Source organism: Arthrobacter sp. 05T444 (genome assembly GCF_056395905.1).
In genome coordinates this window covers 169,615-227,285 of sequence record NZ_JBFTKK010000001.1, presented here as the reverse complement: position 1 = coordinate 227,285, position 57,671 = coordinate 169,615, and the positions used below count along the sequence as shown (strand labels likewise).

Sequence of the window (57,671 nt, the reverse complement as noted above, 5' to 3'; positions counted from 1 at the left end):
CTCGGAGGCCTCCGCCGAGCCGAGGTCCCAGACGCCGTTTGGACGGCGGAGGTCAGGACGCTCATCGAAGTCCAGGACGGCCTCGTAGAACGCGACGGCCTTGGCCGCACCCGCCGCGGACAGACCGCCGACGAGCTTGGGGTACTTGCGCAGGTCCTCGAACACGCGGCCGGTCAGGACACGCTCGGGGGAAAAGACGAGGTGGAAATCCGTGCCCTCGACGAGGCCGGAGCCCGCCTCGAGCGCAGGCTTCCACCGTGTGCGGGTGATCCCGACCGGGAGGGTTGTTTCGTAGGAGACGAGGGTGCCCGGGGTCAGGTGCTTGGCCAGTTCAGCCGTTGCGCTGTCCATCCAGCCAAAGTCAGGCTTTGCTTCCGCGTCGACGAACAGCGGCACCACGAGCACCACAGCATCGGCGCCGGGGACAGCTTCGGCGTAGTCGGTGGTGGCGCGGAGCTTGCCTGCCGGCACGAGTTCAGAGAGTTTCTCCTGCAGGTGGGCCTCACCGGGGAACGGTTCGGTTCCGGCGTTAATGAGGTCAACGACCTGCTGATTTACATCGACGCCGACAACGTCATGGCCTTTGGAAGCAAACTGGACCGCCAGCGGCAGCCCGATTTTCCCCAACGCAATTACAGCAATCTTCACGATTCTGATGCCTTTCTCATGACTGGCAGGGAGGAGCCACACGGCGACCCCCCGGTTTTGCCTTAACACTATCCGCTGACCTGACGGAACGCCGACTCGGCTAAGGACCGCCACAGGGGTTCAGGCGGTCGCCCGGCCAGGCGTGGCTGGTTATCCACATACGCACATTCATCAGGGCGGTTCCTGCGGCAGCCGCATTAGCGTGGTCCCAAGTTGCCCTCAAGAACGGAGAGCCGGCCGGTGACCCTGCACTGCACTCTGGTCCGCGGACCCGGATCCGGGCTGGCCGACGCACCCGTGGAACTGACGGTTTCGGCCGGGGACGGATGCCCGGGATCCGAACTGGACCATGAACTTTCCCTCGGGTTTGCGACCCGGATGCTGACGGTAGACGGCCTGCCGCTCACGGCCCTGACCGTTGGACAGGTTCCCCTTGTCAATGGCGCGGTCCTGGTCGATGGGGCCGTTGAGGCCCGAAGACCACGGAGGCGGACACCCGAGGAGGTCCCAGCAGTCCTGCTGTTGGCCGTTCACAGCGGCCCGGGCGCCGGAACGGTGCTTCCACTGCGACGGGGAAGCTACCGGATTGGGCGGACCGACACGGAGCTGACGATCCCGGATGCGGACCTGTCCCGGGAACACGCACGGATCGATGTCTCGGACACGGCCCTGACGATTGAGGATCTCGACAGCGCGAACGGGACTGAAGTGGACGGCACACGCGTCAGGAATGCCGTTATCTCGACCGGTTCGCTCATCCGCTGCGGAAATTCCACCATGTCCATTGTGGTGGCCAGCAGTTCTGGCTCCCGGAGCTCCGGATTCAGCGCCGCTGGGCTGTCGGTGGCAGAGCCTTTGACGGTGCCGCGGCCGGCGCGGCAGGAAAACCGGACCACATTGTTTCTCAGCGCCGGGCTCCCCCTTCTTGCCGGGGTCGGACTCGCTCTGTTGACCGGTATGTGGATGTTTCTGGCGTTCACAGCAGTCTCGGCAGTGACACTTTTGGTCCCCTTGATCACGGGCCGGAGGCACCGGCGCGAAATGCGGTCGGCCGTTGCAGCAGCGTCGGCAACGGACAAGGAACGACGACGGCGGTCAGCTCCGTCGGCTGCCCAGCTGGCTTTGGACGCCTCAGGTTCGGGAAAACACGATGAGATCCCGGACGCCGCCGGCGTCTGGCTCCGGCTCGGGCTGGCCGAACAGTTAGCAAACGTCCGCCTGGAGCCCGACGATCCGCAGTTCCGGCCGCCGCCGCTTGGACGTGTTCCACTCCTGCTGGACCCGGGGATCCCGGTCGTCTCGATTCGGGGATCGGACACGGACGTCCTCGGCTTGATGCGCTCGTTTCTCATGCAGCTCGGCGGATATCCGCAGGCCCGGGGAACTCAGATTGCGGTCTGCGGGCCGGTCGCAGCCCTGCCCCTGGCGGCCAGGTATCTTCCGGCCGTCACGTTGCATGCGGCCGCCGGCGAGATCGAGGTGGTCCTTGCCGGTTCCCGCCTCGACGGAGGAGCTGCAGGAATCCTGTTGGTCACTGGGACAAAGTGCCAGGACAGGGTAGCTGAGACCGCACGGCGTCGCGGCTGGCGCGTCATCAGGTTCACGGGTTCCGGAGGCGGACCTTCAGCCACCGACATTGAACTGGGTGAACGCCAGGCCTGGTTTCGGTCCCGTGGCGCAATCCAACCCTTCGTCGCCGATCTGGTGCCCCCTGACGTCTTCGACCGATACTGCAGGCAGTTCGTAAAAGGCAGGGGCGGCGCCCCGGCTGCCCGTCCCTCAGTTCCGGCGGCATGTCCGCTTAGTGACCTCCTTGACCCGTCAACCGACGCCACAGCGCGGCGCTGGGCCAGAGGAAGACTCGCGCCGGGCCTTGCCATCCCCATCGGACTTGGCGCCGGCGGTCCCCGGCTGCTGGATCTTGAGGCTGACGGTCCGCATGTGCTCGTGGCAGGCACCACCGGCTCCGGCAAGTCAGAGCTGCTGCGGAGCCTCACTGTGGCACTGGCCCTCAGCTATCCGCCGGACCGCGTCAACCTCCTCTTTTTCGACTTCAAGGGCGGGTCAGGACTGGGCCCCATGACCGCACTCCCCCACTGCGTGGGCATGCTTACGGACCTTACGAGGAGCGAACTTGACCGCACCATGGCGTCGCTGCGCGCGGAAGTCCGCTACCGGGAGCAACTCCTCGCGAGAGTCCAGGCACCGGACCTCCGCGCTTATCGACTGTCCGGAACACCTGGCCTACCTCCTCTCCCTCAGCTGGTCCTTATCATCGATGAGTTCAGGATGCTGGTGGAAGACGCGCCGGAGAGCCTGAACGAACTGATGCGGATCGCCACCATCGGCCGGTCCTTGGGCGTCCATCTGATTATGGCTACCCAGCGTCCGCAGGGTGCGCTCAACGCTGACATCCGCGCCAACGTCACCACCAGCATTGCCCTCCGTGTCCAGTCCGCCCACGAGTCGGCTGACGTCATAGGAATCAGCGCTGCTGCCACGATTTCCGTAGAAGCACCAGGCCGGGCCTACCTTGCTCGGGGAACACAGGCCCCGGAAGAGTTCCAGGGGGCAGCGCTCTCCCTTTCCCCATCCCCGGGCCTTCGGCAGGGCAGGGTCATTGTGCGCCGCACCAGCGATGAACTCGGGAGGACGGCATCCCGTACCGCTGACCGTCGCGGCCCCGCGCCGCTCACGCCGGCAGCCGCCGTCAGGCCCCTGATCGAGTTGACAGCGTCGCTGTGGACAGCGGCGGGCGGCACCGTCCGCCGCCCGGTCGCTCCACCACTGCCGGATGCACCCACCTTCCCGCGCCGCCCCCGAACAGGAAGTGACACTGCATTCGGCCCTTCCCCGGCAGACGTCCGTTCGGCCTCATCCGCGCCGCCGGCTTCCTCCGGTAGGCAAGATGATGGCTGCTGCGTGGAGCTCGGCTGGCTTGACCTGCCCCACGAACAGAGGGTCGCCACGCTCTGGTGGCGCCCTGCAATCGACGGCCACCTCGCTTTGATCGGCGGCACTTCAGGCGATGCGACCGACGCGATGACGCTGGCTCTGGGGCAGCTGGCGACGCAGCCGGCAGAATCCCACCTCTACGTCCTGGACGCCGACGGCTCCCTGTCCGGCCTGGTTTCCTCGAGCCGGGCCGGGGCCGTCGTCGGCCTCCACGAACTGCGCCGTGGAGTCCGAGTGCTGGAACGGCTGGGCAGTGAGATGTCCCGCCGGCTTAGCGGGGCGGCAGCGGCGCAGGCCACTCCCCTGGTCCTCGCGATTTCAGGGTGGGGTTCCTGGGTTTCCGCCATGCGCGCCGGTCCGCTGACGTGGGCCGAAGAGCTGGTCCAGGACATTGTGCGCGACGGACACCGCGCCGCCATCACCGTCCTCATTTCGGGAGACCGTGAACTGGTTACCTCGCGTTTCATCTCCGCCGTTCCCAACCGCGTGTACTTTCCTAGGGGTACCAGCGAAGAGAGCCGGTTCGCGTGGCCCAAAATGTCCGAAGTTCCGGCGGTCGCCGGCCGCGCCGTGGCCTTCGGGTCCTTGTCCGGCAGCCACCCTGCGGTGTGCCAGTTCCATGCCGGCGATGGCCAGGGCAGCATCGCCGGAGCGGCCCAGGCTCCGTTACGCAGCATTCCTTTCAGAGTGGAACCCTTGCCTACTCAGGTTCCGCTGGCGAATCTCCTCATGCTGATCGGTCGAACACAAGCCGTGCCTGCTCCGGACACTCTCCATCCGGCGGACGCGGCGGATGAACGTGGCCACCGAAACCCACGGCTGTACATCGGTGTGGGCGGCGATGAGCTGACCCCCGTCGCGGTCCGCCTGCCCGCCGGCGGCGTCCTCGCCGTTGTGGGCGGCGTGGGGACTGGCAAGACCTCGTTGCTGGGTGCTCTTCCCGCCCTGAACCCATCGGCGGCGGGCTGGCTGCACCCGGACCTGCACCCGGACCCGGACCCGGATGCCAGCGCAGCAGACTTCTGGGCACAAATCCACCGGGAAGCGGTCCAAGGACGTCTGGCCAGGGATGCGGTCCTGCTCGTCGACGACGCGGATCTGCTGTCCGTCTCCACGAACCAGCAGCTTCTCGAACTGAACACCCTCGGCTGGGCCGTCGTTCTGTCCGCGGGCTTTGGGCAGGCCCTGATGCAGCGAGTCCCCCTCGCCATGGCCGCACGCAATCATGGGAGCGGGATCCTCATCGCGCCGCGGAGCCCGATGGACGGAGACCTCTTTGGCATTAGGTTCGAGCTGGAACCCAATCCGCCCCCGGGCCGGGCAGTCCTTCTTGCGGACGGCAGGGCAATGCCCGTTCAGCTCGCTTGCAGCCAGCCGGGCGCCCTCAAAACGCAGACGCAGGATCTACCGGCACGAGCCCGGCCGACGCCGAACGCCGATAATCCCGAGCCCGGCTGACGCGCAAAGGCATCAGAGCGCGGGAGGCGAACCGGCGGCCCGGGACGCGAAGCGTATGACCCGTTTGTCGAAGAGCAGCACGATGGCCGCAGCGGCGGGGATCAGCATGGCCGCACCCGCCAGCGGGTAGCCACCCGTCAGGGTGGGGAATCCAATGGTGAGCACGAACAGCTGTGCCACCAGGGCACCTGCCCGCGGCCAGCGGAAGCCCCGGAACAGGAACACCGCAACGGCGTACAGCCAGGAAGCGAACGCCAGCAGCAACGCAAGTGTGAAGACGGCACCCCAGAAGGACAGGACAGGGGCTCCGGTCAGGAGTTGGACTCCGTACCACGCGGCAGCCGCCAGCAGGGCGGTGGCCTCGGCTGCGACAATCCCTGAAATGACGGCCATGGAGCGCGGGCGCGCAGTGCCGCTAGTGGAGTGCTCAGGCCTGTCGGGGCGCCGGGGAAACCCGTCATCGCTGGGCTCAGAGTCGGGGCTGGACGGGCTGGCTGGGGGTCTTGACACACTGGCACCATACCGGACATAGTCGGACAGACGGTGGGGGCTGTTGCCCGGTGTGATGCATCGCTCACGTTTCAGGGGGATTTCGTGGACCACTACCCCTTGTTTACACAGCGTTAACATGAAACGCTTGATCCAGATGACCAAGGGGGCCCGCTGGGCCCCTTTCCTTTGTAGGCTCTAGTGAATATTTTCACAAGTGGCAAATGACTTACCAGGAATGGAGTGACTGATCAGCATGGATTGGCGTAACCGCGCAGCGTGCCTCGACAAGGACCCGGAGCTTTTCTTCCCGGTGGGAAACACCGGCCCCGCGCTCCTTCAGATTGAGGAAGCAAAGAGCGTCTGCCGCAGGTGCCCCGTCGTCGACACCTGCCTGCAGTGGGCACTGGAGTCCGGCCAGGATGCCGGCGTCTGGGGCGGCATGAGCGAGGACGAGCGCCGGGCGCTGAAGCGCCGGGCTGCCCGCGCACGCCGCGCCTCCTGACGGACAGTTCAACAGATTCGGCGACGGCCGCGGACCGAGGGTCCGCGGCCGTCGCCTTTTCATAATTTTGCTTTGATGCCCGGGCGTTCGATGCCCGGCGGCATCAGCGGCCTGCGAGACTCAGCACGATCTGCACGGCGGTACCGCCGCCGTCCCGGGGCTTCCAATGGATAGTGCCGGCCAGCTCGCTCGTCACCAGGGTCCGGACGATCTGCAGTCCGAGGCCCTCGACGTGCGGGGTGTCCGGCAGACCTACCCCGTCGTCCGCAACGGTCACCGTAAGCAGCTCAGCCCCGTCATCGCCTTCGGATCTGTCAGCCAGCAGCCAGACAGTTCCGGTCCGCCCTTCCAGGCCGTGCTCGACGGCGTTCGTCACCAGTTCATTGATCACGAGCGCCAGCGGGGTGGCAAAGTCGCTTGGTAGCTCCCCGAACAGCCCTGATTTCTGTGTCCGCACCTGCTGGGACGGTGATGCCACCTCGGCCGAGAGCCGGAACTGGCGCCCAATGAGCTCGTCGAAGTCGACGCTCTGCGTGAGTCCCTGGGAGAGAGTCTCATGGACCAGGGCAATGGTCGCGACTCGCCGCATGGCCTGTTCCAGCCCTTGCTTCGCCTCGTCGCTCACCATCCGGCGGGACTGCATCCTCAGCAGGGCCGCGACGGTCTGAAGGTTGTTCTTGACCCGGTGGTGGATTTCCCGGATGGTGGCGTCCTTGGTAACAAGCTCCATTTCCCTGCGCCGCAGCTCGGACACATCGCGGCACAGCACGAGTGCCCCGAACCGCTGCTGCTCATCGCGGAGAGGGATCGCCCGCAGGGACAGGCTGACTCCCCTGGATTCGATCTCGCTGCGCCACGGCATGCGTCCGGTGACAACCAGCGGGAGCGTTTCGTCCACCAGGCGTCGGTCCTTCAGCAGGCCGGCGGTGACTTCCGCGAGGGAGCGTCCTTCCAGTGACTCGCCGTCGCCCAACCTTCGGAACGCGGAGACACCGTTCGGGCTCGCGTATTGCACGATCCCCTCGGCATCGAGCCGGATGAGCCCGTCGCCCACCCGCGGGGCCCCCCGGCGCGAACCCGTGGGCGAGGCAAAATCGGGCCACAGGCCCAAGGTGCCCATGCGCAGCAGGTCGTAGGCACACTGCCGGTAGGTCAGCTCAAGCCGGGACGGCATCCGCGAACTCGAAAGATCCATGTGTGACGTGACCACGGCCAGCGTCCGGCCGTTTCTGACCATCGGCACGGCCTCCACCCGCAGCGCCATGTCACTGCTCCAGTTCGTTTCACTGGAGCGCTCGATCGTGCGGCTGGCCCACGCCTTGTCCACTAGGGGCTGAAGATCGGACCGGATGCCCTCCCCGACGAAGTCGGCATGGAATACCGTGTGCGTCGTGGAGGGCCGCACGTGGGCAAGCGCCACGTAACCGTAATCCGGATGCGGAAACCAGAGGGCGAGGTCGGCAAAAGCGAGGTCGGCGACCATCTGCCAGTCACCCACCAGGAGGTGCAGCCATTCGGCATCCCCCGGCCCGAAATCAGCGTGTTCCCTGATGGGGTCCGTAAAGATTGCCACTGCACCTCCAGTTTTCGACACCGGGCAACGCCCTAGCGTCGGACGATTGACCTCAAGAGCCTCAATGCTACCGACAGCGAGGCCATATCGTCCGCTTCAAGGGCATTGACCTCGTCGAACATGCTCTTCGCGCGGCCCAGCTGTTCGGCATTCAGCTGCTCCCAGCCCTTGAGGCGATCTCCGGCCGGTGACCCTGAGGCAGTCGACTCAAGCACCGCCGTCGTCATGTCCGAAACGGTAGAGTAGAGGTCATCACGCAGCGCAGCCCGGGCCAGAGCCTGCCACCGGTCCCTCCTCGGCAGCGAACTGATCCGTTCGAGCAGGGAGTCGGCATGGAAGCGGTTAAACACCGTGTAGTACACGTGCGCGATTTCCTCCACCGGCTCCTGGCGGGCGTGTGCGATCTTGGCAATGTCCAGCAGGACGAAGCTCTCAAAAAGCTCGGCCCAGCGGTGGGCAAGATCTTCTGGCAGACCCCAGGACCGCGCCTTTTCAAGCCACGCGGCCACCCGCTCGCGGTCGTCCCCTCGCAGGTAGTCCAGGACACGCGCACGCATCGGATCGATGAGCGGCTTGAACTCGGCGACGATGTCGGCAATGGGGCGGGACGTGGTTCCCTGCCCGAGCACCCAGCGCACGGCCCGGTCCAGAAGCCGCCGGATGTCGAGGTGGACCGTGCTCCAGTGTTCGGTGGGGAATGACGCCGGAAGGTCATTGAGTTCGGACACGATGACGTCCAGCTCATACACCTCACGGAGCGCAACGAACGCCTTGGCCACGGCCATTTCGCTCGCTGACGTTTCCTCCATGGTCCGGAAGGCGAAAGTGATGCCGCCCATGTTGATCATGTCGTTGGCGACGACCGTTGCGATGATTTCCCGGCGCAGCGGATGCGTGTCCAGTTCGGCGTCGAACCGCTCCCGCAGCTGCTCGGGGAAGTATCCGCGCAGCGTCTGCCTGAACCACGGATCGTCAGCGAGATCACTGTCACGAAGAGCAGTTGCGAGCTCGATCTTGGCATAGGCGGCGAGCACCGACAGCTCCGGGGATGTCAGCCCCTGCCCCTGCTCGAGCCGTTCGCGAAGGACCGCAGTGGACGGCAGCGCCTCAAGGTCCCTGTTCAGATCCGCCGACTTTTCCAGCCAGTCCATCAGCCGTTCGTAGCTTGGACTCCATTCGGCCACACGCTGACGGTCGTTGAGCAGCAGGATGTTCTGGTCGATGTTGTCTTCCAGGACAAGCCGCCCCACTTCGTCGGTCATGGAGGCTAGGAACTCGGCACGTTCGTCCGGCTCAAGTTTTCCTGCCGCAACCATCCGGTCCACGAAGATCTTGATGTTGACCTCGTGGTCCGAGCAGTCGACGCCTGCCGAGTTGTCGATGGCGTCCGTGTTGAGGATGACGCCCTGCAGGGCCGCCTCGATGCGGCCACGCTGCGTCATGCCCAGGTTTCCGCCTTCGCCCACCACCTTCACGCGAAGGTCGCGCCCATCGACGCGGATGGCATCGTTAGCCTTGTCTCCGACCATGGCGTGGCTCTCGGTGCTCGCTTTCACATACGTGCCGATGCCCCCGTTGTACAGCAGGTCGGCCGGCGCCAGCAGGATGGCCCGCAGCAGTTCAGGCGGGCTCAGCTGGGTGGTGCTCTCGGGCAGGCCCAGTGCGGCGCGGACCTGCGCGGAGACAGGAATCGATTTGGCCTGGCGCGGGTAAACCCCGCCGCCTTCGCTGATGAGTCCCTTGTCGTAGTCGTCCCACGACGAGCGCGGCAGCTCGAACAGACGCTGGCGTTCAGCATAGGAGCTGGTCTCGTCCGGGTTGGGATCCAGGAAGATGTGCCGGTGGTCGAAGGCGGCCAGCAGCCGGATGTGCTTGGACAGCAGCATCCCGTTTCCGAAAACATCACCTGACATGTCGCCCACTCCGACGACGGTGAACGGCTCGGACTGCGTATCCAGGTCAAACTCACTGAAGTGGCGCTTGACTGACTCCCACGCTCCCCTGGCCGTAATGCCCATGGCCTTGTGGTCGTAGCCCACCGACCCGCCGGAGGCGAAGGCGTCACCCAGCCAGAATCCGTATTCAGCCGCAAGCCCGTTCGCGATGTCCGAGAAGGTTGCCGTGCCCTTGTCCGCCGCCACCACAAGGTACGAGTCGTCGTCGTCGTGCCTGACAACATTCCCCGGCGGAACGAGCTGTTCACCCTCGGTGCCCGTAACGAGGTTGTCGGTGAGGTCGAGCAAGCCGCGGATGAACGTCTTGTAGCTTTCGATCCCTTCGGCCATCCAGGCTGCCCTGTCCGCCGCCGGATCAGGCAACCGTTTGGCGAAAAAGCCTCCCTTGGCGCCCGTCGGAACGATCACCGCGTTCTTGACGGTCTGGGCCTTGACCAACCCCAGGATCTCCGTGCGGAAGTCCTCCCGCCGGTCGGACCAGCGGAGACCGCCGCGAGCCACTTTGCCGAAGCGCAGGTGGACGCCCTCGACCCGCGGCGAGTAGACCCAGATCTCGAACCTGGGCCGCGGGTAGGGCAGGCCTTCAATGCCTGAGGGGTTCAGCTTGAAGCTCAGGTAGGGCTTGTCCTGGTAGAAGTTGGTGCGCAGCGTTGACTCGATCAGGTTGGTGAAGGTCCGGAGAACGCGGTCCGCGTCCAGGGTCGCGACACTTTCGATGGACGCGGCCAGCTCGGCACGGACCTTTTCCTGCCGTTCGGAGCGCTCCAGTTCCGTCAGAGCTGGGTCGAAGCGCGCCTCAAACAGCGCGCTGAGCCCCTTCGTGACTTCCGGATTGGCCAGCAGCGTGTCTGCCATGAACTCGAAAGAATTGGTGTTGCCCATTTGCCGCATGTACTTCGCATATGCCCGCAGCATAACAATCTGACGCCAGCTCATGCCTTCACGAAGCACGAGGCGGTCGAAGCTGTCCGATTCGACGGCGCCGGAAACCGCCGCACCGAAGGAGTCCGCCAGCAGCTGGCCCGTTGACAGCGGCTCCACCCCCGCCGGGTACTTCAGTCCGAGGTCATACAGAAAGAAATCCCGGCTGTCTGAGGTTTCGATCTCGAAGGGCCGCTCATCCAGCACCTCAAGCCCCAGGTTGTGGAAATAGGGAAGGATCTGGCTCAGGCTTTTGGGTTCGAGCATGTAGAGCTTGACGCGGGCATCCTCTTCGAGCGTTGCCCCGGCGCCTTCCGGAAGATAGACGTGGACGCCTGGGCGCTCCTGCTTCGCTCCGGCACGTCGCTCGGCTGCGGCCCCGTACTTTTCAAACCTTTCGATGTCCTCCAGGGCGTCTTCAACCTCGTAGTCCACCCGGTAGGTTGCCGGGAACGCTTCCGCCCAGATGTCGGCGAGTTCTTTGGTGCCGGCGTTGGCGCTCCTGTCGCGCAGGACTTCACTGATGCCTTCGCCCCAGGACCGCGCCGCCCGGACGAGCCGCTTCTCAAGGTCCTCGGCGTTGACGTGCCCGACGTCTGCGCCCTTTGGCAACCGGATCCTGAAGAAGAGGCGGGCAAGCGCCGACTCCGTCATCCGTGCTTCGTAGTCGATGGATTCGGCGTGGAAGGTCTCGCGAAGTTCCCTCTCGATCCGGAGGCGGACGTTCGTGGTGTACCGGTCGCGCGGCAGGTAGACGACGGCGGACATGAATCGTCCGTAGATGTCGGGCCGCAGGAACAGGCGGGTGCGGCGGCGTTCCTGCAGGCGTTGGATGCCGGTCGCCGTCGCCGCGAGGTCCGGGATTTCAATCTGGAAGAGTTCGTCGCGTGGGTACGTCTCGAGGATTCCCACCAAGTCCTTACCTGAGTGCGAATCAGGCGGGAAGCCGGCGCTGCGGAGGACAGCTTCGACTTTTTCCCGGACGATCGGAATGTTCCGCACTGAACCGGTGTAGGCACTCGTGGCGAAAAGCCCGATGAAACGCTGTTCGCCGTTGACGTTTCCTGCGGCATCAAAGCTCTTGACGCCGATGTAGTCGAGGTAGGCCGGCCGGTGCACCGTCGAGCGCGAGTTGGCCTTGGTGATCACCAAAGCTCTTTTTTCGCGCGCTTTCCGCCGGCCCGCATCCGTGAGGTGCTGGATGTGGGGAGTTTCGCGGCGGGCACGGAGCAACCCCAGCCCGCTGTCCTCCCGGAGTTCCAGGACATCCTCGCCGGCATCGTTGACGAGATCGTACTCGCGGTAGCCGAGGAAGGTGAAGTTCCCCTGGTCCAGCCACCGAAGCAGATCCTGGGCCTGCCGCAGCTCTGCAATCTGGGCCGGATGGGCAATCTTGTCGAGCCTCTCGGCTATCTGCCGGGCCTTGTTCCGCATCTTCGGCCAGTCTTCGACGGCGGCGCGGACATCGCCAAGCACCCGTTCCAGTCCTCCGGTCAGGCGCCCCCTGGCTTCCGCGCTGGTGCGGCCAATCTCCACTGCGATCCAGGATTCCATGTGCGAAGCATTGTCGCCCTGGGCAATCAGGCGGGACAGACTGGGCAATGCAGCGGTGTCACCGCTGGAAATACCAATATTGGACGGAACCCTGTCCACTTTGACCAGCTCATTGGTCTGACGGTTGCGCGTGACCACGAACATGGGGTGGAGCACGAGGTGAATGGCAGAGTTCTGCCGGACCAGCTCTGCGTTGACCGAATCCACGAGGAAGGGCATGTCGTCGGTGACGATGTACACCACGCTGCAGTCGGCTTCTTCAACAATCGAGATGTTGGCAGTGCCGGGCTGACGGGTCGCCGCGACCCGGCGGTGCGTCTCTGCACGTGAGCTCAAAATCTCACGAGGGTACGAACGGGCATCCTCCTCCGCGAGGTGCTCATAGTAGTCCCCAAAGAAGCCCTCTTCGGCTCCGATTGAACGGGACTGATCCTCCACGCTGGACCCAGACGACATCGACAAACGCCTCCATCACAAGTTCGCGGCCGCACCGTTGCAGCCCTAATCGTGAGCCTAGCCCCTTAGCCTGCGCTTTGCTGTGGAAGGGAACACAGAGGATCGGCTATTTCGCTGGACAGGTGCACAAACGAGAGCGGCAATGGCGGACCGCAGCCGAGATTCCGGAGCCGCCTCCAGGAGTAACGACCCGGAAATCAGGGCGGCGTCACTGGCCCCTGGGTCCGCGGGAAGGAACGCCTTGATGCCGATTGCCGGCCCGTAGCGCTCCCACGCCTCCCGCAGCTGCCGTTCGGGTGAGCGGCCCACGGCGGCGGCCCGGACTTTGTTCATCACCACCTCCGGGTTCGCGCCGGGCACCGCAGTGTCCAGCTCGGCGAGTCCCCGCACAAGCCGAGGGACGCCCACAGAATCCGCAGACCCGACGGCGAAGACAGTGTCGGCCATTTCCAGGCTCCTGAGCGTAGCGGCATTCCGACGGGGCGCCATAGTGTCGAAGCTCAGCTCCTCGTCGGCCTCGAGACAAAAGCCCGTGTCCACAACGACAACATCGGCCACTTCCCTGGCCCGTTCCAGTACAAGTGCCATTGCAGCCGCCCGGAGCTCGGTCCAGCGGTCTGCCCGTGTTATGCCGGTCAGAACGCGGAAGGTCCCCGACTTAATGGCAACCGGCATGGCAACGCGAAGCAGCGCTTCACGGTCCAGGAGGCCCTGGTCGGCCAGCCTGCATGCCTGCGCCAGGCCGGCCGCTTCGTCCAGCAGTCCGAGGACTGCGCCAATGCTTGCAGCGTAGCTGTCGGCGTCGACGAGCAGGACGGACTTTCCCTCTGCAGCAAGTTCACCGGCAATGTTCACGGCCACCAGGGTGCGCCCGGGAGAACCGGCCGGCCCCCACACGGCGATGATCTTTCCGGTTCCGGCCGGCGCCGGGGCGTCGTCGACGTCGGTGGCATCCGCCCTCAAGGCGGCACCCGTCTCGGCGAAGCCCCGCTCGCCCGGAACCGGGGCGGTGATCCCGTGTCCGGAGAACTGTGCCACCGCTTCGGAGATGCGTTCGGCCAATGCTGCGGATTCGACGGTGGAAATGGCTGCGGACACACCGATGCCGCGCAGCCGCGCCGCCTCCTCCACATTGTCGGTCAGGGCGATGATCGCGACTCCCACCGCGCCGAGCCTGTCGACGAGGGAGGCTGTCAGTTCCTCGCTCCCCCCGGCCACGACGGCTGCCCGGGCGAGCCCGCTTTGGCAGGCAGCGAGCAGTTCTGTCAGCTCCGTGCACCTCCGCACCACGGTGACTGGCCCGTGGAGCCTCTCCAGGCCGCCAACCAGGTCCTCCTGGGCCTGTCCCACCGTGACAACGGGGATGCTCATTTGGCACCGCCGGCAGGATTCCACACCACGGAGATCTTGGCCTCGTTCGCCTGCGCGCCGAGAAGGGACGGCATCTGGTTGTCTCCGACAAGGACCATCAGAACAGTGGATTTGGAGGAACCCAGGGCTGTCGATCCCGGTGCTACGTGGGCGATTTCCGCACCCGGCAGCAGCAGCTTCGGCTGCGCAAAGCCGTTCCGGGCATCGGGCAGAGAAACCCATACGTCAACGCGGGTCCCTGCAACAGCCTGCTCCGGCAGCGCCTCCTGAACGGTGATGGCGACCGGCTTCCTGCCGAGGGCGTCCACGCTGCCCAGACTTTCCCTCGGCAACAGCTGGTCCTTACCGATCCGCTGGACCGCCACCAGGCCGTCGGGCATGCCGGTCTCCGCCGTGATGTAGTGCGGCTCCACCTCCCCCAGCCGCACTTTGACCCGGCTGACGTTTTCCGGCGTGAGCCTCTCTCCCACCGCAATCGCCTCACGGGCGGCAAACACTTCGGTGGTCTTGTCTGCACTGCCGACGAGCGATATGACACCAACCACCGAGGCAAGGACCAGCAGCACCCCAACCAAAAGCCGGGGATCCTTCCATGAAGGCTTCTTCAGACGGGCCCCGGTGGCCGTGGCGCTGGCACTCATGCGTACTGCTCCCCCTTGACGCGTAGGGCGCCTTCGGTGCGCCGGTCATGATCATTGTTACGGCATGCATGCCCAAACGGAAAGTCATAGGCGCAAACATCATCAAACTGTGGATAACGGCATCATTCGGCATCACGGGTGGCAGAATTGACCTATGCCCCGTTTCCTCACGCTTGCAGATGTAGCCGAGCAGCTCCAGATCAACTCGCCCGCAGCCTACGCGCTTGTCCGCAGCGGGGAACTGAAGGCCATCCAGGTGGGCGGCCGCGGTCAGTGGCGCGTCGAAGAGAAGATGCTCGAGCAGTACATAGAAGAGCGCTACGCGGAGGCCAGCCGGATGATCGAAGAGGCGAAGTCCAAGTCAGTCTGATCCCGCGCCACACCGGAATCGCTAGAGTTCTCCAGGCCGCATCGACCGCAAGGCACCCAACGAGCCGAACGGAATCGTAGCCACGTCCATGACGTTGGACGCCCGGCGCGCTTCGCCCGGCGCCGTGATCGCGAGATCAAAAAAGTCCTGCCCCACGCGGTCAATGACTCCGGGGATCCGCACCTCCCCCGCCGCGCCGCTGGCCATCAGTACCGTCAGCCCCGCCCTGTCACGGGCAAGGCTCCGCAGCGCATTTGCCAGGCCCACCTTCCGCCGCACTGCCGACGGTTCGCCCACGGCCATCCGGCCCATCCCCACGTAGCGGGACACAGCGGCGTAGGGAATCAATACCTGGTGCGCCGCTTCGTCGAGCACCAGGCTTTCCGCACCCGCGTGGCTTAGCGTCCCGGTGAACGCCGATCCGGAGCCAAGATGAACGCCGACGTACCGGCCCAGTGATCCGCGGAGCCGGTCGGCCAACCCGATGGAAGCCGTGTCCGCCCTGGATCGCTCCGATATTTCGGACTCGCGTCCCAAGACCTCGGCCTCGGCTATCTGCGCCTCCAAGTCCTCAAATAGAGCATTCCATCGCATGGCGCCAGCGTAGGCGGACCGGAGAGGCGGGTCAATGCAACCGCCTTCTGAAGACAAGTATCAGCCAACTATTGCAAACGGAGACCAATCGCATCAATATTGATCAAACAACATCAAACAGCATTAAACGAAGGGCAAAGCCATGCAGCCATCTAATCCCAGGACAGTCCGGTGCGATGCAGCCATGGCGCTCCTTGTCCTGGGACTCGGCTGTTTCCTGGTGTTGTCCGGCGCCGGCCTCCTCGACCGCTGGCAGCGATCCGCATCGCGGCGGCAGTCGATGGTCTTCGAGGATCTTCTCGGCCTGGTGGCGATAGCTGCCGGGTTCATCATCGCGGTCTGGTGGGTAGCGTCGCTCGTGGCGGCGTTTGCGGCAGCATTGCTTGAACGGACGGGCCGAAATCGTGCCGCCGCGCTGAGTGGCCGTTTCAGTCCCGCCTTCATGCGGCGGCTGGCACTCGCTGCCGTGGGAGTACAGCTCATTGGTGCGCCCCTTGCTCACGCTGCCCCGCCTGACGCCAGCCTGTCTTCCACTAGCGCCGCGGCGGTCTCGGCCGCGTGGGCGCCGACTGACGGCCAGTCCCTCACCGGCCCGATCCCGGCCTTGATCCGCCAGTCCGCCGCGCCTTCTAGGCCTGACGCCGTCGGCACCGGGCAGTCGGTTCCGGACGCCGGGCAGTCGGTGCCGGACGCCGGGCAGTCGGTGCCCTCCACATCGGACGTTCAGCCGCAGTGGCAGCCGCGCCCGCCCGTTACAGCTCCCCGGCTGGTGACCTCCGCGCGGGTCCGAGCGGCCCTCGAACTTCCCGACACGGCGCACCATGAGGTAGCGGTCAGGGCCGGTGATTCGCTCTGGACCATCGCCGCAAGGGCGTTGGGGCCGGAGGCGTCCGACGTCGAAATCGCCCTGGAGTGGCCCCGCTGGTTTGACGCAAACAGGGCAGCCATAGGCAACAACCCTGATGTGCTCCTGCCTGGCCAAGTCCTCAGGGCTCCCTGATTCCGGCAGCCCCTGCGCGCCTTCGCACCCGCGCCCCTTCGCACTATCGCACCTTCGCACCCGCGCCCCTTCGCACTATCGCCTCTGCGCACCTTCGTCACCGCAATACGCCGTGCCCGCAGTTCCACTTCAACCAAAGGACCGAATCATGACTGCCGTAACCTCAGTCCGGAGCGCGGGCACCATAGCGCACCCGGCAATCCCGTCCATAGGCATCAATGCGTCCGACGAGTTGCGGGAGATTTGTGCCATTACCAGATCCACAGTCCAGGCAGCCATAGAAGTGCTTGCCGGAACCAGGCCCATAAACCAGTTGGCGCGGCGGCTAGACCAACGGTGCCTAGTGGCGCTGCAGCACCGGGCTTGCCTTACCAGGCGGGAAGCTTCCCGGACTCCCCGCAAGCTGGGACGCCTCCATCGGAACCCGACGGTCCGGTCTGTGCGCGCCTGCGAGGTAACTCCGGACATCTATGAAGCAAGTGCGGTGGTCATCGACGAACTTCGGACCCGCGCAGTCGCTGTCCGGCTCGAACGCAGCAAACAAGTCTGGCGGGTGACGGCCCTGGAAATCGGATGAGGAAGCGCAAACAGCGAGGGACCGGAATATTTGCTCCGGTCCCTCGCTGTCATTCAGACTGTGCGGCTCTTAGCGCTTCTTCTTGCCGTCACGGCGGTCCTGCGAGGCTGCCTTGGCAGGGTTTCCCGAGCGTCCCGTCGCGCGACCCTCGATCCGGGTCTGGGTCCCGCCGCCTTCCGCGGGCGCCGTGTACTGCAGTTGTGCCGGCTTTTCAGGCGCTTCCAGCCCGGCGGCGTGGATCTGCGGCTCGTGGTGTTCCGTGTGCGCACCGGCGGCATCGGCAACCACTACGTCTTCCGCAGGCGTAACTTCGACCTCAAGGTTGAAGAGGAAACCGACGCTCTCCTCCCGGATGGCTTCCATCATGGCCTGGAACATCGTGAAGCCCTCGCGCTGGTATTCGACCAGCGGATCACGCTGGGCCATGGCACGCAGGCCGATGCCTTCCTTGAGGTAGTCCATCTCATATAGATGTTCCTGCCATTTCCGACCGATGACCGACAGAACAACGCGCCGCTCAAGCTCGCGCATGCTCTCGGAGCCAATGGTTTCCTCACGGGCCTGGTACACCAACTTGGCGTCGGACAGGATCTCTTCCCGGAGGAACTCGACCGTGATGCGCGATTTTCCGCCCGCCTCATCGATCACATCGTGCGCGGTCACGCTCACGGGATAGAGCGTCTTGAGGTTCGTCCAAAGCTGGTCGAAGTCCCAGTCGTCGCCGTTGCCCTCAGCGGTGGCTCCGTCGATGAGGGCGTTGATGGTGTCCTCAAGGAAGAACTGCACTTTTTCGTGCAGGTCGTCACCCTCAAGGATGCGGCGACGGTCGCCGTAAATGGCTTCGCGCTGCCGGTTGAGGACGTCGTCGTACTTCAGGACGTTCTTGCGCTGCTCAGCGTTCCGGCCCTCCACCTGGCCCTGGGCCGAGGCAATGGCGCGGGAAACAAGCTTGGATTCAAGGGCCACATCATCGGGGACAGAGCTGTTCATCAGGCGTTCCGCTGCTCCGGAATTGAACAGGCGCATGAGGTCGTCAGTCAACGAGAGGTAGAAACGGGACTCGCCGGGGTCGCCCTGACGGCCCGAGCGACCACGGAGCTGGTTATCGATCCGGCGTGACTCGTGCCGTTCGGTGCCCAAAACGTAGAGCCCGCCGAGATTCAGTACTTCCTCGTGCTCTTCCTTGACCGCCTGCTTGGCGGCCTCCTGGGCCTGCGGCCACGCGGCCTCGTACTCTTCCGAGTTCTCTTCCGGATCCAGCCCCTGCTTGGCGAGTTCAGCGATGGCCGTGAACTCGGCGTTGCCGCCCAGCATGATGTCCGTTCCACGGCCAGCCATGTTGGTGGCCACCGTCACGGCGGCCTTGCGGCCGGCCTGGGCTACTATGGCCGCTTCCCGGGCATGGTTCTTGGCGTTAAGGACCTCGTGCCGGATGCCCTCCTTGGCGAGCAGCCGTGAGAGGTACTCGCTCTTCTCGACGCTGGTGGTACCAACCAGGACAGGCTGGCCCTTTTCATGGCGTTCGGCGATATCCCTGACCACTGCATCGAACTTGACGGTTTCGTTCTTGTAGACTAGATCCGACCGGTCGAGGCGCTGCATGTCCCGGTTGGTGGGGATGGCAACCACTCCGAGCTTGTACGTGCTCATGAATTCGGCGGCTTCAGTTTCCGCCGTGCCGGTCATGCCGGACAGTTTGCCGTACATGCGGAAGTAGTTCTGCAGGGTCACGGTGGCGAGCGTCTGGTTCTCGGCCTTGATCTCGACGCCTTCTTTGGCTTCGATGGCCTGGTGCATGCCCTCGTTGTAGCGGCGGCCGGCCAGGATGCGGCCGGTGTGCTCGTCGACAATGAGAACCTCGCCGTCAAGGATGACGTAGTCCTTGTCCCGCTTGAACAGTTCCTTGGCCTTGATGGCGTTGTTCAGGAAGCCGATCAGCGGAGTGTTGGCGGACTCGTAGAGGTTCTGGATGCCCAGGTAGTCCTCGACCTTTTCAATCCCGCCTTCCAGGACGCCGACGGTGCGCTTCTTTTCGTCGACCTCGTAGTCCTTCTCCGGCTGCAGCCGCAGTACGACCTTGGCGAATTCGCTGTACCACCGGTTGGTGTCGCCCTGGGCGGGACCGGAGATGATGAGCGGGGTCCGGGCCTCGTCGATAAGAATGGAGTCGACCTCATCGACGATCGCGAAGTGGTGTCCGCGCTGGACGAGCTCCGACTTATCCCATGCCATGTTGTCGCGCAGGTAATCGAAGCCGAACTCGTTGTTGGTGCCATAGGTGATGTCCGCGGCGTACTGCTCGCGGCGGACGGACGGGTCCTGATTGGAAAGAATGCAGCCGCTGGTGAGGCCGAGGAAGCGGTAGACGCGGCCCATGAGCTCGGACTGGTATTCGGCCAGGTAGTCGTTGACCGTGATGACGTGCACGCCGTTGCCGGCCAGGGCGTTGAGGTAGGCAGGAGCTGTGGCCACGAGGGTCTTGCCTTCACCGGTCTTCATTTCGGCGATGTTGCCCAGGTGAAGTGCGGCACCACCCATGAGCTGCACGTCGAAGTGCCGCATGCCAAGGGTGCGGGAAGACGCCTCGCGCACGGCGGCGAAAGCCTCTGGGAGGAGATCATCCAGCTTTTCGCCATCCTGGTGGCGGGCCCGGAGCCGGTCCGTTTCTTCACGCAGTTCGGCGTCGGTGAAGGTTTTGAATGAGTCTTCAAGGGCGTTAATGGAATCGGCATAGTTCCGCAGTTGCTTCAGGGTTTTTTTGTCACCCGTGCGGAGAAGTTTTTCGATTAGTGATGCCACGTGAAGTTGCTCCCAGTCTCATGCTGCCGAATTCTGGCGTGTTTAGTCTACGGGAGAGACGCAGAGCACGTTGCCCCTGTTCCCTGAGAGCGGATACTGCTCTCCTGTTTCCTGGACGGCGGCCGAGACACTTCCGGCGAGGTCTCCGGCCGGAGACACCACCACGTCCTCCAGCCCCAGCCACTCGGCCATCAGCCGAAGCTCGGCGGCAAGTTCGACGGCGGTGTCCTCCGGTGCGTCCGGCTCGCCAAAGCACGCCCGGACCAGCAGTTTGCCGCCGGCCCGGTCTGCTTTGAGGTCCACCCTGGCCACGAGGCGGTCCCGGAGCAGGAAAGGGAGAACGTAGTAACCGAACCGGCGCTTTGGTTCAGGGGTGTAGATCTCGATCCGGTAGTGGAACCCGAAAAGCTCTTCCAGCCTCCGGCGTTCGAAAACCAGTGAGTCGAAAGGGCTGAGCAAAGCCCGGCCGGTTGCAGCGCGCGGTAACCGGGCGTCAACATGGCGGTACAGCTTCCGGTCCCAGCCCTGCACCGTCACCGCTTCAAGCCGTCCGCTCTCCTCGAGATGCTGAACCGATACAGCCGCGGCTTTGATCGGTGTCCTGAAGTAGTCGGCGAAACACCGTACGGTCCCTATCCCGTGCGCCTGTGCGGCCGCGTCGATAAGCCTGTCCATGGCTGCAGCGGGGTCCGGTGCCGCTTGCGCGGCCGTGGCCGGCAACACGTCGCGGGTCAGCGCATACTTGCGCTCGAACTGCTCCGTGCGCGCAGCCGAAGAGACGACACCCTCTTCAAACAGGTGCTCCAGGACGCGCTTGACGGCATTCCAGTTCCAGCCCCAGTTGACGTGTTTACGGTCCTCCACGTGGCCGATGGCCGCTGTGAGCTCGGAGGCAGTCATCGGCTTTCCGCCAGCGAGGGCATCCAGCACCAGTCGGGTGACGCCGGATTTCAGGCCTGGATCCATTGCGGAAGCGCCAACCCAAGTGCGGTTCTGCCACACCACAAGGTCCTGGAAATGTTCAGGCCTGATGAAGCTCGCTTCGTGGGCCCAATATTCCATCATCCGGCGCGGATGCTTGCCCGCCATCTGCTGAAGGATGGTGCGGTCGTAATTGCCAAGCCTCGAGAAGAAGGGAAGGAAATGGCTTCTGGCCAGGACATTGACGGAGTCGATCTGGACCAGCTGGATCCGGGCAAAGGTACGGCCCACCGTCCGTGAAGTCACGGGCGCGGCGGGCCGTCCTTTGTCCAGTCCCTGGGCTGCCAGGGCAATCCGCCGGGCCTGTGAAAGGCTCAGCGTTGCACCCATGCCAGCCCTTTCGTTTGTTAGGGCACCATCCTAGGCTGTTGCAGCCGCATCGTCGGAGCGGTAGGCGTGGATCTTCTCCTCGGCGGTGTTCTCGCCGGGCTCGCAGTAATGGTCGAGTGTGATGACACCGTAGGTCCAGCCCCGGCGCCGGTAGACCACAGACGGCGCATTCGTGGCCTTGTCCACGAAGAGGTAAAAGTCGTGCCCGATAAGTTCCATGCTGTCCACGGCATCATCCAGCGTGAGGGAAGCGGCAGGGAACACCTTGCGGCGGATCAAGACCGGCGAGTCGCCGGCGGGAATGTCGTTGTCGACGTCGTACGGAGACTTCTCAACCGGCTCCTGAGCAGGCTCGTCACGGTGGCTCGCTTCGACGTAAATAGGTTCGTTAGAGCTGGCAGGCTCCAATGTTGCCGTGGCCTCGCGTACTGCTTTGGGCGTATGCCGACCGTGATGGACCTTCTTGCGGTCCTTGGCCCTGCGGAGCCGCTCAAGCAGCTTGTTGTAGGCGAGATCGAACGCGGCGAACTTGTCTGCGGCGCTTGCTTCGGCACGGATTACGGGGCCTCGGCCCAGGACTGTCACTTCGACTGTGAGCTGGTCACCGGTCTGGCGCGCGTTCGTTTCCTTGGAAACCTTCGCGTCCACCCTCTGGACCTTGTCCCCGAGCGACTCGATCTTCGAGATCTTCTCGCCGGCGTATTCGCGGAATCGGTCCGAGACCGTCAGATTTCGTCCGCTGATCATGAACTCCATGGTGCCCTCCAAATGACTTCGGTGACACGACGGCGGCGCTTCGTGGGGACGATCTGAATGACAGTCGAGCCCCTTTCCGAGCCGCTATCGAAAGGTACAACTGATCTTGGTACCCATACCCGACGTTAGTTCATAGCAACGAGTTATTCATCCTTTCGCTGTTTATTTTTTTGTATGTCTCCGGTACCGGCAGTCCGCTTCGGACCGGGCCAGCGGGGGTGCAGCATCAGGCGCACGGGCGGCAGCCAGGACCACCGCCCCGCGGACCACTCCCCCTGCCTGATGCACTGCCCGGGCGGCTTCAGCGAGCGTCGAACCCGTGGTGAGGACGTCGTCGACAATGATGCACGGGCGGCCCCGCAATCCGCCCGCACGCCCCTTCCTGACAGCGCGCATGGAACCACGGACGCGCCGGGACCTGTCCCCTCTTCCCAAGCCTTTCTGACCGCCGGGAACGGCTGAGGCTACTCCGGGCGTCCGCACCTTCCGCAACACATCGTGGCAGCTCATGCCGTGGAGGGCGTTGCTGCGGATGAGGAAGTTCAGCATCAGGTGGACCGGGCTGAACCCTCGTTTGCGGTAGGCGCCATGGCTGCTGGGCACGGGCACGAGCCAGATGTCCCCGGCTCCGGCAGCCGCGGCGAGGATCGCCCGGCCAAGGGCCTTCGCCAGAACAGCCGTGAGCGGCCGCTGTCCATGCCGTTTGAACGCAAGGACCGACTGAGCCAACTCTTCTCGGTAGATGCCCGCTGCCACCACGGGCAGAATGATTGACCCGTCCACGTCCATCAGGGCATGTGCCGCAGACTCGGCCCGGAACGGGTGCCGCGTCAGCAGCCGGACCTGCCGCTCGCAGCCCGGGCAGATAGCCCGGTCCTCCTTGCCGCAGCAGACGCACTCAACCGGCACTGCCAAGGCCACGACCTCGGCCGCCGCGCCGGCCAGCGAATCGGCGGCCCTCAGCAGCCGCTGCGGATGTTGGCCGCGGTGCCTGGCAGGCCAGACCGGCTCAGGCAGCAGGTCCGGGTCCCTTGGCATGCTGACTGCCGGCGCCCTGCGTCGAATCTCCACACAGCAAGCGTCCCTTGAATGGCGGCGCCGGGAAAGAAACCAAGGGCCGTTTGTGGAAAACCCGTCGAATCACTCAGCCGGGAAACGAGGGGTCCTTGGGTCCTTTCAGCTGAGGGGACCAACCATTTCCGAGCCGCTGGAAGACGCCGTCCGCGGACTGCGCGAAGATCTCCTCGGGTCCGTTGCCGGCGCTGAGAGCAACCAAGCCTGGCCACGGGGCCAGCTTCTGGGGCTGGGGCGAGGTGAGGGAAAGCAGCTCCGGGGTGACATTCGCAGAGGCGGCGCCCTTCATCACCGCAACGGTCGTGTCGTTGACCCAGACGCCCTGGTTGGGGCTGTCACTGGCCTGCAGCGTGATCGGGGCCGTCAGTTCCTTGGGAGTCCCGTCCGCGCTGCGGATGATGCCTGTCACCTGGACCCGGGTGGAACCGTTTTGCTCGGAAATAACCAGCGCCCGGACGCCCTCGCGGGAGACGCGGAAATCCTTGACCGTACGGCCCGCAAGCCAGGAGGGAGCCAGTGTCACCGACGGCACGGAGGCAGCTTGCGCTATCCCGGTGGGACGGAAGGCAGTGAGCTCGGTGACCCCTTGCACTCCGGGTCCCGCGGTCCAGACCCAGTCATGCAGGCTGAACGACGGATGGGACAGCGTGCTCCGCGTGATCAGGGCCCTCGGGGGTTGCCCGGGAACCATGGAATACAGTGTGCTGCGGCTGCCGTCCAGGAAGGCCACCGACTGCGAAACCGGCGACTCTGCAGGCGACCGCGGCTTCAGGCCCGCAACGGACTGCATGTCAGGAAGCGGAGAAATCCTGTTGTTTTCGTAGCGCACCAACTCGTTGTTGCTGACGGCGATCTGGCGTGCCGGGGCATTCCTGTTTTGGACCGGCGGCAGCACCGTCCCATTATCTTCAACACGCACAAGGTCCTGATTGGCCCTTAGCTCCACATTGATGACATCCGGCTGGCTGCGGAACGTCAGGGCCAGCTGGGTCTGCATCCGGAGCCTGTCCTCGGTGGAGGCTTCGGTGAGTTCCTTGGCTGACAGGTCCACCTGGGCCGCTCCTGAGACCACCGGAACCGACTCCCGCGCCAGTTTCATGCCTGACGGGAAGGCACTGACCACGGCGCCCTTGAGGTAGGGCGCGGGGCCGGCGAGCAGGGCACTCGTCATCGACTTGACGGTCTTCTTCTTGATGAACCATCGCACATCAGGAACGGCGTAGGTGAAGGCGGGATCGTAGAAGTAGATCGGGTAGGCACCGTAAATGACCTTGAATGTCTCTTCGGGAATGGCGGTGCCGTCCGGAAGTTTGGAAATCCGCCATTCCCCGTCGACCTGGGTCAGTGTGACCGGGATGCTCTCCCTGGTTCCCGCCGGCATCTGGGTGGCGACGCCGTCGGAATCCACTGAATACGCAACGTCAAGTTCATAGTTGAAGACACCCTCGACGCCGGTCTTTACCACCTGCTCCGATCGGAACACCAGGGTCCGCTGGTCAGGCTTCCAAGCGACCGAAGAGGCCTGGGTGAGGTACTGCCGGGCCACCGCGTAGTCGTCCTCGTAGCCGCTGCCCGCAAGATAGAAATCCTCGATGACCGCTTCGGGACTTGAGCCCGTCCGGGGCGCCACCGGGAAAAATACCGGGGCATTCGGATTTCCCGCGCTCTCGTCGGTACTCTTCCCGACGGGTCCCGATCTCGGGATTTGGGCGCAGGACGTCGCAAACAGAAGCACGACGGCGAAAATGGTTGCCAGGATGCCCCTGCCACACAGTGCCCTGCCGCTCATGGCCTCTCCCTTGTGCCGGCTGCTTCGCGCGCCGACGTTTCGCCGGCCTGAACAGCTTCAATCACCTGCGCGGCTTCGTGGGGCTCGCCCGGATCAGCCGCTGCAGGCACGCTGTGTCCCAGCACGAGCACGGTGTGGTCGGTGGAAGAGGTCAGGCCAACCTCCGCCGGCTCAAGCTGAAGCGGCGACTTCGTGATCGTGTCGCCCTGCTTCAGGGGCAGGGTCAGCCGGAAGTTGGAGCCGGCGCCCTTACTGCCCCACGCCTGGAGCCAGCCATTGTGGAGTTTCGTGTCCTCCGTCGCGATGGACAGGCCCAGGCCACTGCCTCCCGTAGTCCGGGCCCGGGCGGGATCGGCGCGCCAGAAGCGGTCGAAGACCCGCGCCGCTTCAGCCGGACTCATGCCAATCCCGTGGTCCCTGACGGTGACAGCCACTGCGGTGCCGTTGGACGCCACCGAGATGTTGACCGGCTTTCCCTCCCCGTGTTCCAGGGCATTCAGCACAAGGTTCCGCAGAATGCGGTCGATGCGCCGGGCGTCCATTTCCACCACGATGCTTCCCTCCGGCGCATTGAGTGTCATGCCCGAACCGTACTCTTCGGCAACGGGAGCTACTCCCTCCATTACGTGGGCAATGAGCTGAACAATGTCTGTGGCTTCGGCGTCCAGCATGGCGACGCCGGCGTCGAACCGGGAGATCTCGAGCAGGTCCGCCAGCAGCGACTGGAACCGTTCCACCTGGTTGTACAGCAGCTCCGCGGACCTTTTGTTAATAGGGTCAAAATCGTGGCGGGCGTCGTACAACACCTCAGCTGCCATGCGCACGGTGGTCAGCGGGGTCCGGAGCTCATGGGAGACGTCGGAAACGAAGCGCTGCTGCATCTGTGACAGTGTTGCGAGCTGGGTGATCTGTTCCTGGAGGCTGGCCGCCATGTGGTTGAAGGACGCTCCCAAACGCGCCACTTCATCCTCACCCTTGACCACCATCCGCTCCTGCAGCTGTCCGGCGGCGAGTTTTTCGGACACTACCGCCGCATGGCTGACGGGGCTAACAACGTTCCGGGTGACGTACCACGCGATGGCGCCGATCATAAGGATCAGGGCTGCACCGCCAGCCCACAGGACGTTCTGGATCTCGTTCAGTGTCTGTTGCGCCGTGTTCAGATCGTAGATCAGATACAGCTCGTAGACGGTGCCGTTGAACGTCACCTTGTTGCCGACGGCGATACCCGGGCGGTCTTCCGTTCCCACCGGGAACTCTGTGGACGCCCAGAACTGCTCCTTGCCGGAATCCTGCACCGCGGCCCGGAGCTCTTTGGGAATGACACTGACCGTTAGCTGGTCAGATGCCCGGGACTCGACCCAGCGGTTGCGGGGCTTGGTTTGCTCGGGCATCGCCTCAAACACGTATCGGCGCTGGATCACCGAGCCCTTGCCCTCAACTGCATTCAGGGTGTCGTAGACAAGCGTGATCACGCTGGACTGGTCGGTGACCTGGGCGCCGTCGAACGTGTCCTGCACCTGCTTGACGTTGTAGCGGGTTTCGGACTCCGCCTGGGTCAGGCGTTCCTGGAAGAGGTTGTTGGCAATCTGGTTGGACAGGTACGCCCCGACGATCGCAAATGAACTCATCGAAAGCAGAAGTGTCGTCAGGACTGTCCTGAACTGCAGCGAACGCCGCCACCTTCGCTGCAAGGAGTACAGCAGGAACCGGATGCCGGGGAAAACCCTGTCCAGTCCGCTACGCACCAGGCGCGCAACCCGGAGTGAGACGATCAGTGCCCGCCGCCGCCAGATCCGGGCCTGCGACGGTAACCGGGCGAGGCTGGCTGCGAGGGCGTCAGTATGCTCCGGAGCCGGATGAGAATGGGGCTTCCGGGTACTGTCCGCGGCGGTCACTACGCCGTCAGTTTCAGCGGCGCCGGTGACATCGGAGCCGGTCCCCTCAAGGTCAGTCGCAGGGCGTCCCGGCGCCACGGAATCCGGCGCCTTGGCGCCGGTGCCGCTACCCTCCGGGGCGTCAGAGGGATTCTGGCCCTGGGGTTCAGGAACCTGCTTTATAGCCGACACCACGAACCGTCAATACTACTTCCGGTGCTTCCGGATCACGTTCAATCTTCGACCGCAGCCGCTGGACATGGACATTGACCAGCCGGGTATCCGCCGCATGGCGGTAACCCCAGACCTGCTCAAGGAGCAGTTCGCGGGTGAACACCTGCCAGGGCTTGCGGGCCAGGGCTACCAGAAGATCGAACTCCAGGGGCGTCAGGGAAATCCGTTCGCTGCCGCGGTTCACCGCGTGGCCTGCGACGTCAATCGTGATATCCGCGATGCGGAGCGTCTCCGGAGCCTTCTGGTCGCCGGGCCGGAGCCTCGCCCGGACACGGGCCACCAGTTCGGCGGGTTTGAAGGGCTTAGGCACGTAATCGTCGGCGCCGGACTCCAGGCCCCGGACGACGTCCGAGGTGTCCGACTTGGCAGTCAGCATGACGATGGGAACATCGGACTCCGCACGGATCTGCCGGCACACTTCGATACCGTCGGTCCCGGGGAGCATCAGATCCAGCAGCACAAGATCCGGCTTCGAGGAGCGAAAGACTTCCAAGGCCTGCCCGCCGTCCGCGCAAAAGACAGGCTCGAAGCCGTCATTGCGCAGGACAATGCCGATCATTTCAGCCAACGCCTCGTCATCATCAACTACCAGAATGCGTGCCTTCATAGTTATATATTCCCTTATTGCCCTTGCTTTGTCTTATTGACGGGATCCTCGGCATGGCGGCGGCGCAGGACCGCACATCGATTCCGTCCGGGGATGCGGGCAGCCGCTAGGATTCAGCCAGACAGATCCGCCCATCAGGAGGCCCCCGTGAACACGCCGATTTACGAACAGGCCATGGGCGCCGGCTTCGCCAAGTTGCAGCCGGAGCTGCAGGACTACTTTTCGCTGGCGCCCGGTTCAGGCCGCTATGGCGTGGGTGAAGGCATCTTCGATGTCGTGGGCTGCCGGCAACGCTGGCTGAGCCCACTGCTGCGGATCACATCCGGGGAGCAGGCATTTTTTCCCGAATACGGCGAGCGCGTGCCATTCCGGATAGAAAACCACGCGCACCTCGACCCGTTCGGCCGGTCCAGCCTGACAGCCCGGCGGCAGATATTCCTCCCCGGCCGCACCAGGATCTTCCAGGACACGACAAGCGTGCGCTCTCCGACCGCCCGCGGGGCGGCGGGACGGCCCCAGCTCGTGGATTATGTGGGCAGATATCGCCGGCTGGTCACCGACCTGAACCTCAGCGCCACGCCCGAGGGCAGGCTCCGGGGTATCTCCGATGCGTCCCGGCTGTTCCTGGGGCCGCTGCGCCTGCCGCTGCCGGCGTCGCTGGACGCAAAAGCATATGCCGAGCAATGGTGGGACGCTTCGGCGGGCCACTATGGCCGCCACCGGATCCAGGTGAAGGTCATCCAGCCCCAGATCGGCCTCGTCCTGGTCTACGCCGGAAGCTTCGACTACAGGCTCGAGTCCTATCCGGACGGCACTTCAGCGCCTGGATTCCTTCCACCGTACGCCGCGCCGGACCGGTGGGAGCAGCGGAGCTGACCGCCCGAGAAACCCTGCCGCGTTGCAGGTTCTGCCCGGTCCGGGTTTCTTGCCGGTCCGCGGTCAGTCCGGTTGCGGGTCAGTCCGGTGACGGGTTTAGCCCGGTTGCGGGTTCAGCCCAATGCGAGCTGGTTCAGGGCATCGGCCGCGTGCGTCAGCCGGGTGAGCACCGCTGAAGCACCCGACGGCGCGTACCCCTCAAGTCCCGCGGAAGGGGTGATCCGGAGCGTGCCCAGCGACGCCGCCGGCAGCCCAAGTTGCCGCCAAGGTCGCCACACCGCGTCTGCGACCTCCGCGGCCCTCGGCAATTCAGAGGCAGGGTTCTCCACTGCCAGGGCACCGGCCCAGAGCCGCTTGCCGGCTTCGACGGCCTCGGCCAGCTGTTCCCACTGGCGTGACGTCAGTGCCTTGAGCGGAACGGCTATCCCGTCGGCACCGGCGGCGAGAATCTGTTCAAACGGCGCCTCGATTTCCGGTACGGCAATGACAGTCTCGGCGGCGCCGGCGGCCCGGAGGGCATCCACCACTACCCGCCAAAGATCCGCCACCTCCTGGCCGGCGACGGAGCGCAGCGTCCGGTAACCACTGGACGTCGGAATGGTGCCGGCCAGTACCGACGCGATATCCGGTTCGTCCAGCTGAACTACGAGCCGTGCGCCCGGAACAGCGCTGGCCACGCGTCCAAGGTGCTCCCCCACGCCGGCAGCAAGGGAGGCTGCGATGTCGCGCCGTGCGCCATAGTCAATCAGGGCCCGCTCACCGTTGTGGAGGTGCAGTCCGGCGGCCAGGCTCAATGGGCCCACAAGCTGAACCTTGAATTCAGCCGCCGGGGTGTCCTCTGCCCCTGCAACATCCGCCTGCACGTTGATGTCCGTGGAGAGCGCCGACCTCGCCCGGGTGAGATCGCGACCGGGCCGGTCGACAATGCGCCAGCCGTAGGGCTGGACGTCCACCGCCATCTCCACGAGCAGGGACGCCGTGCGCCCTATGGCGTCGGCGCCGACGCCACGGTCCGGCAGTTCGGCGAGGAACGGAAGATGCGGGCTGCCCAGTTCGCCGCGGATGATGCGGGCGGCCTCAACCGGATCATGCCCCGGCCATGGGCCCAGCGCGGTGGCAGTCACCTGGAGCTGCTGCGCCTCTTCTGCTGCAGGCACGGCTTAGGCGTTGAGCGGTGTTGAGGGGCCGGAGACCGGGCCGGCCGGCCGGACGGCACCGGCCTGGCCGTTAGTACCCCGCGCGGCGGCATTGAGATGGTCCTCGGCGATCGCCTCATGGTGGCGGATCACCTCGCCGATAATGAAGTTCAGGAATTTTTCCGCGAAGGCAGGGTCAAGCTGGGCATCTTCCGCGAGCCGTCTCAGCCGTGCAATCTGCGCCGTTTCCCGGCCGGGGTCGCCCGCGGGAAGCCGGTGGGCCGCCTTGAGGAAGCCCACTTTCTGCGTCGCCTTGAACCGTTCCGCCAGGAGGTAGACGAGGGTTGCATCGATGTTGTCGATGCTGGACCGGATCGACAACAGCTCCGCCATCACTTCGGGATCCACGTGCCCGGCCAGCGAGCTCGCGGCGGGGTCGTAGGACTCAGTGTCAGGCAGATCATGGTTTAGCTCGGTCATGGTTCCAGTCTATGGGCAGAGCCGGGAACTCCGCCGGTGTTAAGCGCCCGCACCGGCCTCCGCCGGACGGAGAATGTAAGTGTTCCGCAACACACCGACGATGGAGGTTGGCATGAAGATCGCAGTTCTTGGCACGGGCATTGTGGGCAGAACCCTGGCAGGCAGACTGGTGGAGGTTGGGCACAGCGTCACGCTCGGTTCTCGGTCGGCCACGAACGAGGCAGCAGTGGAGTGGGCTGCCGGTGCCGGCCCGCTCGCGAAGGCCGCCACGTTCTTCGATGCAGCCGCGGATGGTGAGGTAGTTATCAACGCCACACCAGGCGCTGTGTCACTCGAAGTGCTCGCGGCCGCGAGCACCATGAACCTGGGCGGCAAGGTGCTGATCGACGTGGCCAATCCGCTGGACCATTCGGCGGGTTTCCCGCCGTCGCTCTCCATATCGAATACGGACAGCCTCGCGGAAACCATCCAAAGGGCGTTCCCGACGGCCAGGGTGGTCAAGGCCCTCAACACCATGCGCGCCGACGTCATGGTGGCCCCGGAGCGGCTGGCCGGCGGCGACCACGACGCCTTTCTGGCCGGCGACGACCCTGAAGCCAAGGAAGTGGTGGCGCGGCTGCTCGCGGAATTCGGTTGGCGGGCGGAACACATCAAGGATCTGGGACCCCTGGACGCCGCCCGCGGGATGGAAATGTGGCTGCCGCTGTGGCTCCGGATTTTTCTGACGCAGGGCAACAACAATGCGTTCAACATCAAGGTGGTCACCGGCTAAGGCACAAGGATGACCCCAGCAAGACAAAGCGTGCCCGCCCTCCGCTGTGGAGAGTGGGCACGCTTGCCAGTCCCTGACCGCCGGGCTAGATGCCCAGGAGGGTGCGGTGGTCTTCCCGCCGCTTCGCCTGCTCGGCAGGATCAGGCACGGGCAGCGAGGCGATGAGCCGCTTCGTGTAGTCGTGCCGCGGCGCACCCATGACGTCGTGGCCGATCCCCTGCTCAACCAGTTTGCCCTTGTACAGCACACCTACCCAGTGCGAGAGCATGTCCACCACTGCGAGGTCGTGGCTGATGAACAGTGCAGCGAACCCGAACTCCAGCTGGATTTCCTTGAACAGCTCCAGGACCTTCGCCTGCACCGAAACGTCCAGCGCAGACGTCGGCTCGTCAGCGATCAGCAGCTTCGGGTTGAGGATCAGGGCCCTGGCCAGCGATGCCCGCTGGCGCTGCCCGCCGGACAGCTCGTGCGGAAAGCGGTCAGCGTACGACGCCGGCAGCTGGACTGATTCGAGCAGCTCGCCAACGCGCTTGCGTGCCTGGGCCGGGGTTGGGTTTGTGTGGATGATGAGCGGTTCCGCCACGCAATCCCCGATGGTCAGTTGCGGATTGAACGATGCGGCCGGGTCCTGGAAGACGAACCCGATTTCCTTGCGCAGCGGCTTGAACGTCCGCTCCTTGAGGTTGAGCATCTCGTAGCCCAGCACGTTCAGGCTTCCGCCGGTGGTCCGGTTGAGGCCTGCGATGGCACGGCCGATGGTGGTCTTCCCCGAGCCGGATTCGCCCACAAGGCCAAAGACCTCCCCCTCGGAGACTGTGAAACTGACACCGTCCACAGCCTTGAAGGCAGGCGTACCCAGCCGGCCGGGGTACTCGATGGTCAGGTCCTTGGCCTCGACCAGGACCTTCCCGCCCTGGTGCGCCCGCTCAGTCATCCCTTCCGAAGCCGAGTTCCGGCCAAGGTGCGGGACGGCTGCCAGCAGCTTCTTCGTGTAGTCCTGCCGGGGTTCGGCGAACAGCGTCTTCGCCGGGGCTTCTTCGACGACGTCGCCCTGGTACATCACCACGACGCGGTCGGCGAGATCGGCGACGACCCCCATATTGTGCGTAATCAGCACGATGGCCGTTCCGTATTTGTCCCGAAGATCCCGCAGAAGCTCGAGGATTTCCGCCTGGACCGTGACGTCCAATGCAGTGGTGGGCTCATCCGCCACGATCAGTCCGGGATTCAGGGCCAGCGCTGCGGCAATGACCACGCGCTGCTTCTGCCCGCCGGAAAACTGGTGCGGGTAGTAGTTGACGCGGTTCTCCGGATCGGGGATCCCCACCTTGCGGAGGGCGTCGATGGCCCTGGTCTTGGCTTCCTTGGCGGATACCCGCTGCCCGCCGCCCGCGTGGGCACGGATGCCCTCTGCGATTTGCCAGCCCACGGTGAAGACGGGATTCAGGGCCGTGGACGGCTCCTGGAAGACCATCGCCACGTCACGTCCACGGATCTGCCTGAGTTTGGCCGCGCTGACGCTGATGACGTTGTTGCCGTTGATCAGCACCGCCCCGCCGCTCGTGGCCGTTTCCGGAAGCAGGCCGAGGATGGTCTTGGCGGTGACGGTTTTGCCGGAGCCGGATTCGCCCACGATGGCGAGGACCTCGCCGGCCTTCACCTCGAGGCTGACGTCCTTGACGGCGTATACGTCGCCGCCGTCGGTAGCGAAAGTGACCTTGAGATTCTCGATCTCAAGAACAGGGCTGCCGCTGGCCTCGTGCCGGTCGGACACTGAACCTATGTCGATGCTCAAAGTTATCTCACCTCTGCTTGCAGGGCCGCCTGGGCTACCGCTGTGGGGTCCGGTCCGCTGCCTTTGCCGCCGGCACTCTTGCGTCCGCGAAGACGTGGATCGTTCAGGTCGTTGATGCTCTCCCCCACCAGCGTGAGGCCAAGCACTGTCCACACAATTGCCAGACCGGGAAACACTCCCGTCCACCAGATGCCGGAAGTTGTGTCAGCAAGCGCCTTGTTGAGGTCGAAGCCCCATTCCGCGGCCGAGCTGGGCTCGATGCCGAACCCCAGGAAGCCAAGACCCGCCAGAGTCAGGATCGCCTCGGAGGCATTCAGGGTGAAGATCAGCGGCAGCGTCCTGGTGGCGTTGCGATAGATGTGTCGGCTCATGATGCGGACATTCGAAGCGCCCACCACTTTGGCCGATTCGACGAACGGTTCAGCCTTGAGGCGTATCGTCTCCGCCCTGATGACCCGGAAGTACTGCGGAATGAACACCACGGTGATTGAGATGGCCGCCGCCAGGACGCCCCCGAACAGGTTCGACTCGCCGCCGCTGATGACAATCGCCATGACAATGGCCACCAGGAGGGAGGGGAACGCGTAAATGGCGTCCGCGACGACCACAAGAATGCGGTCCAGCCAGCCGCCGAGGTAACCGCTCACCAGGCCCAGGATGACGCCGGCGAAGATGGACAGCACCACGGCCACGACGATCACGAAGATGGCAGTCTGCGAACCCCAAATGACGCGGGAGAACACGTCGTAACCGCCCACAGTCGTTCCCCACAGATGCTTGCCACCCGGCGGGTCCTGCGTGGGAAAGCTGCCGTCGTTGTCGGAGAGCTGGGCAAAGCCGTAGGGTGCCACGAGCGGCGCAAAGATCGCCGTGAGGAGGAACAGCCCGGTCAGGACGAGGCCGATGACGAGCATCGTGCGCTGCAGCCCCACGCTCTTGTTGAAGTGCGAAATGACAGGGAGCCTCTTGAACAGGGGCACACTGCGGTGGACGGTGGACGACACCGGAGTAGGTGTGCTCATGTCAGTACCTCACCCTGGGATCGATCAGCGCGGCCACGATGTCCACGATGAAGTTGGTGACGGCCACGATGACGGCCAGCAACACCACGATGCCCTGCACCGCCACGAAGTCGCGGGCGGTCAGGTAATTGGCCAATTGGAAGCCCAGGCCTTTCCACTCGAAGGTTTTTTCCGTGAGGACTGCCCCGCCAAGCATCACGGCGATCTGAAGGCCCATCACGGTGATGATCGGGATCAGCGCCGGCTTATAGGCGTGCTTGGTGACCAGCCTGAATTCGCTGACTCCGCGGGAACGCCCCGCCTCGATGTAGTCCTTGCCGAGAGTACCGATCACGTTCGTACGGACCAGCCGGAGGAAGATCCCGGCCGTCAGGAGCCCCAGGGCGAGCGCTGGCAGCACGGCGTGCGCCAGCACGTCTCCCAGTGCGGCCATGTTCCCGCTTCGGACCGCATCAAGCCAATAGATCCCGGTAGGCGCCTGGAGCGCTGTGAGCGATAGTTCGCTGGATGTCTTGGCACGCCCTGCAACAGGGAACCAGCCGAGCCAGACCGAGAAAGTGAGCTTGAAGAGAAGTCCCGAAAAGAAGACCGGTGTGGCGTAGCAGAGGATCGCGAACACGCGCAGCACGGCGTCGGGCATGTGGTCGCGGCGGTGCGCTGCAATCATGCCGAAAGGTATGCCGACCAGGAGCGCCACAATCAGGGCGTTGATCGTCAGTTCAAGCGTGGCCGAACCGTAGGTGGCGAGCATCTCCGTCACCTTGCGGTTGTCGGAGAGTGTGGTGCCGAAATTGCCGGTGATGAGCTGGGCGAGGTACTCGAAGTACTGCACCAGGAGGGGGCGGTCGTAGCCCGCGGCATGGATCCGCTCCTGCAGCTGTTCCGGTGGAAGCCGGCCGCCCATGGCTGCCGTAATGGGATCGCCGGTGATCCGCATCAGGAAAAACACCATGGTGACCAGGATGAAAATAGTTGGAAAGATCAGCAGGAACCTGATCATGATGTACTGGCCAAGTCCCCCGCCGGCCGATTTTTTCTTTGACGGCAGTAGGCCGTCGGCGTCGCTTGGCGGCGCCTCAATCAGAGTAGTCATTCTTACCTAAAGTTGACGTTTCCGGGGCACCGTGGCGCCCCGGATCTACTGTGCATCCAGCAGAAAAGGCGGGACGCCGGCTGGGCGTCCCGCCTCCTAAGCTGGACAGGATCTGATGGGGTCAGGTCCTACTTGGAGATCACGCCGAGACGCGTCTTGAACGACGGGTCAAGGGTTTGTTCCACGCCCTTGACATCCGCGCCGGCCACCATGAGCTGAGCGCCCTGCAGCAACGGCAACGTCGAAAGGTCCTTGGCGACGGCGGTCTGCGCGTCACCCAGAAGCTTTTCGCGCTCGGCTTTGTCAGCCGTGACCAGTTCCTTCTTGACGAGGTCGGTGACAGCCGGGTTCTCGTAGTGGTTCTTCAGGAAGTTGCCGGGGATAAAGAACGGCGTGAGGTAGTTGTCGGCGTCGGAATAGTCCGGGAACCAGCCAAGCTGGTAGACCGGGTAGGCATCCGCGGTGCGTGCCTTGGAGTAGGTGACCCACTCGGTTGACTGCAGGTCCACCTTGAACAGGCCGGACTTCTCCAGCTGTTCCTTGACCATGGCGTACTCGTCGCCGGAAGACTTACCGTAGTGGTCCGGGTTGTACTGCAGTTTGATGTTGACGGTGCCGGAAATACCGGCGTCGGCGAAGGCCTTCTTGGCCTTTTCAACATCCGGCTTGCCGTTGCCGTCACCGTACATTTCCTTGAGAGGCTGGGCTGCACCCGGCAGTCCATCCGGGACGACAGAGTACGCCGGCAGGTAAGTGCCCTTGTAGACCTGGGTGGCGATGGCGTCGCGGTCGACAATGTCGGCCATGGCCTGGCGTACTGCGAGCGCCTTCTTGGGATCCGCATCCGCGGACTTTGCACCGAACGGCATGGTGTCAAAGTTGAACACGATGTAGCGCAGCTCGCCGCCCGGGCCCTTGTGGACCTTGACCTTGGAATCCTTTTCCAGGTCGGCGGCGTCGGTGGCTGTGAGGCTGCGGCCGGCGACGTCGATGTTGCCCTGCTGCACATCCAGCTTCAGGTTGTTCGAGTCAGCGTAGTACTTGATGTTGGCGCCGTCATTGGCGGGTTTGCCGAGCAGGCCGTTGTAGTCCGGGTTGGCCTTGAGGCTGACAAGCTCATTCTTCTTGTAGCTCTCGATCGTGTACTGGCCCGCGAAGGGTTTGCCCTTGACGATGTCGTCGTCGCCCATGACTTTGTCTGCCGGAAAGACTTCCTCATCGATGATGGGGCCGGTGTTGGTACCGAGGACGCTCGGGAAGACCTGGTCGTTCGCCGCCTTAAGCGTGAAGACGACCGTGGAATCATCCTTGGCTGCCACCGATTTCAGATTCGAGAGCAGCGAAGCCGGCCCGTTGGGGTCCGCAATCTTGACAACGCGGTCGATGGAGAACTTGACGTCCGAAGAGGTTAGCGCGTGGCCGTTGGCAAACTTGAGGCCCGGCTTAAGCTTCACGGTGTATTCCGTGGGGCTCGTGAAGGAGGCGGACTCCGCGATGTCGGGGCTGGCCTCCGCTGATCCGGGCTTGGAGTTCATGAGGAACGGATAGATCTGGTTCATGACCATGAAGGAGCCGGCGTCATAGGAACCCGCAGGATCGAGAGTAACCACCTTGTCCGTGGTGCCGTACGTGATGGTGCCACCGCCAGCACTGCCGGTGGATGTTCCGCCGCCGCCGGAGGGGCCCGTGCAGGCAGTCAGTGCGAAAGCGGAAATGCCTGCGAACGCGATAGCGCCCTGCAAGGCTTTTTTGTTCATTGCCATCTGTGAACTTTCTGTTCGATGATTGCGCGCGCGGCCCGGCATGAATTGTGCGGGCGACACGCAGTCCTGATGCCTTGATTGAACCAGACGGTTGCCCGGTGAAACGTTGCATCCTGTGAGATGAGACACAAAATTTACCATAATTGGGTGGGTCAGGGTTCCGGACCTACTCATGGGTACGAAAAAACGGCCGGCGGAAATCCGCCGGCCGCTACATGGTCCGGAGTTGAGAGATCAATCCAGAGGGCGCGTTAGTTCAGCTCGGCGCGCTGCATCGAGCGCGCGGTGTCGATCGTGGCCTGGCCGAGAACCCGGCTGCCTTGGTACAGCACAACGGTCTGCCCGGGCGCGACGCCGCGCAGGGGCTCCGTCAGCGTAACCACGAGGCCGTCCCGAGAGAGGCCGCCGTCATCGGCAATCCGCTCTACCCGGCCCTTCGCAGGAACGGGGTCGCCGTGCGCGCGGACCTGGGCGTAGCAGTCGAATTCGGCACCGGTGTCCACTTCGCTGATGGGCAGCCCAGCCCAGGAGACCTTGATGCCGCGGATCTCATCGATGGCCAGGAGCGCCTCGGGTCCCACCACGACCTTGTTTTCCTTGGGCCGGATTTCCAGCACGAACCGGGGCTTGCCGTCGGCTGCCGGCGTGCCCAGCTTCAGACCGCGGCGCTGGCCGACCGTGAAGGCATTGGCCCCCGGGTGCTCGCCGACTTTGGACCCGGTTTCGTCAACGATGTCGCCGGTGGTCATCTCGATTTTCTCCGCGAGCCAGCCGGCCGTGTCGCCGTCGGGGATGAAGCAGATGTCGTGGCTGTCAGGCTTGTTGGCCACGGACAGTCCGCGCCTCTCCGCTTCGGCCCGCACCTCGGCCTTGGACGGGGTTTCCGCGAGCGGGAACATCGAGTGCTTGAGCTGTTCGTGCGTGAGCACACCAAGGACGTAGCTCTGGTCCTTGGCCCAGTCCGCGGCACGGTGTAGTTCACGGTTGCCGTCCGAGTCTTCGATGACCTTGGCGTAGTGGCCCGTGCACACGGCGTCGAAGCCCAGGGCGATTGCCTTTTCCAGGAGCGCGGCGAACTTGATGCGTTCGTTGCAGCGCATGCAGGGGTTGGGCGTCCGGCCGGCAGCGTATTCATCGATGAAGTCCTGGACCACATCCTCCTTGAACCGCTCGGAAAAGTCCCAGACGTAATAGGGGATCCCTAGGACATCGCACGCGCGCCAGGCGTCTCGGGAGTCCTCGATGGTGCAGCAGCCCCGGCTTCCCGTGCGCAGGGTGCCGGGCATCCGGGACAGCGCAAGATGAACCCCGACGACGTCGTGCCCCGCCTCAACGGCGCGGGCGGCGGCAACGGCGGAGTCAACTCCGCCGCTCATGGCTGCTAAAACTCGCATGTCGGCTTTCTGTAGGCTGTTCACGGCAATCCGGCCTTCAGGCCGGTGCAGCAAGTCAGGGTGGTGAACCCGCTGACACGCCGCTTGCCCGTCTATTCTACCGCCCGACGGAATCGGGGCTTGAATCGCCGTGGCGGCCCATCTTCTCCTGACGTCCGGGACCTTGACGGTTCCCGGCGTCCCTTCTAAAGTCAAAGGCAATGGTTTTAGAGCGCGGGCGCAGTGGCCCGCCGGACGAATCGAGCTGATCATGACCCCTGAGAGCATCATTATTGCGGGGGCGGGACTGGCCGGCGCCACAGCCGCCCGCACACTTCGCACTGAAGGATTCCAAGGCCAGATCACAATTGCCGGGGCGGAGTCCCATTACCCCTACATCAGACCGCCGCTTTCCAAGGAATACCTCTTGGGAAAAGCGGGGGAGGACGACGTGGAGGTGGTGCCGGAGAACTGGTATGCGGACAACAATGTCAGCCTGCGCCTCGGCGTTCCCGTCACCGAGGTTGATCCGGTCAGCCACACCGTCCGTTATGCGGACGGCGGATCGCAGCACTACGGTGCCTTGCTTCTCGCCACAGGGGCACTCCCCCGGCCCCTTCAGCTGCCGGGCACCGGACTCGACGGCGTCACCACCTTCCGGACGCTGGATGACAGCCGCCACCTGCGGGACCTGCTCGCGGACGGTGGCCGCAATGTTGTCCTGATCGGTTCGGGCTGGATTGGCATGGAGCTGGCAGCAGCGGCCAGCAGCTACGGGAACCACGTCACGCTTCTTGGGCTGGAGGCGGTTCCACTCGGCGGCGCCATTGGCCCTGAGCTGGGCCGGTTCTTCCGGGCCCTGCACGAGGGCAACGGCGTGCACTTCCGGCTGCCGGCGTCGGCACGTGAAATCACCGGGCACGCGGGCAAAGTCACCGGAGTGCTCACGGATTCGGGCGAGCAGCTGCCGGCGGACATCGTGGTCATCGCCGTCGGGGTCGTTCCGGACACCGCACTGGCCGGCGCGGCCGGCCTGGAGCTACGGAACGGCATTCTCACCGATGCGTCGCTGCGGACCAGCGCCCCCGACATCTTCGCTGCCGGCGATGTGGCCAATGCCCTGCATCCGTTCACGGGCGAGCACATCCGCAGTGAACACTGGGCCAACGCGCTCAACGGCGGCAAGGTCGCAGGAAAATCTATGCTCGGCCACGACGCCGCCCTGGACGTCATCCCGTACTTTTACACAGACCAGTTTGACGTCAGCATGGAGTATTCGGGCTTCCCGTCTCTTGCCGCAGGCGCCGCTCCCGTCCTCCGGGGGTCCCTGGAGTCGAAGGAGTTCGTCGCTTTCTGGCAACGGGAAGGACGCGTAGTGGCAGGCATGAGCGTCAACTGGCCACGGTCCAGCAAGCCAAGCGCGCAGAAGACCATCAAGGCCCTCATTTCCGCGCGCTCGGAGGTGGCTGCCGAAACGCTGGCCGACCCGGCGGTCCCGTTTGATCAGCTGATGCCGGACGCCTGACGGGCAACAGTGGCAGCGGTCTGGATGGATGACTCATGGCCGGCCATCCCGGCCTGCCGGGCGCGGGAGTAGGCTCCCGGCAGGGCAGCCAGGAGCGCGTCCACATCCGCTTCCGTCGACGGATGGCCGAGGGTAAAGCGCTGCGCACCGCGGGCGGTTTCCTCGTCCAACCCCATGGCCAGCAGGACATGGGACGGGCGTGGGACACCGGCGGTGCAGGCGGATCCGGTGGACGATTCCACGCCGGCAAGGTCAAGCAGGAAAAGCAGCGAATCCCCTTCGCAGCCTGGAAAAGTGAAGTGCGCGTTCCCGGGAAGCCGGCCCGCCCCGGGCGCTCCACGTAACACCGCCGCAGGAACGGCTTCGTGGACCCCCGCAATGAGCCTGTCCCTGAGGGCCGCTATCCGTGCTGATTCTTCGCGGAGATTCTTGGCTGCTGTGTCAGCGGCTGCCGCAAAGGCGGCGATCGACGCGGTGTCCAGGGTGCCCGAGCGGACGTCCCGTTCCTGGCCGCCGCCGTGCTGCACCGGGGTGAGCTTCACGGCGCGTCCCAGCATCAGGGCGCCGACGCCCACGGGGCCGCCGATCTTGTGCCCGGAAATGGACATGGCGTCGAGGCCGGAAGTTTTGAAATCCAAGGGCACGGAGCCGAAGGCCTGCACGGCGTCGGAGTGAACAGGCACCCCTGCGCGGTGGGAAAGCTCCACGACCCGCTGGATGGGCTGGACGGTGCCAACCTCGTTGTTGGCCCACATGACCGTCACGAGGGCAACCGACTGCGGATCGCGCAGGAGTTCGGCCTCAAACGCCTCAAGGTCCAGCACGCCGTCGGAATCCACCGGAAGCCAGGCGACCTCGGCACCTTCGTGGCGTTCCAGCCATTCCACGGTGTCCAGGACGGCATGATGCTCGACGGCGGAGCAGAGTATCCGCCGCCGGCCTGGGTCGTCGCTGCGCCTGGACCAATAGAGGCCCTTGACGGCGAGGTTGTCGGCCTCGGTGCCGCCCGAGGTGAAGATCACCTCAGACGGGTGCGCTCCAGCGGCTGCGGCGATGGTTTCGCGTGCATCCTCAACGGAACGCCGGGCGCGGCGTCCGGCACCGTGGAGGGACGACGGGTTTCCGGTCCGGGCCAGTTCGCGGGTCAGCGCGGCCAGAGCCTCGGCGGCAATGGGCGTGGTGGCGGCATGGTCCAGGTAAGCAGGCACAGGATCAATTCTACCCGCGGCCGTGCGGCACGTTCGGCCCTTCGGGCGCGAAAACAGCCCCTTACGGCCTGATCCTGGCACAGCAGCGTCCAGAGGTCCGATCCTCTTCCACCTTCTCCTCCGGCACACCGCAGGCGGAGGCGGCGCCACTGAGGAAGGCGCCGTTCATGGCGCAGACTACGTCCGCATGCCCGTCAGCGAGCCGGTGGAAGGGGCAGTTCATCAGCACAATGCCCCCCTGCCCGTCGGGCGTCGGCCGGTACCCGGTTTCGGTCAGCAGTTCCTCCAGGGAGGCCCCGCGCTCAGCCGAAGCACGGCCGCGGGAGTGGGCCGTGGCGACGAGTGCTTCGTGGGCGGAACCCTGGCCAGACATTGACGCCTCGATTGCGGACGCCATGAGCTCCCCGGCGAGGTCGTAACTCCGGTCCGGGACCGACACTCCGACTTCGTCAAGCGCCGGGCGGTACAGCTTGGCCGGGCGGCCCGAACCGGGGCCGGCCTTCCCGCCAAGCTTCCTGAATTCGACGGCGAGCAGGCCATCCCGCACCAAACGGTCCAGGTGAAAGGATGCCGTGCTGCGCGGCAGGTCGAGGGCGCCGGCTGCGTCGTCGCGCCCCACCGCTGAAGGCGATGAGGCGACGAACTCAAAAAGCCGCCGCCGGGTGGCATCACCCAGTGACGTGAGGGCGGCAAGCCGCGCTGCCCACGACAGCTTTGTGGTTGGTTCACGGGTCATGACTCAAGCGTATCTCTAAAAACAAGATCCGTTGCTTAAATGTCCACGCCGGGTCTAAAATCAAGTTATCTACTTTTAGAAGGAGCGTGTCATGAAAACCCCAGTGATGAAACCGTCTGCAAACGACGCCACAAGGACCGGAGCGTTGGCGCAGGACACTGCCCGGCAGGCCTTCCTGCTCCTGCGAACCGTCTTTACGGTGGCGCCGATCCTGTTTGGCCTGGACAAATTCTTCAACCTGCTCACGGACTGGACGGGCTACCTCGCCCCGGTCGCGACGTCGGTGGTCCCCGTGTCCGGGCAGACCTTCATGTACGTGGTGGGGATCATCGAAATTGTTGCAGGGGTGCTCGTGGCGTTCCGCCCACGGATCGGTTCGCTGGTGGTGGCTGCGTGGCTGCTGGGCATCATCGTGAACCTGCTCATTCTCGGCAACTTCTACGACGTCGCGCTGCGCGACTTCGGCTTGTTGGTGGGGGCCTTGGCGCTCAACCGGCTCGCTACGGCCGCCCGAAAGTAGCTTCGCCCCGGCCTCCGGTCCTCGGCGTAGCAAAGGTCCACGGCGTAACAAAGCATGGCGTGAACGCCCACAGCCCTGACCCGACAGCCTGAGACCCCTGACCGCGCTAGCGCATAGCTCACCACGCGCAGCACGGCAGGGGTCCGGCTGTTACTCGGCAGGCGGCACGACGGTGAGCCAGCGCGCGACGTCCGTCTTTGCGGCGGTGAGCGCTGACGCCGTCGGGCATGAGATGGCCACAAAAACGGATGAACCCGCCTTCCCGAATACCCTGGCCAGCACGGCACCGGTGGTGCCCTTGGATACAGCGGCACGCTCAAGGACGAGGACATCCACGGTCGGACCCTGCCTGCCCGGTTCTCCGCCCCAGCGAAGCGATGCCGGCGTCAGGTATTTCGGCAGGATGGTGGGATCGAGATAGGCGAAAAGCCCCTCTGTCGATTCCCTGTCGTTGCCTGCTACCAGCGGCCACTGATTGATCCGGACCTTGGCCGCGGCCAGGCAGCCGTCGGATTTCCGGTACTCACTGGCGGCTCCGGCGCCGTTCCCTGCCCGCCGCCAGCCCGGCGCGTCAGCCAGACCGTCGGACAACTGCACGGGAACGCCGCGGGCGAGCGTGGACCCTGCCGAGAAGGGCATGCTGCGCGCGGCGACGGCGCCGGCATCGTGACCCGGTGAGACCGTAGGGGTGGCGGGCTGGCGGGTGGCGGGTGCCGTGTCCGGGGCGGCCGGGTCCGGCACCCGCACGCTGCAGCCCCGAGAAACGCCGCGGCCACTACTGCAGCCACCACTACCCACGCCCGACGTTCTTGAGCCCTGCGCCCGGGAGCCAGTTGCCCCGGACCGGGGCGACGTCGGTCACGGCTTCTCAGACTGCCTCGCCGCAAAGCGCATAGCACCTCGGCCATCTCCACCTTCCAATTGTCGCCGGCACCCGGATGCGGCGTGCGGCTCGTCCCCCGCGCACTACGGGCCTTCGCAAAAGTCTAGACGGGGCCGCCCCTCCCTCTAAGTGCCGGGCCGTTGGGCGCAGCTCCATTGCCGCCGGGGCCGTTCGATGTGGACCCGGCCGCGTGGGCGCTCCATTGCCGCCGGGAACCTTGGACACAGGCACGGACGTTGTCTGACTAGTCCGGCATGGCCGGCCGATATGCTTGGCTGACCGGGCGGCGTGAGTGCGCTGGCAACATCAACCGAAGGACCGTGCTTGAGCGAGGGCAACAGCTCCCACTACGAGGTACTCCGCGTCCCCGTGACCGCAACGGACAGGGAGATCAAGGTGGCCTACCGCCGGGCGGCAAGGGCCTCGCATCCCGATCACGGCGGTGACGCCGCAACGTTCCGGCTAGTCACCCTGGCGTATGAAACCCTGATCGACCCCCGGCGGAGGGCGGCCTATGACCGCTCTTACGCCGGCGGACCCCGGCACCGGAACAGGGAAGGCGCGGACGAGGCACACTTTGATGCACCGGCGGCCGGAAGCCATGCCTCCGCGACGATCCACAGGCCGGGAACTCCCCGGAACACCTCGGGGGACGAGCCCATTTACGTGCCGCCCTTTGACACCCCAGGCGCCGTCCCACTTGTCCCGTTCGACGTGGCCAGCCGGCAGGTCCATGGGATGCCGAGAAAACGCGGCATCTTCGGCGCCGAAGCCCGGATCCAGCGCGAGCTGCGGACCGTTCAGCTCATCAGCCGGCAGGTTCTGCCTGCGATCCCGGCGGCACGGCTGATCAATGGCCTGCAGTCTCCCGCGGACAACAGCCACATCGATCACGCATTGCTCTCGGGCTACCGGCTTGCCCTGATCGGATCCATGCTCCTGCCCAAAGGCGCCTATGCCTGGGACGGCGGCACGCTTAACCACGGCGGCCGGTCAATCGCTCCCCCGCAGCTGACCCAGGTGGTCTGGGCAATGCAGGACATCTTCCCCGAACTGAACGTGACGGGGTGGACAGTGGTCCACAGCCCGGACGGCAACCTTCACGAACCCGTCATCGATCACCACCGCCGGTCCCGCGGCTCCTCCGATGTTGTTCAGGTGGTCAACGCAGCCGGTCTCGCCAGGGGCCTCAAGCAGTTCCTGGCCGGCGGGCCCGCGCCGAACACTGTCAACGTCCCGGTGCTTGCCAGGCTGCTCAGGGGGATGCACTGACCCGGCGCCGGCCCGGCATTTTCCCGGCATTAGGATGGAACGGTGTTCCGCATCCTCTTCCACACCCCTGAAATTCCCGGCAATACCGGCAACGCCATCCGGCTTGCCGCCATCACCGGCGCCGAACTACACCTCGTGGAGCCGCTGGGCTTCGATTTCTCGGATGCCAAGCTGCGCCGCGCCGGCCTGGACTATCACGATCTTGCAGTCGTGACAGTCCATCCGGACCTTGAGGCGGCCTGGACGGCCCTGCAGCCCGAACGCGTCTTCGCCTTCACCTCCGACGGCGAACTGTCCTACACCGACATTTCATACCTGCCGGGCGACGTCCTGCTGTTCGGCCCGGAGTCGGTTGGGCTGCCCGAGCATGTGAAGAACGATCCCCACGTGACGTCCCGGGTGCGGCTCCCCATGCTGCCCTCACTGCGGTCCTTGAACCTGGCGAACGCCGCCTCCATCGCCGTGTACGAAGCCTGGCGGCAGCACGGCTTCGCCGGCGCGCAACTCTGATCCGGGACCCTTCCCACGGGCGCACACCTGTTGTGCGGGTCATCCAGGTTTTTACCGGGCATTTTTACCTGTCACACCCATCCGCCGCACCTCCCGCACCGAATCACTCCTGAACACATTCCCCGGGCATGAGGAGCGGCAGGTGAAAACAGTACATTCGGGCCAACCGACCCTGCGTTTTGCCCAGCACGATGCTGCCGTATCCGGCGCAACTGCTCAGGGAGCGGCTCCCGGAGACCTATGCTTGACTGTGATGGAAACTCCCAACGCGCCGAACTTTGACGCCCCGGCACCGCCCGGCACCGCCGTCGATCTTAACCGCCAGTTGGCGGCCCTCCTGGAGCGCATAGCCGGCGGCGATCAGGCGTCCTTCGCCGAGTTCTACCGGCTGACCTCACGCCGGGTCTACGGCATGGCCCGGCGCGTCCTGATCGATCCGGAGCTCAGCGAGGACACGACGCAGGAGGTCTTTCTGCAGGTGTGGCAGATTGCCGGCAAGTTCGACGCTGCAAGCGGGAGCCCCCTGGCGTGGCTCATGACCATCTCGCACCGGCGTGCTGTGGACAAGGTGCGGTCCTCGCAGTCCTCCAGCGACCGCGAGGCCAAGTACGGCGCCAGCAGCCAGGACATCGACCACGATTCCGTGTCTGACGAGGTGGGCAGCCGGCTGGAGGCCGAAGCCGTGGTCCGGTGCCTTGACACACTGACTGAAACACAGCAGGAGTCCGTGCGGCTGGCCTATTACGGCGGGCTCACCTACCGCGAGGTCGCCGAAAAGCTGAATGCGGCCATACCGACCATCAAGTCCCGCATCCGCGACGGACTGATCCGATTGAAGACCTGTCTGGGGGTGAGTTGAAATGAACGAAACACATGATGCCAACGGGCGACAGCTGCCCCGGGCGTTCGCTGCCGACATTTCCACTGACCTGACCGCTGGCCGCGCCGTTGAACTTGCCGAGGTCTACGCCTTGGACGCCGTGACTGATGAAGAGCGTCAGGCCATCGAAGCCTACGTCAGGGCGGCTCCGGAGGCGGAACGGGCGTCCTTCCAGGAACGGGTTCGCCAGGCCAGGGAAACACTGGCCACGACATTCACCGTGGAGGAAGAACCTCCGGCAGATCTCTTTGAGCGCATAGTCGCCCAGCTTCCCGCGAAGCCTGCAGCGGAGCGCGCGGAAGCTCCGGCGGCAGAGCCGCCGGTTGAGGACGAGCTGCCGCTTGCGGACGAGCTTGCCGCTGCACGCGAACGCCGTGAAGTCCGACGCCGGTCCCCCGGTGTGCGGAACTGGCTGATCGGTGTCGCGGCTGCTGCAGTCATCGCCTTGGGCGGTGTGGGAGTCGGGGCCTACGTGGCCAACCAGAACGATCCGCTGAGGCAGGTCCTGGAGGCACAGGACGTTCGCCAGGCAACGGTGCATGTCAGTGGCGGCGGTACAGCGACAGTTTCCATATCGTCATCGACGGACGCCTTGGTGGTACGGATGAAGGACGTTCCCGCCCCTCCGCCTGGAAAGGTCTACCAGATGTGGCTGATTCCGAAGGACGGTTCCGCTCCTGTTTCCGAGGGCCTGATGGATGCTGAGGCCCTGTCAAAGCCTGCCGTCGTCAAGGGGATTGGCACGGCCGCCTCGCTCGGAATCACCGTGGAGCCTGCGGGGGGCTCCGCCTCGCCGACGCTTCCCACCGTGGCTGCTGCGCCGCTCAATACCTGAGCACACCAGAGCCTGGCCTACGACAGAAGCCGCGCAGGCCTTGCTCCCACCGATTGGTAGGAGCAAGGCCTGCGCGGCTTCGATTGTCCCGGCTGTGAAGCTAGATGATAAGGGACAACAGCATCACGAAGCTGAAGCCGACCACCGAGATCAGCGTCTCCATGACGGACCAGGTCTTGAAGGTCTGCCCGACGGTCAGCCCGAACAATTCCTTCACCAGCCAGAAGCCGGCGTCGTTGACGTGCGAGAGGAACAGGGATCCCGCACCGATGGCCAGGGCAAGCAGTGCCGCGTGGGTGGGGCTCAGCGAACTGGCCAGTGGAGCGACGATGCCGGCCGCCGTCACCGTTGCCACGGTGGCCGAACCGGTGGCGAGCCTGAGCGCAACGGCCACGATGAAGCCGAGGACCAGCACGGACATGTTGGTGCCTTCAGCCCACTTCTTGACCGCGTCCCCAACCCCTGCGCCGATCAGCGTCTGCTTGAAGCCGCCGCCCGCACCGACGATGAGGAGGATGGCCGCGATGGGTCCGAGGCTGGCGCCGATCTTGGCGGTAATCCTGTTGCCGGTGAAGCCCACGGCGTAGCCAAAGGTGAAGATGGCCAGGAGCACGGCCAGGGTCATGGCCACGAGGGGCTGGCCGACGAAGTCGAAGAAGGTCCGGATTCCGGGTGCCGTCTCGGGATCGGGCCAGACGATGTCCACCACTGCTTTGGCGAGCATGAGCACCACGGGAAAGATGATGCTCAGCAGGGTGACCAGGAACGTGGGCTGCCGCTTGACGCCCGTCGTGTCGGCTCCGTGTTCGGTGTCGATGCCGCCGGCCACCGCCGGCGCGCCTACGGGAACCCACTTGGCGGCAAGGCGCGAGAACAGCGGTCCGCAGATGATCACGGTGGGAATGGCCACCAGTAGGCCGAGGGCGAGCGTGGTGCCGAGCTCAGCTTTGACCGCGCTGATCGCGATGAGGGGTCCCGGGTGGGGCGGAACGAGGCCGTGCAGGACCGACAGGCCGGCAAGTGCCGGAATGGCGATGCGCATCAGCGGCATCCGGGAGCGCTGGGTGACAAGCACGACCACAGGAAGCAGCAGCACGAGGCCGATTTCGAAGAACATCGGCAGGCCGATGATCACGGCCACGAGGGTGATGGACCAGACCACCTTGTTCCCGCTTGCCTTTTCCAGCAGCGTATCCACCACGCGGTTGGCCCCGCCGGAGTCAGCCAGGAGCTTGCCGAGCATGGCGCCGAGCGCGATCAGCAGGCCGACCTCCCGGAGCACTCCGCCCACGCCTTCTTCGAAGTTGGTGATGATCTTGGGCAGCTCCACGCCGGACGCCAGGCCCACGAAGGCCGATCCCAGCACGAGCGCCAGGAACGGGTGCAGCTTGAGCTTGGCGATCAGCACCACGATCAGCGCGATGCCGATGCCCGCTACAACCAGCAGCTGGGTGTCGTGGCCTGTCCAGCCCTCGACGGCAGCGGGTAGCTGCGTTGCAATAAGAGAGTTCAAAATGAGTTCCTAGTTCTGATCCGGAGCGGCGGAGGCGGCTGTGAGATTCAGTCGTTCAATGATTTCCTGCGCTTCCTCGGCCGGAGTGGCCGAGACGCACAGGGAGATGTAGTTCTCATCCTCGGTGGGTTCTTCCAGCGCCTCGAATTGCGATTCGAGCAGCGCCGGCGGCATAAAGTGGCCGTGGCGAGAGGCCAGCCTGCCGGAGATGTTGTCCTTGCTGCCCTGAAGAAACACGAAAACGACGTTTTCGCCCCGAAGGACATCACGGTATCGCTTCTTGAGGGCTGAGCACGTAATAACGCCGGGGGTGCCGGCTTGGGTGTGCTGACGGATCCAGTCCGCTATGGTTTCCAGCCACGGCCAACGGTCGTCATCGGTGAGAGGTTGGCCGGCCTGCATCTTGGCCACGTTCGCTGCAGGGTGCAGGTCGTCGCCTTCCGCGAGGTCCCAGCCGAGCCTGCCGGACACAACGCCTGCCACTGTTGATTTGCCGGATCCTGAGACGCCCATGATCACCAGAACCGGCTGCTGTGCAGTCTTCGCCATCAAAGTCTGCCTTCCTGAATAAATATGATTTAAGCAGAGGCCAGCATATGACACGGGTTACAGTGTGGCAATCCTAGAACCCTGCAATCGTTCCCGGACCGTTGATTGTGACGACATGAAACGCCTCGGCGCTGCGTCCGTCCGGGAACCCGGCGCGCTGCGCGTTAACCCGCATTCCGTTCCGCACGGACGTTTCCATGGCCTCCACGTCCGGGTGCTGGCTAACGTGGACGTGGATCGCCTTGAGCTTGCTTTCCACGTGCGCGGTGACGTCCACGAAGTGGTTTTCCCGCTCGTCCGGCCCGGCGTAGAGCCACAGCCACGGTACTTTGTAGGCGGGCACCCCGGATTCGGCGAGTTCCGGATACGCGAAGGGGTTTTCAACCGCCGGATAGATGGAGCGCGTCACCGCTTCACCCACGGCCAGATGGTCCGGGTGGCTCTTCTGGATGCGGTTCCAGTTGCGCTCCGGATGCATGGAAAGCACGACGTCGGGCCGGATTTCGCGGATCAGCTTCACCACTCCCCACATCACCTGGTGGTTGGGTTCGAGAAACCCGTCCCGTTCATGGAGATAGTGGATGTCGGTGACACCGACGAGCGCTGCCGCACGTTGCTGCTCGGCGGCCCGCAGTGCGATGATTTCCGCCCGATGAGCCGGATCGAAGCCGCCGGCATCGCCGTCGGTCATGATGCAGTAGCTGACCTCGACGCCGGCCGCCGTCCAGGCGGCGATGGTGCCGGCGGCACCAAAATCGATGTCGTCCGGATGGGCAGCAAAACAGAGCACCCGCTCAACCCGGTGCTTGTCCGGGTTGAACGGGCTCTGTGCTGGTACAGCGTGTGCGGTCAAGGGCTCAGGCCTTGCGCTTCTTGATTTCTTCAGTCGCCTGCGGCAGAACCTGGAAAAGGTCCCCGATAATGCCGAAGTCCGCGATTTCAAAGACGGGAGACTCCGCATCCTTGTTCACGGCCACGATCACCTTCGCAGTCTGCATGCCGGCCTTCTGCTGGATGGCTCCGGAGATGCCGGCCGAGATGTAGAGCTGCGGGGATACGGTCTTGCCGGTCTGGCCAACCTGGGCGTCGTGGCTGATCCAGCCGGCGTCGGTGGCGGCACGGGATGCCCCCACTGCTGCGCCGAGGGCGTCAGCCAATTCCTCAACCGGGCTGAAGTCCCCGTCCAGTCCGCGGCCTCCGGCCACGACGATCCGTGCATCGGTGAGGTCCGGGCGCCCGCTGGCAACCTTCTGCTCGCGTGCTGTGATCCGGGCCGCTGTGGCGGCTGCATCGGCAGGGACCTCCACCGTCACCGTTTCCGGCGTGCCCGGCGCTGCCGCTGTTTCGGGGGTGACGCTGTTGGCCTTGACCGCCAGCACGCTGACCGGCGTGGTCGCTTTCGCTGCGGTGGTGTAGGAACCAGCCAGCACCGATTTGTGGGCGGTGCCGTCGGCGTCGACGGCGACGACGTCGGTAATGACGCCCGCGCTCAATCGGATCCCCAGCCGTGCCGCGATTTCCTTGCCCTCGGGCGAATTTTCAACCAGCACTGCGGTGGCGCCGGACTTGTCCGCCGCCGTCGCCACAAAAGCTGCTTTGGCGGCCACCAGGTAGTCATCCAGGTCGTCAGCCGACGGGCGGTAGACAGCGGCCGCACCGTAGGCACCCAAGGCGGCTGCGACGTCGTCGTGCAGTTCTCCGTTGAAAGCGACGGCGGTTTCCCCGAGGGACCGCGCGATGGTCAGGAGTTCAAGGCTGCTCTTCTTGAGAGCCTGGCCCGGGTTGTCAATGAATACGAGTACGTTTGCCATGTCTTGTGATCCCTCTTAGAGCAGCTTCTGGGCGGCCAGGAAGTCAACCAGCTTGATGCCGGCGTCGCCTTCGTCGGTGATGATAGTGCCAGCCGTGCGCGGCGGGCGTTCCTCAGCCGACGTCACCGTGGTCCAGGATCCGGCGTGGCCCACCTGGGAGGGATCGACTCCCACGTCGGCCAGCGAGAGCGTGGTGATGCTCTTGCGCTTGGCCGCAATGATGCCCTTGAAGTTGGGGTAGCGGGGCTCGTTGATCTGGTCCGTCACGGATACCACTGCCGGCAGCGCGGCCTCAACCGTTTCCGAGTGGGTGCCTGCGTCACGGCGTGCCGTGATGCGTCCTCCGTCGACATCCAGTGAGGACGCGAACGTCACCTGCGGAAGACCCAGGCGTTCTGCGAGCTGGGCCGGCACGAGGGACGTTTCACCGTCGGTGGAGGCCATGCCGGTCAGGACAAGGTCCACGGGGCTGTCGCCGCCGAGGTGCCGGACCGCCGCCGCGAGGGCGAGCGACGTGGCGGCCGCGTCCGAGCCGGCCAAGGCGTCATCCGTGAGGTGCACGCCCTCCGTCGCGCCGATCTGCAGCGACTTCTTGATGGCGTTGGCTGCACCGGCCGGCCCCATGCTGAGCGCGATGACCTTGTTGCCGGCCTTGCTGCCGCCACGGGCCTCGATCAGCTGCAGCGCGGCCTCCAGGGCGTATTCATCCAGTTCGGACAGAATGCTCTCGTCGCGGTCCGTCGTGTGGCCCTCGCCGCTGAGGTGCCGGTCGAACTGGGCGTCCGGCACATGCTTGACCAGGACGATGATCTTCAATGTCTCTTCCACTGTATTTACAGCAGCCTTCCATGCTTGTGGATAGCCAGCCGGGTGAGGTCATGGCCGCGGAACGCCCGGGGTACGGGTAGCTCCTAGCTAACCATATAGGGGCGGGCTGGTGCCGTCCCGTGTTAACCCCTGTGTCAGATCCGGCCCCCTGTGCAGACGAAGGCGCCGGGGCACTTCGACACAACCGGGGACGCCGACGGCGGGCCGCACCTCCCATGGTGGGGCCCGCCGTCGGCGGTACTGCTTTTTGACTGTCTACTGTTCTGCTGCGGCGCCGAGCGTCACGTCTAGCTGCTGCTCGCGGCCGTTCCGCTGAATGGTGACCTTCACCGAAGCACCGGCCGGCTGCTCCCGCACGGCGGCGGTCAACTGGTTCGGGTCGCTGATGGCGAGGTCGTTGAAGCGTGTAACGACGTCGCCCACCCTGATGCCTGCCTTGGCTGCCGCGGAACCCTGTTCCACCGTGGCGACGTCTGCGCCGACCGAGAATCCGGAGGAGGAAGTCGAGGCCGTCTTTTCCCTGACGCTGACGCCAAGCTGGCCGTGAGTCGCCTTGCCCTTATCGATGATCTCCTGGGCCACCCGCTTGGCGTGGTTGATCGGGATGCTGAAGCCCACACCGATGTTGCCCGTTCCGGTCGCCGCGGAGCTGCCGCCGGCCGAGGCGATGGCAACGTTGACACCAATCACCTCACCCTTGCTGTTCACCAGCGCACCGCCGGAGTTGCCCGGGTTGATGGCTGCGTCAGTCTGGATCACGTTGATGGCGATCGAGCCTTTGCCCGCGGAGCTTTGGCCTTGGCCCTGGCCCGGAGGTGCGAACTCGAAGCCCTGGTCGCCGCCCTGGGAACTGTCCTGGCCGCCCTTGGGCGCGGCCGACGACGCGACGCTGATGGTCCGGTTGAGGGTGGAGACGATGCCGTCCGTCACCGTCCCGGTGAGACCCAGCGGTGAGCCGATGGCCACTGCCGTGTCGCCGACATTCAGTTTGCCTGAATCACCGAGCGTGGCGGGAGTCAGCCCGGACGGGTTATCCACCTTGATGACGGCAAGGTCGGAAAGAGGGTCGGTTCCAACGATTTTGGCGGAAAGCACCCGGCCGTCGTTGGTGCGGATTTCAATGGCCGCACTTGCCGTTGCGCCGTCCAGGGTCACCACGTGTGTGTTGGTGAGAATGTGGCCCTGGTCGTCGAGGATGATGCCGGAGCCCGTGCCGCCTTCGCTGCCGCTCGTGGCTTTGATAGTGACAACGCTCGGTGATGCTTTGACGGCCGCGGCCGTGATGGCGTTGACGTCCTCTTGGTTGTTGACGATTACCGTTCCGGGCTGGCTGCCTGTGCTCGCCGCCGGCGCGGTTCCGGGGTCGAAGAGGTTGCCGGCTCCCACCGTTGCCACCCCGCCGCCAACGAGTCCGGCGGCAAGGATGCTGGCCACAAGGGTGCCCACGCCAAAGGTTGCCTTGCGCTTGGGGGCATTGGCCGGGTTGCCCTGAACGGCAGAGTGCGCACCGTGCTGGCCATACACCGGCTGATGCGGCTGACCGGGTCCGCCGGTGTGCTGGGGCGAATTCTCGTGCGCGGACGCGAACTGCTGAGTCGCAGGCCCGGACTGGTGCCCATAGAACGGGGCGTGCTGGGGATAGACGGGCCGCGGTCCGTTGAAGGACTCCGGCGGCGGATTGCCCTGGGCGTCCCCCCTATCCTCGGGACGGTCCAGCCTCATGGTGGGGTTCTCCCGGGCGCGCCAGGCACCGTCATCGGCGAGTCGTTCAGTGTCGTTGCCCGACCGCTCAGTGTGGCCGTTCGGCTGCTCAGGGGCTCGGTCCTGATAGCTCCCCAGCGGCTCAACATTCCCCGGCTGGCCGTCCCCCTGCTGGAGACCCTCCGGGGTGGCGGGCCGAACCGTAGGATCAGCGGGCCGCCCTGCAGGATCTCGATTCTCAGGCGCTGCCCCCGGTAGTGGGTTCTCAGTCATTGGACTTCCTTTCATCCTCGTCTGCCATTAACTATGGACGATGGGACTGAAACTAAAGCGAACGTTCGCTGGGAGGTTCCTGAACGTGCCCGCCGGCACCGGACGAGACCCGTCCACCTAGGATAAGAGCGCTTTTCGCTGGTGGCATATTCCCGGCCGTGGACTGCCCCCTTGGTGCACCATAGAATCAAGAAGAATTGCCACAGCGACCTGCGGCTTTACACCCGGCGTGGGGGCGCTGCTGCATTCTGAGACGGCTGTTTCATCCTGAATCAGTCGCAGGCGTGCTGAAGGGTTGCCATGCGGTCAATGTTGAAACGTGTTCTCGCCGTGATCGGCCTGACTGGAATGCTGGCGCTTCCTGCCGCAGCGGCTTGGGCTGAAGATCCGGTATCCATCCCGTCCGGCCAGAACATCGTGGATGATGCGAATGTCCTCGGCAGCCGAAAGGGCGAGGTCCAGGACGCCGTCCAGAAGCTGCTGAAGGACCACAAATACAACCTCTACGTGGTCACCGTGAAGTCCTTCGAGAATCCGGCCGACCCCAAAGCGTGGGGGCAGGCGGTCGCCACCGAGAAGGGCATGGGCAGGGCAGACGTTCTGCTCGCTATCTCGACAGCGGGCCAGTACTACTTCGCCCCGAACTCGGCAAGTGCCATCGCGTCCAAGACGTCGAACATCACGCAGAACGCCATCGTTGCAAACCTCGCCGGAGGCAAGAGGGACTACGCACAGGCCGCCATTGATACTGCGTCAGCCGTTGGCGATGCGGCTGGCGGCGGGAGCGGCACTGTTTCCTCCGGCGGCGCCGGTGCTGCGGTTCTCGTTGGCGCCGGTGTTGTGGCCGCCGGCGGTGCAGGAACCTATCTCTACCTCCGGAACCGGCGGAAGAAGGCCCAGGCGTCCAGCGCCAGCTATGGACCGCAGGGCGCCGAGCTTGATCCGCTCGCTTCGCTGAGTGTCGAGGAGCTGCGCCGCAAGAGCGGCTCGCTGCTCATTGAGGCCGACGACGCCATCAAGTCCAGCGAGCAGGAACTTGGGTTTGCGCAGGCCCAATACGGCGACGCCGCCGTCGGGAATTTCACCAAGGCGCTTGAGGAAGCGAAGGCCCACATGTCCGAGTCGTTCAAGCTGCAGCAGCAGCTGGACGACCATATCCCGGACACAGAAGAGCAGCAACGCAGCTGGCTGGGCGAGATCATCCGCCGCTCCGAAGCCGCCCTCGCTTCCCTGCAGGAACAGAAAGCGGACTTCGACTCGCTCCGCGAACTCGAAAAGAACGCGCCCCAGGCGCTGGCCGCCGTGAATTCCGGGGCGGTCGAGGCCGACGCGAAAATCGCCAAGGCGGAACAGACGCTGGCGGACCTGCGCGGCAAGTACGCCGACAGCGCGCTTGTCCAGGTATCGGACAACATCGCGCAGGCCAAGGAGCGCCTCGCGTTCGTGCAGAATGCCGGCGCGACTGCCCGCGAAAAGCTGGCGGCCGGTGAAGGAAGCCTTGCCGCCGTGGCCGTCCGCGCCGCAGAGGAGAGCCTGCACCAGACCAACGTCCTCCTGGACGCCATCTCCAAGGTTGCCGGCAGCCTGGACGAGGCCCGGAACGGGCTCGAAGCCGCCGTCGTGGATACCGCCCAGGACCTGGCTCAGGCGAAGGCCATCATCCAGTCCGGCGCCCATCCCGAGCTTGCCGGGCCGGTGGCCGCGGTTGAAGCGGCCCTCGGCCAGGTGAAGGGCGAAATCCAGGCCGGCAAGATCGATCCGATCGCCACGCTCGAGCGTGTGGAATCAGCCCACCAGTCCCTTGACCGTTCCCTCAGCGGCATCCGTGACCAGCAGGAGCAGGCCCGCCGGGCGCAGGCTTCACTGCAGCAGACCATCATGTCCGCGCAGGCACAGATCAGCGCCACCTCGGATTACATCACCGCGAGGCGTGGCGGCGTCGGCACTGAAGCGCGGACCCGCCTGGCCGAGGCGCAGCGCAACCTGGACTATGCGCTGTCTATCTCCCGGAACGACCCTGTCACGGCGCTGACCTACGCCCAGCAGGCCCACGCGCTGGCCGCCCAGGCCGCCCAGTTGGCCCAGTCCGACGTCGACAGCTTCGGCGGTTACGCGAACCAGGGCTATGGCCGTGGCGGCATGTTCGGCGGCGGCGGCGGAGGCGGCGGCCTTGGCGGTGCCATCCTCGGCGGCATCCTCATCAACTCCATCCTCAACGGGGGCAGTGGGGGCGGCTGGGGCGGCGGCCATGGTGACGGCGGCGGCTGGGGTGGGGACTCCGGCGGCGGCGACTTCGGCGGCGGGGACTTTGGCGGCGGCGACTTCGGCGGCGGCGACTTCGGCGGCGGTGATTCCGGCAGTTTCTAGCCGGCAAGACTAGCGCTGGCGCGACAATGCAGCCGGCGGGTAGAAGCGGTACATCAACTGTTCACTGGATTCAGTGGGAAACACTGAGCAGGACGAAAGGTAACACCATGAAGCAGTCCATTTTCGGCCGCATGGCGCAGCTGGCAAAAGCAAACATCAATTCGCTGCTGGACCAGGCCGAGGATCCGCAGAAGATGCTGGACCAGATGGTCCGCGATTACACCAACAACATCGCCGAGGCCGAAGCCGCGGTTGCCCAGACCATCGGAAACCTGCGCATGCTCCAGGACGACTACAACGAGGACATCAAAAACGCGCACGACTGGGGAAACAAGGCACTGGCCGCGTCTCGCAAAGCCGACGACTACCGCAGCGGCGGCAACGCGGCCGACGCCCAGAAATTCGACAACCTGGCAAAGGTCGCCCTGCAGCGCCAGATGTCCTCGGAAAACGAGGCCCGGGCCGCTGAGCCCAATATCGCATCACAGTCCGAGGTGGTGGACAGGCTCAAGACCGGTCTGGACCAGATGAAGGGGAAGCTGAACCAGCTCACCAGCAAGCGCAACGAGCTTGTGGCCCGTTCCAAGACCGCCGCCGCGCAGTCCCAGGTCCATGACGCGCTCAAGAGCATCGACTTCATGGATCCCACCAGTGAAGTCGGCCGGTTCGAAGAGAAGATCCGCCGTGAAGAAGCAAAGGTGCGTGGCCAGCAGGAACTCGCGGCCTCCAGCCTGGACGCCCAGTTCAACCAGCTCGAGGATCTCGGCGAGCAGACGGAGATTGACGCACGGCTGGCAGCGCTGAAGTCAGGCAACGCCAAGCCGGCAATCGGGGCGTCGGGATCGGCCGCTACCGGCTCGACCGTCGACGAGGCTGACTTCGACAAGCTGTAAAGATGCCGGCCCTGGGCGCATAACCCCGGGCGCTCTTATCGCCAGCCTGGCAAGGCCGGGGTCCGCTGGACCCCGGCCTTGTTCGTTTCCGCGGCGTGTAGCGTGGAGCCATGGCTTCAACGATTGTCTGGCTGCGCGATGACCTTCGTCTCGACGATAACCCTGCCCTCGCCGTGGCGGCATCGTCGCCGGAAAAGATGACCGTGGTCTACGTCCTGGACGAGGCCTCCCCCGGCATCCGCCCGCTCGGCGGTGCGGCCAGATGGTGGCTCCACCATTCATTGAGCGCCCTTTCGGCGGAGCTTGAGTCGAAAGGGTCGCGGCTGCTGCTCCGGCGCGGTGCCGCCGCACCGGCAATCCGGGAACTGGCCAACGAGACCGCGGCGGGCACCATCTTGTGGAACCGGCGCTACGGGCTTCCAGAGCGCACGCTGGACGCGGGCCTCAAGGAATGGGCCACCGGCGAGGGCATCGAGGCCACCAGCTTCCAGGCGAACCTCCTCTTCGAACCGTGGACTGTCCGGACGGGCTCGGGCGGACCGTACAAGGTGTTCACGCCGTTCTGGCGTTCCTGCCTGGCCGGCGCCGAGCCCCGGTTGCCAGTTGACGCCCCACAGCGCCTCCCGGAGCCGGCAGCCGGCCCGTCCGGTGCCCCGCCGGCCGGCGACAGCCTCGATTCCTGGGGGCTGCTCCCCCACCGGCCGGATTGGAGCGGCGGGCTCGCGGACACGTGGGCTCCCGGCGAACAGGGGGCCAGCCAACGGCTTGAGGATTTCCTGGACGGGCCCGTGGAGGAATACGGCACCGGCCGGGACGTTCCCGGCGTGGAAGGCACCAGCCGGCTCTCCCCGCATCTTCGCTTCGGCGAAATCAGCCCGTTCCGAATCTGGCATGCGCTCCGCGAACGATTCCCCCGGAACGCTCCTGCCGACGTCGGCATCTTTCGAAGCGAGCTTGGCTGGCGTGAATTCTGCTGGCAGCTCCTGTACGAAAACCCGGAGCTGGCCACCGAAAATTACCGTCGCGAGTTTGACCGTTTCCCCTGGCAGACGCCGTCGGACGCCGAACTCGAGGCGTGGCAACAAGGGCGCACGGGGTATCCGCTCGTGGATGCCGGGATGCGGCAGCTCTGGCAGACGGGATGGATGCACAATCGGGTGCGCATGGCAGCGGCATCGTTCCTGGTGAAGAATCTGCTGGCCGACTGGCGCCTGGGCGAGGCATGGTTCTGGGACACCCTTGTGGACGCCGACGCCGCGAGCAATCCCGCCAACTGGCAGTGGGTGGCCGGCTCCGGAGCGGACGCCTCGCCGTACTTCCGGATTTTCAATCCGGTGACGCAAAGCAAGAAATTCGACGCCGGGGGGCGGTACCTCCGGGGCTATATCCCGGAGCTCTCGGGCCTGGACGATAAAAGGATCCACGAACCGTGGAAGGACCCCGAAGCGGCGTCCGGCTATCCCGAGCCCCTCGTCGGGCTGCAGGAGTCCCGCGAACGTGCGCTGGACACCTACCAGCGGCTCAAAGCGCTGTGAGCCGCTGG

Annotated in this window: 46 protein-coding genes (1 of these 46 running past the window's edge); 16 read left to right on the top strand and 30 right to left on the bottom strand. The window is 64.9% G+C overall.

All coding sequences use genetic code 11. From position 1 onward, the window contains the following. Window positions 1–648: the 5' portion of a nucleotide sugar dehydrogenase gene (locus AC1DD3_RS01010; protein ID WP_230116997.1), read on the bottom strand. Its footprint begins 642 nt before the window's first position; 648 of the gene's 1,290 nt are visible here — the first part of the coding sequence; the start codon lies at window positions 646–648; its stop codon lies off the left edge, out of view. 240 nt (window positions 649–888) lie between these two features. On the opposite strand from AC1DD3_RS01010, the gene AC1DD3_RS01005 reads away from it, so the two are divergent. Beyond that, entirely contained in the window at window positions 889–5,061 is a 4,173-nt protein-coding gene (locus AC1DD3_RS01005; RefSeq protein WP_476880770.1) for an FtsK/SpoIIIE domain-containing protein, read from the top strand. Window positions 5,062–5,073: 12 nt separating this feature from the next. Here AC1DD3_RS01005 and AC1DD3_RS01000 read toward each other — a convergent pair whose 3' ends face one another. Then, the gene (locus AC1DD3_RS01000) at window positions 5,074–5,571 is read right to left on the bottom strand and encodes a hypothetical protein (RefSeq protein ID WP_230116999.1); all 498 of its coding nucleotides are present in this window, start codon (window positions 5,569–5,571) and stop codon (window positions 5,074–5,076) included. Window positions 5,572–5,806: 235 nt separating this feature from the next. Between AC1DD3_RS01000 and AC1DD3_RS00995 the strand changes: the two genes are divergently transcribed. Continuing rightward, a complete protein-coding gene (locus tag AC1DD3_RS00995; protein WP_003804966.1) occupies window positions 5,807–6,055 on the top strand; it encodes a WhiB family transcriptional regulator in 249 nt (82 codons plus the stop codon). A 103-nt stretch (window positions 6,056–6,158) separates the two neighbouring features. Here the strand turns inward: AC1DD3_RS00995 and AC1DD3_RS00990 are convergent, their stop codons facing one another. The 4 genes from AC1DD3_RS00990 to AC1DD3_RS00975 are packed head-to-tail and all read right to left on the bottom strand — an operon-like array spanning window position 6,159 to window position 14,526. Continuing rightward, complete coding sequence (locus AC1DD3_RS00990; protein ID WP_230117000.1) at window positions 6,159–7,628, bottom strand: sensor histidine kinase; 1,470 nt, start codon at window positions 7,626–7,628, stop codon at window positions 6,159–6,161. A gap of 32 nt (window positions 7,629–7,660) precedes the next feature. After that, entirely contained in the window at window positions 7,661–12,514 is a 4,854-nt protein-coding gene (locus AC1DD3_RS00985) for an NAD-glutamate dehydrogenase (protein ID WP_476880769.1), read from the bottom strand. Window positions 12,515–12,571: 57 nt separating this feature from the next. Next, window positions 12,572–13,885 carry a CpaE/TadZ family protein gene (locus tag AC1DD3_RS00980; RefSeq protein WP_230117002.1) on the bottom strand — a complete coding sequence of 438 codons (1,314 nt, stop codon included), beginning with the start codon at window positions 13,883–13,885 and terminating at the stop codon, window positions 12,572–12,574. Further along, the gene (locus tag AC1DD3_RS00975) at window positions 13,882–14,526 is read right to left on the bottom strand and encodes a hypothetical protein (RefSeq protein WP_230117003.1); all 645 of its coding nucleotides are present in this window, start codon (window positions 14,524–14,526) and stop codon (window positions 13,882–13,884) included. The genes AC1DD3_RS00980 and AC1DD3_RS00975 overlap by 4 nt, the downstream gene beginning before the upstream one ends. 154 nt (window positions 14,527–14,680) lie before the next feature. Between AC1DD3_RS00975 and AC1DD3_RS00970 the strand changes: the two genes are divergently transcribed. After that, window positions 14,681–14,896: a helix-turn-helix domain-containing protein gene (locus AC1DD3_RS00970; protein WP_230117004.1), complete on the top strand. Its 216-nt coding sequence runs from the start codon at window positions 14,681–14,683 to the stop codon at window positions 14,894–14,896. A gap of 21 nt (window positions 14,897–14,917) precedes the next feature. Here AC1DD3_RS00970 and AC1DD3_RS00965 read toward each other — a convergent pair whose 3' ends face one another. Then, window positions 14,918–15,490 carry a hypothetical protein gene (locus AC1DD3_RS00965; RefSeq protein WP_230117005.1) on the bottom strand — a complete coding sequence of 191 codons (573 nt, stop codon included), beginning with the start codon at window positions 15,488–15,490 and terminating at the stop codon, window positions 14,918–14,920. A gap of 142 nt (window positions 15,491–15,632) precedes the next feature. Between AC1DD3_RS00965 and AC1DD3_RS00960 the strand changes: the two genes are divergently transcribed. Both AC1DD3_RS00960 and AC1DD3_RS00955 read left to right on the top strand, forming a co-directional pair. Then, complete coding sequence (locus tag AC1DD3_RS00960) at window positions 15,633–16,490, top strand: LysM peptidoglycan-binding domain-containing protein (protein WP_476880768.1); 858 nt, start codon at window positions 15,633–15,635, stop codon at window positions 16,488–16,490. A gap of 148 nt (window positions 16,491–16,638) precedes the next feature. Continuing rightward, window positions 16,639–17,067, top strand: a complete 429-nt coding sequence (locus tag AC1DD3_RS00955; RefSeq protein ID WP_230117007.1) for an Rv3235 family protein — start codon at window positions 16,639–16,641, stop codon at window positions 17,065–17,067. Window positions 17,068–17,136: 69 nt separating this feature from the next. Here AC1DD3_RS00955 and secA read toward each other — a convergent pair whose 3' ends face one another. From secA to mtrA, 7 genes are all read right to left on the bottom strand, one after another. Further along, window positions 17,137–19,866: a preprotein translocase subunit SecA gene (gene secA, locus AC1DD3_RS00950; RefSeq protein WP_230117008.1), complete on the bottom strand. Its 2,730-nt coding sequence runs from the start codon at window positions 19,864–19,866 to the stop codon at window positions 17,137–17,139. Window positions 19,867–19,908: 42 nt separating this feature from the next. Continuing rightward, complete coding sequence (locus AC1DD3_RS00945; protein ID WP_476880767.1) at window positions 19,909–21,177, bottom strand: winged helix-turn-helix domain-containing protein; 1,269 nt, start codon at window positions 21,175–21,177, stop codon at window positions 19,909–19,911. 30 nt (window positions 21,178–21,207) lie between these two features. After that, complete coding sequence (gene hpf, locus AC1DD3_RS00940; RefSeq protein ID WP_230117010.1) at window positions 21,208–21,933, bottom strand: ribosome hibernation-promoting factor, HPF/YfiA family; 726 nt, start codon at window positions 21,931–21,933, stop codon at window positions 21,208–21,210. 162 nt (window positions 21,934–22,095) lie between these two features. Next, the gene (locus AC1DD3_RS00935; RefSeq protein WP_476880766.1) at window positions 22,096–23,004 is read right to left on the bottom strand and encodes a ComF family protein; all 909 of its coding nucleotides are present in this window, start codon (window positions 23,002–23,004) and stop codon (window positions 22,096–22,098) included. A 73-nt stretch (window positions 23,005–23,077) separates the two neighbouring features. Continuing rightward, window positions 23,078–24,796, bottom strand: a complete 1,719-nt coding sequence (locus AC1DD3_RS00930) for an LpqB family beta-propeller domain-containing protein (protein WP_230117012.1) — start codon at window positions 24,794–24,796, stop codon at window positions 23,078–23,080. Next, on the bottom strand, window positions 24,793–26,868 hold the full coding sequence (gene mtrB / locus AC1DD3_RS00925; protein ID WP_476880765.1) for an MtrAB system histidine kinase MtrB: 2,076 nt from the start codon (window positions 26,866–26,868) through the stop codon (window positions 24,793–24,795). Before mtrB ends, AC1DD3_RS00930 begins: the two co-directional genes overlap by 4 nt. Continuing rightward, entirely contained in the window at window positions 26,840–27,514 is a 675-nt protein-coding gene (mtrA, locus tag AC1DD3_RS00920; RefSeq protein WP_230117014.1) for an MtrAB system response regulator MtrA, read from the bottom strand. Before mtrA ends, mtrB begins: the two co-directional genes overlap by 29 nt. 147 nt (window positions 27,515–27,661) lie before the next feature. Between mtrA and AC1DD3_RS00915 the strand changes: the two genes are divergently transcribed. Beyond that, entirely contained in the window at window positions 27,662–28,390 is a 729-nt protein-coding gene (locus tag AC1DD3_RS00915) for a DUF4166 domain-containing protein (protein ID WP_476880764.1), read from the top strand. Window positions 28,391–28,503: 113 nt separating this feature from the next. Here the strand turns inward: AC1DD3_RS00915 and AC1DD3_RS00910 are convergent, their stop codons facing one another. Further along, window positions 28,504–29,547, bottom strand: a complete 1,044-nt coding sequence (locus AC1DD3_RS00910) for a uroporphyrinogen decarboxylase/cobalamine-independent methonine synthase family protein (protein ID WP_230117016.1) — start codon at window positions 29,545–29,547, stop codon at window positions 28,504–28,506. 3 nt (window positions 29,548–29,550) lie between these two features. After that, window positions 29,551–30,006 carry a chorismate mutase gene (locus AC1DD3_RS00905; protein WP_476874606.1) on the bottom strand — a complete coding sequence of 152 codons (456 nt, stop codon included), beginning with the start codon at window positions 30,004–30,006 and terminating at the stop codon, window positions 29,551–29,553. A gap of 112 nt (window positions 30,007–30,118) precedes the next feature. Between AC1DD3_RS00905 and AC1DD3_RS00900 the strand changes: the two genes are divergently transcribed. Continuing rightward, the gene (locus AC1DD3_RS00900) at window positions 30,119–30,778 is read left to right on the top strand and encodes an NADPH-dependent F420 reductase (protein ID WP_230117018.1); all 660 of its coding nucleotides are present in this window, start codon (window positions 30,119–30,121) and stop codon (window positions 30,776–30,778) included. Between the two features lie 85 nt (window positions 30,779–30,863). On the opposite strand, the gene AC1DD3_RS00895 is transcribed toward AC1DD3_RS00900, so the two are convergent. The 5 genes from AC1DD3_RS00895 to mnmA all read right to left on the bottom strand — a co-directional run bounded on the left by AC1DD3_RS00895 (window position 30,864) and on the right by mnmA (window position 37,845). Next, on the bottom strand, window positions 30,864–32,573 hold the full coding sequence (locus AC1DD3_RS00895; RefSeq protein ID WP_230117019.1) for an ABC transporter ATP-binding protein: 1,710 nt from the start codon (window positions 32,571–32,573) through the stop codon (window positions 30,864–30,866). Window positions 32,574–32,575: 2 nt separating this feature from the next. Next, window positions 32,576–33,595, bottom strand: coding sequence for an ABC transporter permease (locus AC1DD3_RS00890; protein ID WP_476880763.1), 1,020 nt, complete (start codon window positions 33,593–33,595; stop codon window positions 32,576–32,578). A 1-nt stretch (window position 33,596) separates the two neighbouring features. Further along, window positions 33,597–34,688 carry an ABC transporter permease gene (locus tag AC1DD3_RS00885; protein ID WP_230117021.1) on the bottom strand — a complete coding sequence of 364 codons (1,092 nt, stop codon included), beginning with the start codon at window positions 34,686–34,688 and terminating at the stop codon, window positions 33,597–33,599. 128 nt (window positions 34,689–34,816) lie between these two features. Beyond that, entirely contained in the window at window positions 34,817–36,451 is a 1,635-nt protein-coding gene (locus tag AC1DD3_RS00880) for an ABC transporter substrate-binding protein (RefSeq protein ID WP_230117022.1), read from the bottom strand. Between the two features lie 251 nt (window positions 36,452–36,702). Continuing rightward, window positions 36,703–37,845, bottom strand: coding sequence for a tRNA 2-thiouridine(34) synthase MnmA (gene mnmA, locus AC1DD3_RS00875; protein WP_290369700.1), 1,143 nt, complete (start codon window positions 37,843–37,845; stop codon window positions 36,703–36,705). 250 nt (window positions 37,846–38,095) lie between these two features. On the opposite strand from mnmA, the gene AC1DD3_RS00870 reads away from it, so the two are divergent. Continuing rightward, a complete protein-coding gene (locus tag AC1DD3_RS00870; protein WP_230117023.1) occupies window positions 38,096–39,349 on the top strand; it encodes an NAD(P)/FAD-dependent oxidoreductase in 1,254 nt (417 codons plus the stop codon). Here the strand turns inward: AC1DD3_RS00870 and AC1DD3_RS00865 are convergent. Continuing rightward, window positions 39,328–40,557, bottom strand: coding sequence for a cysteine desulfurase family protein (locus tag AC1DD3_RS00865; RefSeq protein ID WP_476880762.1), 1,230 nt, complete (start codon window positions 40,555–40,557; stop codon window positions 39,328–39,330). The two genes, AC1DD3_RS00870 and AC1DD3_RS00865, sit on opposite strands and share 22 nt — an antisense overlap. Window positions 40,558–40,618: 61 nt before the next feature. Further along, on the bottom strand, window positions 40,619–41,293 hold the full coding sequence (locus AC1DD3_RS00860) for a helix-turn-helix transcriptional regulator (RefSeq protein ID WP_230117025.1): 675 nt from the start codon (window positions 41,291–41,293) through the stop codon (window positions 40,619–40,621). Between the two features lie 106 nt (window positions 41,294–41,399). On the opposite strand from AC1DD3_RS00860, the gene AC1DD3_RS00855 reads away from it, so the two are divergent. Further along, on the top strand, window positions 41,400–41,813 hold the full coding sequence (locus tag AC1DD3_RS00855) for a hypothetical protein (protein ID WP_476880856.1): 414 nt from the start codon (window positions 41,400–41,402) through the stop codon (window positions 41,811–41,813). A 150-nt stretch (window positions 41,814–41,963) separates the two neighbouring features. Here the strand turns inward: AC1DD3_RS00855 and AC1DD3_RS00850 are convergent, their stop codons facing one another. Continuing rightward, window positions 41,964–42,560 (bottom strand): hypothetical protein, encoded by a 597-nt coding sequence (locus AC1DD3_RS00850; RefSeq protein ID WP_476880761.1) that lies wholly within the window; start codon window positions 42,558–42,560, stop codon window positions 41,964–41,966. A gap of 460 nt (window positions 42,561–43,020) precedes the next feature. Between AC1DD3_RS00850 and AC1DD3_RS00845 the strand changes: the two genes are divergently transcribed. The 4 genes from AC1DD3_RS00845 to AC1DD3_RS00830 all read left to right on the top strand — a co-directional run bounded on the left by AC1DD3_RS00845 (window position 43,021) and on the right by AC1DD3_RS00830 (window position 46,193). Continuing rightward, window positions 43,021–43,968 carry a J domain-containing protein gene (locus AC1DD3_RS00845; protein WP_476874596.1) on the top strand — a complete coding sequence of 316 codons (948 nt, stop codon included), beginning with the start codon at window positions 43,021–43,023 and terminating at the stop codon, window positions 43,966–43,968. 42 nt (window positions 43,969–44,010) lie between these two features. Next, a complete protein-coding gene (locus AC1DD3_RS00840; protein WP_230117029.1) occupies window positions 44,011–44,478 on the top strand; it encodes a tRNA (cytidine(34)-2'-O)-methyltransferase in 468 nt (155 codons plus the stop codon). 253 nt (window positions 44,479–44,731) lie between these two features. Continuing rightward, complete coding sequence (sigK, locus tag AC1DD3_RS00835; RefSeq protein WP_476880760.1) at window positions 44,732–45,337, top strand: ECF RNA polymerase sigma factor SigK; 606 nt, start codon at window positions 44,732–44,734, stop codon at window positions 45,335–45,337. Window position 45,338: 1 nt separating this feature from the next. Continuing rightward, complete coding sequence (locus AC1DD3_RS00830) at window positions 45,339–46,193, top strand: anti-sigma factor (protein ID WP_476880759.1); 855 nt, start codon at window positions 45,339–45,341, stop codon at window positions 46,191–46,193. A 100-nt stretch (window positions 46,194–46,293) separates the two neighbouring features. Here AC1DD3_RS00830 and AC1DD3_RS00825 read toward each other — a convergent pair whose 3' ends face one another. The 6 genes from AC1DD3_RS00825 to AC1DD3_RS00800 all read right to left on the bottom strand — a co-directional run bounded on the left by AC1DD3_RS00825 (window position 46,294) and on the right by AC1DD3_RS00800 (window position 52,868). Beyond that, window positions 46,294–47,706, bottom strand: coding sequence for a GntT/GntP/DsdX family permease (locus AC1DD3_RS00825; protein WP_230117032.1), 1,413 nt, complete (start codon window positions 47,704–47,706; stop codon window positions 46,294–46,296). Between the two features lie 9 nt (window positions 47,707–47,715). Beyond that, window positions 47,716–48,255 (bottom strand): gluconokinase, encoded by a 540-nt coding sequence (locus AC1DD3_RS00820; protein ID WP_476880758.1) that lies wholly within the window; start codon window positions 48,253–48,255, stop codon window positions 47,716–47,718. A gap of 73 nt (window positions 48,256–48,328) precedes the next feature. Next, window positions 48,329–49,108 (bottom strand): PIG-L deacetylase family protein, encoded by a 780-nt coding sequence (locus AC1DD3_RS00815; protein ID WP_230117034.1) that lies wholly within the window; start codon window positions 49,106–49,108, stop codon window positions 48,329–48,331. A gap of 4 nt (window positions 49,109–49,112) precedes the next feature. Then, on the bottom strand, window positions 49,113–50,066 hold the full coding sequence (locus tag AC1DD3_RS00810; protein ID WP_476880757.1) for an electron transfer flavoprotein subunit alpha/FixB family protein: 954 nt from the start codon (window positions 50,064–50,066) through the stop codon (window positions 49,113–49,115). 15 nt (window positions 50,067–50,081) lie between these two features. Continuing rightward, a complete protein-coding gene (locus AC1DD3_RS00805) occupies window positions 50,082–50,882 on the bottom strand; it encodes an electron transfer flavoprotein subunit beta/FixA family protein (RefSeq protein WP_230117057.1) in 801 nt (266 codons plus the stop codon). 267 nt (window positions 50,883–51,149) lie between these two features. After that, entirely contained in the window at window positions 51,150–52,868 is a 1,719-nt protein-coding gene (locus tag AC1DD3_RS00800; protein ID WP_230117036.1) for a trypsin-like peptidase domain-containing protein, read from the bottom strand. A gap of 300 nt (window positions 52,869–53,168) precedes the next feature. On the opposite strand from AC1DD3_RS00800, the gene AC1DD3_RS00795 reads away from it, so the two are divergent. From AC1DD3_RS00795 to AC1DD3_RS00785, 3 genes are all read left to right on the top strand, one after another. Continuing rightward, window positions 53,169–55,235 carry a TPM domain-containing protein gene (locus tag AC1DD3_RS00795; RefSeq protein WP_476880756.1) on the top strand — a complete coding sequence of 689 codons (2,067 nt, stop codon included), beginning with the start codon at window positions 53,169–53,171 and terminating at the stop codon, window positions 55,233–55,235. A 107-nt stretch (window positions 55,236–55,342) separates the two neighbouring features. Then, window positions 55,343–56,128 carry a PspA/IM30 family protein gene (locus tag AC1DD3_RS00790; RefSeq protein WP_230119108.1) on the top strand — a complete coding sequence of 262 codons (786 nt, stop codon included), beginning with the start codon at window positions 55,343–55,345 and terminating at the stop codon, window positions 56,126–56,128. Between the two features lie 110 nt (window positions 56,129–56,238). Further along, window positions 56,239–57,663, top strand: coding sequence for a cryptochrome/photolyase family protein (locus tag AC1DD3_RS00785; RefSeq protein ID WP_476880755.1), 1,425 nt, complete (start codon window positions 56,239–56,241; stop codon window positions 57,661–57,663). Window positions 57,664–57,671 lie beyond the last annotated feature (8 nt).

What these genes read in the sequence shown, in the direction of transcription:
- AC1DD3_RS00995 (WP_003804966.1), top strand. Translation starts at nt 5,807, where the DNA reads ATGGATTGGCGTAACCGCGCAGCGTGCCTCGACAAGGACCCGGAGCTT.
- AC1DD3_RS00985 (WP_476880769.1), bottom strand. Translation starts at nt 12,514, where the DNA reads ATGTCGTCTGGGTCCAGCGTGGAGGATCAGTCCCGTTCAATCGGAGCC.
- AC1DD3_RS00980 (WP_230117002.1), bottom strand. Translation starts at nt 13,885, where the DNA reads ATGAGCATCCCCGTTGTCACGGTGGGACAGGCCCAGGAGGACCTGGTT.
- AC1DD3_RS00975 (WP_230117003.1), bottom strand. Translation starts at nt 14,526, where the DNA reads ATGAGTGCCAGCGCCACGGCCACCGGGGCCCGTCTGAAGAAGCCTTCA.
- AC1DD3_RS00970 (WP_230117004.1), top strand. Translation starts at nt 14,681, where the DNA reads ATGCCCCGTTTCCTCACGCTTGCAGATGTAGCCGAGCAGCTCCAGATC.
- AC1DD3_RS00965 (WP_230117005.1), bottom strand. Translation starts at nt 15,490, where the DNA reads ATGCGATGGAATGCTCTATTTGAGGACTTGGAGGCGCAGATAGCCGAG.
- AC1DD3_RS00960 (WP_476880768.1), top strand. Translation starts at nt 15,633, where the DNA reads ATGCAGCCATCTAATCCCAGGACAGTCCGGTGCGATGCAGCCATGGCG.
- AC1DD3_RS00955 (WP_230117007.1), top strand. Translation starts at nt 16,639, where the DNA reads ATGACTGCCGTAACCTCAGTCCGGAGCGCGGGCACCATAGCGCACCCG.
- AC1DD3_RS00945 (WP_476880767.1), bottom strand. Translation starts at nt 21,177, where the DNA reads ATGGGTGCAACGCTGAGCCTTTCACAGGCCCGGCGGATTGCCCTGGCA.
- hpf (WP_230117010.1), bottom strand. Translation starts at nt 21,933, where the DNA reads ATGGAGTTCATGATCAGCGGACGAAATCTGACGGTCTCGGACCGATTC.
- AC1DD3_RS00930 (WP_230117012.1), bottom strand. Translation starts at nt 24,796, where the DNA reads ATGAGCGGCAGGGCACTGTGTGGCAGGGGCATCCTGGCAACCATTTTC.
- mtrA (WP_230117014.1), bottom strand. Translation starts at nt 27,514, where the DNA reads ATGAAGGCACGCATTCTGGTAGTTGATGATGACGAGGCGTTGGCTGAA.
- AC1DD3_RS00905 (WP_476874606.1), bottom strand. Translation starts at nt 30,006, where the DNA reads ATGACCGAGCTAAACCATGATCTGCCTGACACTGAGTCCTACGACCCC.
- AC1DD3_RS00900 (WP_230117018.1), top strand. Translation starts at nt 30,119, where the DNA reads ATGAAGATCGCAGTTCTTGGCACGGGCATTGTGGGCAGAACCCTGGCA.
- AC1DD3_RS00890 (WP_476880763.1), bottom strand. Translation starts at nt 33,595, where the DNA reads ATGAGCACACCTACTCCGGTGTCGTCCACCGTCCACCGCAGTGTGCCC.
- AC1DD3_RS00885 (WP_230117021.1), bottom strand. Translation starts at nt 34,688, where the DNA reads ATGACTACTCTGATTGAGGCGCCGCCAAGCGACGCCGACGGCCTACTG.
- AC1DD3_RS00880 (WP_230117022.1), bottom strand. Translation starts at nt 36,451, where the DNA reads ATGGCAATGAACAAAAAAGCCTTGCAGGGCGCTATCGCGTTCGCAGGC.
- mnmA (WP_290369700.1), bottom strand. Translation starts at nt 37,845, where the DNA reads ATGCGAGTTTTAGCAGCCATGAGCGGCGGAGTTGACTCCGCCGTTGCC.
- AC1DD3_RS00870 (WP_230117023.1), top strand. Translation starts at nt 38,096, where the DNA reads ATGACCCCTGAGAGCATCATTATTGCGGGGGCGGGACTGGCCGGCGCC.
- AC1DD3_RS00860 (WP_230117025.1), bottom strand. Translation starts at nt 41,293, where the DNA reads ATGACCCGTGAACCAACCACAAAGCTGTCGTGGGCAGCGCGGCTTGCC.
- AC1DD3_RS00855 (WP_476880856.1), top strand. Translation starts at nt 41,400, where the DNA reads ATGAAACCGTCTGCAAACGACGCCACAAGGACCGGAGCGTTGGCGCAG.
- sigK (WP_476880760.1), top strand. Translation starts at nt 44,732, where the DNA reads ATGGAAACTCCCAACGCGCCGAACTTTGACGCCCCGGCACCGCCCGGC.
- AC1DD3_RS00830 (WP_476880759.1), top strand. Translation starts at nt 45,339, where the DNA reads ATGAACGAAACACATGATGCCAACGGGCGACAGCTGCCCCGGGCGTTC.
- AC1DD3_RS00820 (WP_476880758.1), bottom strand. Translation starts at nt 48,255, where the DNA reads ATGGCGAAGACTGCACAGCAGCCGGTTCTGGTGATCATGGGCGTCTCA.
- AC1DD3_RS00810 (WP_476880757.1), bottom strand. Translation starts at nt 50,066, where the DNA reads ATGGCAAACGTACTCGTATTCATTGACAACCCGGGCCAGGCTCTCAAG.
- AC1DD3_RS00800 (WP_230117036.1), bottom strand. Translation starts at nt 52,868, where the DNA reads ATGACTGAGAACCCACTACCGGGGGCAGCGCCTGAGAATCGAGATCCT.
- AC1DD3_RS00795 (WP_476880756.1), top strand. Translation starts at nt 53,169, where the DNA reads ATGCGGTCAATGTTGAAACGTGTTCTCGCCGTGATCGGCCTGACTGGA.
- AC1DD3_RS00790 (WP_230119108.1), top strand. Translation starts at nt 55,343, where the DNA reads ATGAAGCAGTCCATTTTCGGCCGCATGGCGCAGCTGGCAAAAGCAAAC.
- AC1DD3_RS00785 (WP_476880755.1), top strand. Translation starts at nt 56,239, where the DNA reads ATGGCTTCAACGATTGTCTGGCTGCGCGATGACCTTCGTCTCGACGAT.